Source organism: Streptomyces massasporeus, assembly GCF_014648995.1.
GTDB lineage: Bacteria > Actinomycetota > Actinomycetes > Streptomycetales > Streptomycetaceae > Streptomyces > Streptomyces massasporeus.
This window is the reverse complement of the sequence record NZ_BMSE01000001.1, coordinates 393,094-450,764: the sequence shown is the minus strand read 5'-3', so window position 1 is coordinate 450,764 and position 57,671 is coordinate 393,094. Positions and strand designations below refer to the sequence as shown.

At 69.3% G+C, this 57,671-nt stretch carries 46 protein-coding genes and 5 pseudogenes (2 of these 51 only partly in view); 29 read left to right on the top strand and 22 right to left on the bottom strand.

The window, feature by feature from the left end:
• Positions 1 to 871: pseudogene (locus IE153_RS02135) on the top strand (DEAD/DEAH box helicase); its annotated part reaches 233 nt to the left of the window's first position; the annotation flags it as partial.
• 144 nt (positions 872 to 1,015) lie between these two features.
• Here the strand turns inward: IE153_RS02135 and IE153_RS02130 are convergent.
• The 8 genes from IE153_RS02130 to IE153_RS02095 form a co-directional block, all read right to left on the bottom strand.
• Positions 1,016 to 2,215: a threonine aldolase family protein gene (locus IE153_RS02130; RefSeq protein WP_189587887.1), complete on the bottom strand. Its 1,200-nt coding sequence runs from the start codon at positions 2,213 to 2,215 to the stop codon at positions 1,016 to 1,018.
• A 72-nt stretch (positions 2,216 to 2,287) separates the two neighbouring features.
• A complete protein-coding gene (locus IE153_RS02125) occupies positions 2,288 to 3,568 on the bottom strand; it encodes an MFS transporter (RefSeq protein WP_189587886.1) in 1,281 nt (426 codons plus the stop codon).
• Entirely contained in the window at positions 3,561 to 4,808 is a 1,248-nt protein-coding gene (locus IE153_RS02120) for an ATP-grasp domain-containing protein (RefSeq protein WP_189587885.1), read from the bottom strand. Before IE153_RS02120 ends, IE153_RS02125 begins: the two co-directional genes overlap by 8 nt.
• Positions 4,805 to 6,436 (bottom strand): class I tRNA ligase family protein, encoded by a 1,632-nt coding sequence (locus IE153_RS02115; protein ID WP_189587883.1) that lies wholly within the window; start codon positions 6,434 to 6,436, stop codon positions 4,805 to 4,807. The genes IE153_RS02120 and IE153_RS02115 overlap by 4 nt, the downstream gene beginning before the upstream one ends.
• Positions 6,433 to 7,536, bottom strand: a complete 1,104-nt coding sequence (locus tag IE153_RS02110; protein WP_189587881.1) for an NAD(P)/FAD-dependent oxidoreductase — start codon at positions 7,534 to 7,536, stop codon at positions 6,433 to 6,435. Before IE153_RS02110 ends, IE153_RS02115 begins: the two co-directional genes overlap by 4 nt.
• Positions 7,529 to 7,906, bottom strand: coding sequence for a cupin domain-containing protein (locus IE153_RS02105; RefSeq protein ID WP_189587879.1), 378 nt, complete (start codon positions 7,904 to 7,906; stop codon positions 7,529 to 7,531). The genes IE153_RS02110 and IE153_RS02105 overlap by 8 nt, the downstream gene beginning before the upstream one ends.
• Complete coding sequence (locus IE153_RS02100; RefSeq protein WP_189587877.1) at positions 7,903 to 9,132, bottom strand: lysine N(6)-hydroxylase/L-ornithine N(5)-oxygenase family protein; 1,230 nt, start codon at positions 9,130 to 9,132, stop codon at positions 7,903 to 7,905. The genes IE153_RS02105 and IE153_RS02100 overlap by 4 nt, the downstream gene beginning before the upstream one ends.
• A 16-nt stretch (positions 9,133 to 9,148) precedes the next feature.
• The gene (locus IE153_RS02095; RefSeq protein ID WP_189587876.1) at positions 9,149 to 10,372 is read right to left on the bottom strand and encodes an ATP-grasp domain-containing protein; all 1,224 of its coding nucleotides are present in this window, start codon (positions 10,370 to 10,372) and stop codon (positions 9,149 to 9,151) included.
• A gap of 537 nt (positions 10,373 to 10,909) precedes the next feature.
• Between IE153_RS02095 and IE153_RS02090 the strand changes: the two genes are divergently transcribed.
• The 6 genes from IE153_RS02090 (at position 10,910) to IE153_RS02065 (ending at position 15,751) form a co-directional block, all read left to right on the top strand.
• Entirely contained in the window at positions 10,910 to 11,815 is a 906-nt protein-coding gene (locus IE153_RS02090) for an NADP-dependent oxidoreductase (protein ID WP_189587874.1), read from the top strand.
• 83 nt (positions 11,816 to 11,898) lie between these two features.
• Positions 11,899 to 12,960 carry an alkene reductase gene (locus IE153_RS02085; protein ID WP_189587872.1) on the top strand — a complete coding sequence of 354 codons (1,062 nt, stop codon included), beginning with the start codon at positions 11,899 to 11,901 and terminating at the stop codon, positions 12,958 to 12,960.
• An 11-nt stretch (positions 12,961 to 12,971) separates the two neighbouring features.
• Positions 12,972 to 13,451, top strand: a complete 480-nt coding sequence (locus IE153_RS02080; RefSeq protein ID WP_189587870.1) for a MarR family winged helix-turn-helix transcriptional regulator — start codon at positions 12,972 to 12,974, stop codon at positions 13,449 to 13,451.
• Between the two features lie 292 nt (positions 13,452 to 13,743).
• Positions 13,744 to 14,664: an SDR family oxidoreductase gene (locus IE153_RS02075; RefSeq protein ID WP_189587868.1), complete on the top strand. Its 921-nt coding sequence runs from the start codon at positions 13,744 to 13,746 to the stop codon at positions 14,662 to 14,664.
• A gap of 245 nt (positions 14,665 to 14,909) precedes the next feature.
• Positions 14,910 to 15,251 (top strand): hypothetical protein, encoded by a 342-nt coding sequence (locus IE153_RS41405; RefSeq protein WP_229828657.1) that lies wholly within the window; start codon positions 14,910 to 14,912, stop codon positions 15,249 to 15,251.
• Between the two features lie 68 nt (positions 15,252 to 15,319).
• Positions 15,320 to 15,751, top strand: coding sequence for a YybH family protein (locus tag IE153_RS02065; protein ID WP_189587867.1), 432 nt, complete (start codon positions 15,320 to 15,322; stop codon positions 15,749 to 15,751).
• Between the two features lie 134 nt (positions 15,752 to 15,885).
• Here IE153_RS02065 and IE153_RS02060 read toward each other — a convergent pair whose 3' ends face one another.
• Complete coding sequence (locus IE153_RS02060; protein ID WP_229828655.1) at positions 15,886 to 16,716, bottom strand: helix-turn-helix domain-containing protein; 831 nt, start codon at positions 16,714 to 16,716, stop codon at positions 15,886 to 15,888.
• Positions 16,717 to 16,944: 228 nt separating this feature from the next.
• Here IE153_RS02060 and IE153_RS02055 point away from each other — a divergent pair, with 228 nt between their 5' ends.
• Positions 16,945 to 17,340 carry an MmcQ/YjbR family DNA-binding protein gene (locus IE153_RS02055; protein ID WP_189587863.1) on the top strand — a complete coding sequence of 132 codons (396 nt, stop codon included), beginning with the start codon at positions 16,945 to 16,947 and terminating at the stop codon, positions 17,338 to 17,340.
• A complete protein-coding gene (locus IE153_RS02050) occupies positions 17,337 to 17,729 on the top strand; it encodes an MmcQ/YjbR family DNA-binding protein (protein WP_189587862.1) in 393 nt (130 codons plus the stop codon). The genes IE153_RS02055 and IE153_RS02050 overlap by 4 nt, the downstream gene beginning before the upstream one ends.
• Before the next feature lie 198 nt (positions 17,730 to 17,927).
• Here the strand turns inward: IE153_RS02050 and IE153_RS02045 are convergent, their stop codons facing one another.
• Both IE153_RS02045 and IE153_RS02040 read right to left on the bottom strand, forming a co-directional pair.
• Positions 17,928 to 18,068 carry a hypothetical protein gene (locus IE153_RS02045; protein WP_308432117.1) on the bottom strand — a complete coding sequence of 47 codons (141 nt, stop codon included), beginning with the start codon at positions 18,066 to 18,068 and terminating at the stop codon, positions 17,928 to 17,930.
• Positions 18,069 to 18,184: 116 nt separating this feature from the next.
• Positions 18,185 to 19,144: a helix-turn-helix domain-containing protein gene (locus IE153_RS02040; protein ID WP_189587861.1), complete on the bottom strand. Its 960-nt coding sequence runs from the start codon at positions 19,142 to 19,144 to the stop codon at positions 18,185 to 18,187.
• 223 nt (positions 19,145 to 19,367) lie between these two features.
• On the opposite strand from IE153_RS02040, the gene IE153_RS02035 reads away from it, so the two are divergent.
• The 5 genes from IE153_RS02035 (at position 19,368) to uvrA (ending at position 25,329) form a co-directional block, all read left to right on the top strand.
• On the top strand, positions 19,368 to 20,213 hold the full coding sequence (locus IE153_RS02035; RefSeq protein ID WP_189587860.1) for an SDR family oxidoreductase: 846 nt from the start codon (positions 19,368 to 19,370) through the stop codon (positions 20,211 to 20,213).
• Between the two features lie 73 nt (positions 20,214 to 20,286).
• Positions 20,287 to 20,769 carry a nitroreductase family deazaflavin-dependent oxidoreductase gene (locus IE153_RS02030; RefSeq protein WP_189587859.1) on the top strand — a complete coding sequence of 161 codons (483 nt, stop codon included), beginning with the start codon at positions 20,287 to 20,289 and terminating at the stop codon, positions 20,767 to 20,769.
• Between the two features lie 382 nt (positions 20,770 to 21,151).
• Complete coding sequence (locus IE153_RS02025) at positions 21,152 to 22,132, top strand: aldo/keto reductase (RefSeq protein WP_189587858.1); 981 nt, start codon at positions 21,152 to 21,154, stop codon at positions 22,130 to 22,132.
• Between the two features lie 84 nt (positions 22,133 to 22,216).
• Positions 22,217 to 22,756 (top strand): NAD(P)H-dependent oxidoreductase, encoded by a 540-nt coding sequence (locus IE153_RS02020; protein ID WP_189587857.1) that lies wholly within the window; start codon positions 22,217 to 22,219, stop codon positions 22,754 to 22,756.
• A gap of 104 nt (positions 22,757 to 22,860) precedes the next feature.
• Positions 22,861 to 25,329 carry an excinuclease ABC subunit UvrA gene (gene uvrA / locus IE153_RS02015; protein ID WP_189587855.1) on the top strand — a complete coding sequence of 823 codons (2,469 nt, stop codon included), beginning with the start codon at positions 22,861 to 22,863 and terminating at the stop codon, positions 25,327 to 25,329.
• Positions 25,330 to 25,562: 233 nt separating this feature from the next.
• Here uvrA and IE153_RS02010 read toward each other — a convergent pair whose 3' ends face one another.
• The 4 genes from IE153_RS02010 to IE153_RS01995 all read right to left on the bottom strand — a co-directional run bounded on the left by IE153_RS02010 (position 25,563) and on the right by IE153_RS01995 (position 29,681).
• Entirely contained in the window at positions 25,563 to 26,585 is a 1,023-nt protein-coding gene (locus IE153_RS02010; protein WP_189587853.1) for a LacI family DNA-binding transcriptional regulator, read from the bottom strand.
• A 76-nt stretch (positions 26,586 to 26,661) separates the two neighbouring features.
• Positions 26,662 to 27,498 (bottom strand): ATP-binding cassette domain-containing protein, encoded by an 837-nt coding sequence (locus IE153_RS02005; RefSeq protein ID WP_189587851.1) that lies wholly within the window; start codon positions 27,496 to 27,498, stop codon positions 26,662 to 26,664.
• Positions 27,498 to 28,511: an ABC transporter permease gene (locus IE153_RS02000; RefSeq protein WP_189587849.1), complete on the bottom strand. Its 1,014-nt coding sequence runs from the start codon at positions 28,509 to 28,511 to the stop codon at positions 27,498 to 27,500. Before IE153_RS02000 ends, IE153_RS02005 begins: the two co-directional genes overlap by 1 nt.
• A gap of 153 nt (positions 28,512 to 28,664) precedes the next feature.
• Positions 28,665 to 29,681: a sugar ABC transporter substrate-binding protein gene (locus IE153_RS01995; RefSeq protein ID WP_189587847.1), complete on the bottom strand. Its 1,017-nt coding sequence runs from the start codon at positions 29,679 to 29,681 to the stop codon at positions 28,665 to 28,667.
• 266 nt (positions 29,682 to 29,947) lie between these two features.
• Between IE153_RS01995 and IE153_RS01990 the strand changes: the two genes are divergently transcribed.
• The 3 genes and pseudogenes from IE153_RS01990 (at position 29,948) to IE153_RS01980 (ending at position 31,783) form a co-directional block, all read left to right on the top strand.
• The gene (locus tag IE153_RS01990) at positions 29,948 to 30,934 is read left to right on the top strand and encodes a carbohydrate kinase family protein (protein WP_189587845.1); all 987 of its coding nucleotides are present in this window, start codon (positions 29,948 to 29,950) and stop codon (positions 30,932 to 30,934) included.
• 14 nt (positions 30,935 to 30,948) lie between these two features.
• Entirely contained in the window at positions 30,949 to 31,248 is a 300-nt protein-coding gene (locus IE153_RS01985) for a putative quinol monooxygenase (RefSeq protein ID WP_189587843.1), read from the top strand.
• A gap of 45 nt (positions 31,249 to 31,293) precedes the next feature.
• A pseudogene (locus tag IE153_RS01980) lies at positions 31,294 to 31,783 on the top strand (nucleotidyltransferase domain-containing protein).
• 52 nt (positions 31,784 to 31,835) lie between these two features.
• Here the strand turns inward: IE153_RS01980 and IE153_RS01975 are convergent.
• Positions 31,836 to 34,394: a GH32 C-terminal domain-containing protein gene (locus IE153_RS01975; protein WP_189587842.1), complete on the bottom strand. Its 2,559-nt coding sequence runs from the start codon at positions 34,392 to 34,394 to the stop codon at positions 31,836 to 31,838.
• Between the two features lie 539 nt (positions 34,395 to 34,933).
• Here IE153_RS01975 and IE153_RS01970 point away from each other — a divergent pair.
• The 8 genes from IE153_RS01970 to IE153_RS01940 all read left to right on the top strand — a co-directional run bounded on the left by IE153_RS01970 (position 34,934) and on the right by IE153_RS01940 (position 46,339).
• Positions 34,934 to 35,941: a LacI family DNA-binding transcriptional regulator gene (locus IE153_RS01970; RefSeq protein WP_189587841.1), complete on the top strand. Its 1,008-nt coding sequence runs from the start codon at positions 34,934 to 34,936 to the stop codon at positions 35,939 to 35,941.
• Positions 35,942 to 36,339: 398 nt separating this feature from the next.
• Positions 36,340 to 37,638 (top strand): extracellular solute-binding protein, encoded by a 1,299-nt coding sequence (locus IE153_RS01965; protein ID WP_189587840.1) that lies wholly within the window; start codon positions 36,340 to 36,342, stop codon positions 37,636 to 37,638.
• A 33-nt stretch (positions 37,639 to 37,671) separates the two neighbouring features.
• Positions 37,672 to 38,658 (top strand): carbohydrate ABC transporter permease, encoded by a 987-nt coding sequence (locus IE153_RS01960; protein ID WP_189587839.1) that lies wholly within the window; start codon positions 37,672 to 37,674, stop codon positions 38,656 to 38,658.
• Positions 38,659 to 38,664: 6 nt separating this feature from the next.
• Positions 38,665 to 39,552, top strand: coding sequence for a carbohydrate ABC transporter permease (locus tag IE153_RS01955; protein ID WP_189587837.1), 888 nt, complete (start codon positions 38,665 to 38,667; stop codon positions 39,550 to 39,552).
• A gap of 167 nt (positions 39,553 to 39,719) precedes the next feature.
• On the top strand, positions 39,720 to 42,017 hold the full coding sequence (locus IE153_RS01950) for a glycoside hydrolase family 3 N-terminal domain-containing protein (RefSeq protein WP_189587836.1): 2,298 nt from the start codon (positions 39,720 to 39,722) through the stop codon (positions 42,015 to 42,017).
• A 100-nt stretch (positions 42,018 to 42,117) separates the two neighbouring features.
• Positions 42,118 to 43,590, top strand: coding sequence for a glycoside hydrolase family 32 protein (locus tag IE153_RS01945; protein WP_189587835.1), 1,473 nt, complete (start codon positions 42,118 to 42,120; stop codon positions 43,588 to 43,590).
• A 92-nt stretch (positions 43,591 to 43,682) separates the two neighbouring features.
• A complete protein-coding gene (locus IE153_RS41400) occupies positions 43,683 to 44,780 on the top strand; it encodes a glycoside hydrolase family 30 protein (RefSeq protein WP_229828649.1) in 1,098 nt (365 codons plus the stop codon).
• An 8-nt stretch (positions 44,781 to 44,788) separates the two neighbouring features.
• The gene (locus IE153_RS01940) at positions 44,789 to 46,339 is read left to right on the top strand and encodes a glycoside hydrolase family 30 beta sandwich domain-containing protein (protein WP_308432132.1); all 1,551 of its coding nucleotides are present in this window, start codon (positions 44,789 to 44,791) and stop codon (positions 46,337 to 46,339) included.
• On the opposite strand, the gene IE153_RS01935 is transcribed toward IE153_RS01940, so the two are convergent.
• Complete coding sequence (locus IE153_RS01935; RefSeq protein ID WP_189587831.1) at positions 46,331 to 47,095, bottom strand: transposase family protein; 765 nt, start codon at positions 47,093 to 47,095, stop codon at positions 46,331 to 46,333. The genes IE153_RS01940 and IE153_RS01935 overlap by 9 nt on opposite strands.
• A gap of 136 nt (positions 47,096 to 47,231) precedes the next feature.
• On the opposite strand from IE153_RS01935, the gene IE153_RS01930 reads away from it, so the two are divergent.
• On the top strand, positions 47,232 to 47,720 hold the full coding sequence (locus IE153_RS01930) for an HIT family protein (protein WP_229828646.1): 489 nt from the start codon (positions 47,232 to 47,234) through the stop codon (positions 47,718 to 47,720).
• A gap of 35 nt (positions 47,721 to 47,755) precedes the next feature.
• On the opposite strand, the gene IE153_RS42685 is transcribed toward IE153_RS01930, so the two are convergent.
• Positions 47,756 to 48,190, bottom strand: coding sequence for a transposase family protein (locus IE153_RS42685; RefSeq protein WP_368858381.1), 435 nt, complete (start codon positions 48,188 to 48,190; stop codon positions 47,756 to 47,758).
• A gap of 435 nt (positions 48,191 to 48,625) precedes the next feature.
• On the opposite strand from IE153_RS42685, the pseudogene IE153_RS01920 reads away from it, so the two are divergent.
• The 3 genes and pseudogenes from IE153_RS01920 to IE153_RS01910 form a co-directional block, all read left to right on the top strand.
• Positions 48,626 to 49,163: pseudogene (locus tag IE153_RS01920) on the top strand (hypothetical protein); the annotation flags it as partial.
• A gap of 239 nt (positions 49,164 to 49,402) precedes the next feature.
• Entirely contained in the window at positions 49,403 to 49,897 is a 495-nt protein-coding gene (locus tag IE153_RS01915) for a lactococcin 972 family bacteriocin (RefSeq protein WP_184567902.1), read from the top strand.
• Positions 49,898 to 51,338: 1,441 nt separating this feature from the next.
• Positions 51,339 to 51,643 (top strand): annotated as a pseudogene (locus IE153_RS01910) (helix-turn-helix domain-containing protein); the annotation flags it as partial.
• A gap of 201 nt (positions 51,644 to 51,844) precedes the next feature.
• Here the strand turns inward: IE153_RS01910 and IE153_RS01905 are convergent.
• The 4 genes and pseudogenes from IE153_RS01905 to mhpA all read right to left on the bottom strand — a co-directional run.
• A pseudogene (locus tag IE153_RS01905) lies at positions 51,845 to 52,630 on the bottom strand (IS701 family transposase); the annotation flags it as partial.
• 49 nt (positions 52,631 to 52,679) lie between these two features.
• Positions 52,680 to 53,774 (bottom strand): IS630 family transposase, encoded by a 1,095-nt coding sequence (locus IE153_RS01900; RefSeq protein WP_189587829.1) that lies wholly within the window; start codon positions 53,772 to 53,774, stop codon positions 52,680 to 52,682.
• Positions 53,775 to 54,267: 493 nt separating this feature from the next.
• Positions 54,268 to 56,262 (bottom strand): acetoacetate--CoA ligase, encoded by a 1,995-nt coding sequence (locus IE153_RS01895; RefSeq protein WP_189587828.1) that lies wholly within the window; start codon positions 56,260 to 56,262, stop codon positions 54,268 to 54,270.
• Positions 56,259 to 57,671: the 3' portion of a bifunctional 3-(3-hydroxy-phenyl)propionate/3-hydroxycinnamic acid hydroxylase MhpA gene (gene mhpA / locus IE153_RS01890; protein WP_189587827.1), read on the bottom strand. It continues 186 nt past the right edge of the window; only the last 1,413 of its 1,599 coding nucleotides appear in the window; its start codon lies off the right edge, out of view; it ends in the stop codon at positions 56,259 to 56,261. Before mhpA ends, IE153_RS01895 begins: the two co-directional genes overlap by 4 nt.

The window sequence follows — 57,671 nt, the reverse complement described above, 5'->3', positions numbered from 1 at the left end:
GGACCGGCAGTGGAACGGACTCGCCCCGTTCGACCGCTCCGCCGCCCCCATCCTGCGCCACCTCACCGAGGAGGGCTTCCTCGACGACGACGGCGGCTTGCTGTTCGTCGGTCCCGAGGCCGAACGCCGCTTCGGCAGGCGGCACTTCACCGAACTCACCGCGTCCTTCACCGCACCACCCCAGTTCACCGTGCTGTCCGGACGCACGGAGATCGGCCGCACCGACCCGAGTGTGCTCACCGAGGAACGTCCCGGGCCCCGGCGTCTGCTGCGCGGCGGACGCAGCTGGCAGGTGACCTACATCGACTGGCTGCGTAAACGCGTCTTCGTCGAACCCGCGGACGGCGGCGGCATCGCCAAGTGGATGAACGGCGGCATCGCCGGGCTGTCCTATGCCCTCACCCGCGCCATGCGTGAGGTGCGGCTCGGTGCGGATCCGCCCGTTTCGCTCACCCGGCGTGCCGAGGCATGCCTGGCCGAACAGCGCGAGAGCGACGCCTCCGACACCGTGTACCCGGGCGGCACACTGATCACGCGCGTCGGCAACGACGTGCGCTGGTGGACCTGGGCCGGGTATCGCGCCAACGCCACCCTCGGGGCAACTCTTCAGTCGGTCACAGACCCTTTGCAACGCCCCACCGACTGCTGGCTGCGCCTGCGCGAAGATTCCACCCCGGCCGACTGGCGCGCGGCTCGCGAGAGTGTCGGCGAGAGCCTGGTGCTACCCGATGTGGACCACCGGGCCGTACGCGGACTGAAGTTCTCTGCCGCTCTCCCGGAACGTCTCGCAGTCGCCACGGTCGCGGCCCGGCTGGCCGACTTCGAGAGTGCTCGCGCGGTGTTGTCCGAGCCTGTGCGTCTGGTCGGCTGAAGCCGCATCTCGCAGTGCATCGCGATGCAGCGGACTGTCGGACCACATGTTCGAGCAGTGGGCCCTCGGACCGGACGGCCTCTTCGAGCTTCTCCCGCCCGGGGGTCAGGACGCTCGCCCGACCTCCCGGGCTTCCGCCGCCCCCTACTTCGACTCGCGGTTCGCGGAGGGGTCAGGCTCCTTCCCCAGCGCTTCGATCGTCTCTTCCATCTCGCGGACCTTCCGGCGCAGTCGCACCAGTTCCTCGCGCTCGGCCACGGTCAGCGCGCCCGCCGGCCCTTGGCCTCGCTCCGCCGCCAGCTCCTCCGCGATCGCGGCCGCGAACGCGTCCACGTCGCCCTCGGTGGTGTCGAAGGAGGTCATCCAGCGGACCTCGCCGGCCTGCTCGTCCCAGGTGTAGAAGCGGAAACGCTTCTGGAGACGCTCGGTGACGGCCGGCGGCAGGACGGCGAAGATCTGGTTGGCCTGCACCGGGCGGGCGATCTCCAGACCCGGCAGGTCGCGCACCGCATCGTACAGCCGCTGGGTCATCGCGTTGGAGCGGGCCGCCGAGCGCAGCCAGAGGTCGCCGCCGAGCAGCGCCTCGAACTGCACCGACATGAAACGCATCTTGGAGCCCAGCTGCATGCTCGTCTTGCGCAGGTGGGCCATGCCGCGCACCGCGTCCTCGTTGAGCACGATCACCGCCTCGCCGAAGAGCAGCCCGTTCTTGGTGCCGCCGAGCGAGAGGACGTCCACGCCGGCGTCGGTGGTCATCTCGCGCAGGGACACGCCGAGGGTGGCGGCGGCGTTGGCGAGCCGGGCGCCGTCCAGGTAGACGAGCATGCCGAGGTCGTGCGCGTGGTCGCAGATCGCACGGATCTCGTCCGGCGTGTAGCAGGTGCCGAGTTCGGTGGACTGGGCGATCGAGACGACCCTGGGCCGGGCCCGGTGCTCGTCCTCGAAACCCCATGCCTGACGGTCAATCAGCTCAGGGGTGAGCTTGCCGTCCCATGCGGGCACCGTCAGGAGCTTGATCCCGGCGACCTTCTCGGGCGCCCCGCCCTCGTCGACGTTGATGTGGGCCGACTCGGCGCAGACCACGGCGTCCCAGCGGTCGAGCATGGTCTGGAGCGCGACCACGTTCGCGCCGGTGCCGTTGAAGACCGGGTACGCGTGCGCGGTGGGGCCGAAGTGGCCGCGCACCACTTCCTGGAGGCGCTCGGTGTAGACGTCGGCGCCGTAGCTGACCTGGTGGCCGCCATTGGCCAGGGCGATCGCCGCAAGGATCTCCGGGTGCACACCCGCGTAGTTGTCGCTGGCGAAGCCGCGCTCGTCCGGGTCGTGTCGTCGCTGTACGGTCATGGTGCGCTCGCTTACTTGTCTCGGTCGGACGGGTGTGACACATGGGGCCCGGACGGGCTCCGGCCGGTCCGCTCAGGCCGGCGCCGGCTCCGTCCGCGCGCGGGCCTTCTCCAGGCCCCGCACCAACGGCGGCGCGGCGAGCCCGAGCAGGGCGAAGAGCGCCGCGAGGACCAGCCAGCCGGTCCCCGCCGCGCCGACGACCAGGGAGGTCATCAGCCACGGCCCGGCGAACTGCTGAAGCCCGCGCCCCAGGGAGAACACCGCCTGGTACTCCCCCTGCCGGCCCCCCGGGGCGAGCCCGAAGGACAGGCCCCAGCTCGCCGACGCCTGGTACAGCTCGCCGAGGACGAGCACCAGCGCGCCGCCCAGCAGGGCCGCGCTGTCCAGGAGCGCGCCGTGCCCCCCGCTCACCGCGAACACCAGGCAGGACGCCCCCAGCGCCCACCCCGCCCAGCGCAGCATACGTGCCGCTCCCGCCGGTGTACGCGCGCCCTTGCTGACCATGACCTGGAACAACAGCACCAGGACGGTGTCCAGGATCAGCAGCCCCGACACCAGCAGCGCGGGTGCGTCGGTGCCGGTGACGATCCACAGCGGCAGACCGACCGTCAGCAGCGGGTGGTACAGCTCCAGAGCGCCGCACACCAGCGCGACCGCCACATAGCGCACGTCCCGCAGCGCGGCGCTGCGCAGCACCCCACCCGACGCCACGGCGGCGGGGGCCCGGGGCCCGGCGCCCGCGGGCAGCCGCATCCCGAGCAACACGGCGACGGAGACCAACTGCAGGGCGGCGTTGGCGAGGACCGTGGCGTACAGGGCGGTCGAGGTGCCGGCCGCGATGGCGGCTCCGGCCAGCGCGGCGCCGCCGAGGAAGCCCAGGTTGAACAGGCTGCGCATCTGCGCGCTCACCCTGACCCGCTCCGCCTCGCCCACCAGCGCGTCGGTGAGCGACGCCTGGAGCGCGCCCGCCGAGGTCTCCAGGACCGCGATGGCACAGGCGACCGCGAGGAACGCGGCGAAGCCGTCCACCAGGCAGTACGCGGTGAAGCCGACGGCCGCGAGCAGGAAGTTGACGGTGAGCACCCGGCCCGCGCCGAGCCGGTCCGCGAGCCGGCCGATGGGCACGGTGCAGAGCAGACCGCAGAGCCCTGCGACCGACAGGGCGAGGCCCACGCGCTGGGCGGGGATGCCGATGGTCCGGGTGAAGAACACGGCGCTGGAGGTGAGGAACACCCCGAGCCCCAGGGACTGGATGAGCGTGAGGACGCCGAGTCTGCGCGCGTTCCCGGCGGCAGGAAGGGTCTCCCGGAACCACGCGCGCAGCACGGCGCCGTACCGGCGTGCCTCAGCCATGCGGCCCAGCTCCCTCGGCCCGCTCGGTCCGCAGCCCGTACACCTCCATCGCGGTGTGCACGGCGGCGCGCACTCCGGCGGCGCTCCGCCCCCGGAACCGGAAGATCCCGCAGCCCTCGTCGTAACTGCCGGGCCCGGTCATGATCTGGCCGATCGCGGGCAGTTCCTCGTGGTAGACCTCGGGGACGGCCGACCTGGGCGAGGTGCGTGCGACGACCCGTCCGGGCAGCTCGCGCGGAGCGGGGTAGATGAGCCAGCCACCGGCCCGGGGTCCGGCCGGTTCGGACGGCTGCCACAGCGGGGGCAGGCCCAGGGCCGCCCGGAACGCCTCGGCGAACAGGTCGATGCCGTAGAGGTCGACGTGCAGGAACGGCACCTGCGCGCCGCCCGGCCGCAGCCCGACCTCCAGGAACACCAGCTCGCCCCCCGGGCGCCGGATCACCTCCAGGTGGAACGCGCCGTCGCGGAGCCCGAGCGCCCGCAGACAGCGGTCGGCGAACGTGGTGAGCTCGTCGCGCTCGGGGCCCGGGTCGAGCAGGACCGAGCCGAGCGGGCGGCCGTGTGCGTAGTCCAGGCAGGTGTGGACGTACTGGGAAGCGGTGACGAAGTGGAGGCGGCCGGAGCGGCGGACGCCGTCGACGTGGAAGATGTCCCCCTCGACGTACTCCTCGCACTCGTACGCCTCGGGGTCGATGCCCTGGAGAGCGTCGCGCAGTTCGTCGGCGCTGCGGACGACCGTGACTCCCTGGGAGCCCGCCGCGGCGCGCGGCTTGAGGACCAGGGGCAGAGAGCCGAGGGCGTCGACGACCGTCTCCGCCGAGGGTGCGTCGTCGAGGCGCAGGAACCGGGGGACCCGCAGTCCGGCCGCGCCCACCGCGTTCTTCATGGCGGGTTTGTCCTTGAACCGCTCGACGAGGTCGAGACCGTAGCCGCCGGGGACGTCGAGTGCGGCCGAGAGCCGGGCGGCCGTCAGGATGTCGTACTCGGACTGGCCGAAGACGGCCTCGGGGGTGCCGTGCCGGTCCGCGATCTCCCGTACGAGGGGCAGCAGGTCGTCATGGGCGAGGCTGTCGCACACATGGACCTCGGTCGCCCCGTCCTGGTCGAGCGCGGGCAGCCCGCCGGGTGTGGTGAGGTACACCGTCCGGCAGGGGTGGCCGTCGAGGAAACGGTGGTATTCGCCGAACTCGTCGCCGGAGCGGTTGAGGACGACGTACAGCGGTGTGGTCCGGTCTCTCACGCGTCCGCTCCCGGTCGCAGGGTGTCGGGCAGGCAGGCGTCCAGATCGGCGGCGCTCACCCGGCCGAAGCCGGGCGCGGGCCGGTCCCGGTGGGCCGGGGTCCTGGCGAGGAAGGCCGCCGCGCGAGGCTCTCCGGCGCCGCCGAGGCGCTGCCAGAGGAGCTCGGCGAGGTCCGGCATCACCGGGAACGCCAGCAGGGACAGGCCTTTGAGCCACCAGTAGGCGCCGTCCCCGGCCGCGTGGGCGACCGCGTCGTCGGCGCACCAGCGGTCGAGTGCCGCGACCGCGCGCGGGGTCGAGACACGGGCGGCGTCGAGCGCCGCGGACTGCTCGGCGAGCAGGGACTCCAGGAGGTCGGCGACGGCCGGGGCTGGCGCCTGCGGCGGCGCCTCGGGCAGCCGGCTCCAAGCGGCGTCGATCCGCTTGCCGAGGCCGTCGGCGAGCGTGGCGTTCGCGGTCCGAAGGAAGTCCGCCGTCTCGAAGCTCGCCGCCCCGGACTCCAGATCGGCCCCGGCGAGGTGGTAGCGGACGGTGTCCACGCCGATGGCGGGCGACGCGGCGATGTCCGCCGCCCAGATGGCGTGCCGGGCGCTGGTGGAGAACTTCCGCCCGGCCAGCCGGTAGAAGTTGTTGATCAGGCACCGGTCGTACGGCTTCATGTCGCCGTGCAGCAGGCTGGTGCCGACGATCGAGACCAGGGTGGGGATCACGTTGTCGACCCCCAGGGTGGTGAGGGTGGTGACTCCGGAGTCCGGGTCGAAGGCGTTCACGCCCGTGCCGGAGAGCCGACCGTGGACGGCGCCGGCGAGGCGGGCGAACATGAAGATCCCGGCGTACGGGAAGAGGGCGCGCGGCACGTCCGGTTCGGCCGCGGGCAGCGGAAGTCCCCACGTCTGCGGGGCGCTCAGCCGCACGGTCAGGCCGTCGCGCTCCAGGAAGCGCGCCACGGTCGCCCGGTAGCGGTCGGCGACGCCCAGGTCCACGAGCGTGGCGTCCAGGAGGTCGCGGTCCGGGAGCCGCAGGAAGAGGCTGGAGATCTCCCGCCAGGTCAGCGGCCCCTCGTCGAGCAGGGGGCGCGGCTCGACGACCGACTCGGGCAGGAAGTGCGCACTGCACTCCTCGCAGAAGTAACTGGCGATGCCCGCACCGCACTCGGGGCAGCGGCCCTGGAGCCAGCCGCCCACCACCCAGCGGTCCGACGCCGCGCAGTGGGGCACGCGCTCGGTGCGCGTCAGCACCGCGCCCCGGGCCGTCAGCCGCTCGATCGAGGCGGCGACCTCCTGCTCGAACTGCTCGCGCCACGGCTGCTGATCGGGGACGATGAACGCGTCGACGTCGATGCGCAGGGCTGCCAAGTCGTCCTGGATGCGCTGCCCGTAGCGGGCGGCGACCTCGCCGGGCGTGGAGTTCTCGGCGTGCGCCTTGAGCGCCACGTACGACTCGTACACATCGCTGCCGGTGATCACCAACGGCAGGTCGCCGCGGACCCGCAGATGCCGCGCGATCATGTCCGACCACAGGAAGGGGCCGCCGACGTGGCCGAGGTGCAGGGGGCCGTTGGGCGTGGCCTCGGGCGGCACCAAGAGGTAGTGCCGGGGGGTGTGCGTGTCGCCGGTCAGCAGGCTCATGTGCGCGCTCTCCCGTCGAGCAGGTTCAGTGCGTCCTCGGCCATGGCCGGGGCGAGTCGGTAGCCGGAGCCGGAGCCGCCGATGGCCATGACCACGTCGTCACCGCCGACCGTGTCCACGACCGGCAGATGGCCGGGGGTGAAGCAGTCGCTGAAGACCCTGCCGCCGAGCAGATGCGGCAGGAATCCCGGTACGTGCCGGGCGAGCAGGGCCCGGGCGAGTTCCCGGTCGCGGGCGTCGATGGCGAGCGGTTCGTCGGGGCCGCGGTCCCAGTCGGGCGAGGTGATGCTGAAGATCCAGTGGCCGCCGGGGCGGTGGGGGAGCAGGAAGGCGTCGGCGTCCTCCAGGACGAGCGCCGTGGCGCCTGGCGGGGGTGGCGTCATGATGTGGAACGCCACCACCTTCTTGACCCGGGCCCCGCACGCGCGGGCCGCCGCCGCCACCGGGCCGTCGAGGACCCAGGGGCCCGGCGCGAGGATTGCCTTGGCGGCGGTGATCCGGCTGCCGTCGGCGGCCACCAGTTCGACGCGCCCGCCCGTACGGCGTACTTCGGTGACCCGGAAACCATCGAGGAGGGTGTTGTCCGGGCGGCCGAGGACCTCGTCGAGGAGCCGGTCGGCGAGCCATTGGGGCTGACCGGCCGTCATGGCAGCAGTGGTCAGAAGGACTTGGTCTTCGTCGTGGGCGAGGCCGGGGAACGTCCGGTCGAGCAGGGCCCGCTGCTCCCCGGTGACCGGGCGGGTGCGGCCGCCGTCGGCCATGGTCGCGTCGAGCGCGGCCGTGTTCTCGCGCGTCACCAGCCAGCGGACGTCGACCGGCGCGCGTCCGGCGTCGCCGAGTCCGGCGGCGAGCTCGTCGAAGAGCGCGGTGCTGCGGGCGGCCAGGGCGCGCTGGGCCGGGTTGTGCCCCGTGGGCGTGTCGAACCCGGCCGAGAACCGGGTCGCGCCCGTCCCCCGCCCGGCGTGCGTGATCACGGCGACGCGGCGGCCCGGGTCCCGGCCCACGGCGTAGTACGCGGCGAGGGCACCGACCGCGCCCGCGCCGACGACGGCGAGGTCGTAGTGGGGCGCCTCACCGGTCCCGGTGGTGCGCTCACTCATCGGTCGCCGACCACCAGAAGGAGTAGATCACCAGTTCCTCGCCCTGGTCGGCGAAGATCTCGTGCACGGCCTGCGAGGCGAAGCCCACCAGGGAGCCGGGCCCGACGAGTGACCGTTCGCCGTCCACCTCCAGGGTGCCGGATCCGGCGTGGACCACCCAGATCTCCTGGACCGCGTGCTGGTCGGGCGAGCTGGTCCCGCCCGGCGGCACGGTGAAGCGGGCCGCCTTGAACGGCACGCGGGAGAAGACCGAACGGGCGAAGTCCGCCTCGGCGACGGTCACTCCGTCGGATTCCACCTCGGTCGGACCGAAGGGGACCAGGACGCCGACCGCCTCGGCCTGGAACTGCGGGACCTGACGAGCGGTCATACCGGATACCTCGTTTCACCGAGCACGCTGTTGAGGATGACCGCGCTGCGCCAGGCGAGCAGGCTGAGATTGGGATCGGCGACGCCCCAGGAGTGCCGGGCGCCGTTCTGGAGGTAGATCCGGTTCTCCGCAGGCCCGTCCCATGCGACCGAGAAGTCGTCGCCGACGACGAGCATCCCGCTGTCCCGCCGCAGCCGAGCGTCCAGCGGAGCCATGAAGTCCGGCAGCGCGTAGACGTATCCGGTGCTCAGGATCACGATGTCGGCGGCGAGCACGGCGGGTGCGTCCGGGCCCGGGGACCCGACGACGAGCTTCCATTCGTCGGGGCCACCCTCGACCGCGGTGACCGCGCAGTCCGCCAGGAAGCGCAGCCTGCCGGGGTTGTCCGCGATGAACTCGTCGCGGTAGCTCAACCGGTAGATGTCCTGGAGGACTTGGAGGTCGATCCCGTCGCTGGTGTACCTCTGCTGCTCCAGGAGCCGGGCCTTGTGGTCGGCGGGCAGCGCGTGGAAGCGGCGTACGTAGTCGGGCGTGTAGAGGTCGTTGGCGAACGGCGAGTCGTCCATCGGGAGGAACGACGAGCGCCGGCTGACCCAGGTGATGCTCTCGGGGGCCGCGCCGGCCGCCAGGTGGCGCACGATCTCCGCGCCGCTCTGGCCGCCGCCGACCACGACGACCCGCCGTCCGGTCACCTCGGGGGCCCGCAGCAGGAACTCCCCGGAGTGGAAGACGGTGGGGCCGAGGAAGGGGCGGAACGGCTCGGGGACGTACGGGCTGAGCCCGGTGCCGAGCACGAGATGACGTGCCGCCACTTCGTGCTCGCCGGTGCGGAGCTGGAAGGCCCCGTCGTGGAAGTCCACGCTGTGTACGTCCGCCCCGAAGGTCAGGCTCGGCAGCCGCCCGGCGACCCACTGGAGATACTGGTTGAACTCGGTGCGCAGGACGGCCGGGAAGTCCGCGGCCAGGAACCGGTAGAGCCGGCCCTCACTCGCGAGGAACGACAGGAACGAGAAGGGACTGGTCGGATCGACCAGCGTCACCAGGTCCTTGAGCAGCGAGACCTGGAGGGTGGCCTCGGGCAGCAGCAGTCCGGGGTGCCAGGAGAAATTCTCACGGCGTTCCAGGTGGGCGCCGCGCAGCCCTTCGACCGGATGAGCGAGCGCGGCGAGGCTCATGTTCGCGGGGCCGATGCCGACGGCCGCGTAGTCGAGTATGTGTGCGTTCATGGTGGGAACCGCCGGGTCAGGCCGGGACGACGAGGTCGCCGAGCGCCTGCCAGCGGTCCAGGGCGCCCTGCGGCGAGTCGGCGGTGAACAGGGCGTGGCCGAGGCGCGAGCGGCAGTCCTCGACGCCCGGGATGGTCTCGCCCGGCGCGAAGTACACGGCGGTCTCGGTGACTTCCGGCAGTGCCTCCAGCTCCGGCCACCCGGTGAGCTCCCGGTACGAGGAGCGGCCCGCGGCGGAGAAGAAGCGGATGCCGGCGCTCTCGGCCTGCGGCCGCGCGAAGGCGCCTACCGCCTCCAGGTCGACGCCGAGCGCGGTGGCGACGGCCACCCTGGGCAGGTTGACGCCGGTCACGAGCCGCAGCAGCTCCACGATCCGGTCGCCCGGAAGCCGGGCGCCGATCTCGATGAGCACCGGACCCTCGGCTGTCAGGCGCAGTTCGCAGTGGAAGGGGCCGCTGGTGATGCCGACGGCGCGGACGACGTCGCCGACGTACGCCTCGACGTTCTTCAGGGTGGCGCCGTCGACGAGCGCCGGGGTGAGGTGGCCCAGCTCCACGAAGTCGGGCTCGGGGCCGAGCAGCGTGCGGCTGAGGGCGACGACGGTGACCTCGCCGCTCTCCAGGACATAGCCGTCGGCGCTGAACTCGGGGCCCTGCACGTACTCTTCGACGAGCACCCGGTGCTCGTGCAGCTTGCCCATGTCGGGCTCCGGGTCGGTCACGAGCCGCTGGAACGCGGCGGTGAGCTGGTCGAGGTCGTCGGCGCGGCTGACGTGGATGCTGCCGGAGCAGGCGACCGGCTTCAGCACGCAGGGGAAGCCGACCCGCTCGGCCGCGGCGCGCAGTTCGGCGTCGGTGGTCGCCTGGGCGAAGCGCGGGGTGCGCAGCCCGGCCTCCACTACGGCGGCTCGCATGACGCTCTTGTCCCGGACCCGGTCGACGGTCGCCACGGGCAGGCCGGGCAGGTCCAGTGCCGCGGCGACGCGGGCGGTCGCCGTCACATAGATGTCGGAGCCCGGCAGCACCGCCTCGAACGGCTCGGCCCGGTGCAGTTCGAGCACGGCCGCTTCGAGGGCGGCCTGGTCGTTGGTCTCCACCGTCAGTACCGAGTCGGCCGCCGCGCGCACAGCGTCGGAGAGCCGGCGGTCGCCGGAGTCGGCGGTGGCGACGACGACCCGCAGTCCCATCTCGGCCGCGACGCCGATCAGGGTGGCGCCTCCGGAGGAGGCGGGTTCGACCACGAGGACGCGGGCAGGACGAAGTGCATCTGTGTGCGGCAAAGCGAAATCCCCCGGGGCAGAGCTGTTGGACCGGACTCGGATCGCGATCCTGGTCGTGATCTTTCTATCCGGGCGCCTCGGTCCCGGTCAATGGATCACCGCAAAATTGTCTGCGAGAGCGAACCTGAGCCGAACATTTTCCGGAGCAAGGACCTTGTCAGCGCCTGATCGACTCCCGGGAGCGGCCCGCGCGGGACCAGCTCCTCGTCCAGCCTCGGTGAGCGACATGTCGTGCCCGGCCCCCGGCGGGAGAGGCGAGTCGCGCGCAAGCGTCCTGGCGTGCTGACCTGGTGACCGCCGCGGCGAGGCCTGGGTGCAGATGCCTGGTTCCCGTTCGGACGGTTCACCACGTGGCTAGAGCCCGCGAGCAGCGCCGCTGATCCACCTGCACGCGCACGTGGCGCAGTGCCCCCACTAATACTTGGCTAGCCACATGATTGCTGTTACCTTGATTATGTGGCCAGCCACGCTTTTGGTGGCGAAGGGAATGGAGCCGTCATGAGAGCAATCGTTTTCGACCAGTTCGGCAGCCCGGACGTGCTGCACGAGGCGGACATCGAGGTCCCGCAGCCCGGCCCCGGCCAGGTCCGGGTCCGCGTGAAGGCCGCCGGGCTGAACGCGCTGGACGGCAAGATCCGCTCCGGGATGCTGGAGGCCGTCCGTCCGACGCCCCTCCCCGCCGTCCCCGGTGGCGAACTGGCCGGCGTGGTGGACGCCCTGGGTGAGGGCGTGAGCGACGTGCAGGTCGGCGATGAGGTGCTGGGCTGGTCGGACACCGGCTCCTACGCGCAATACGCACTGGCCACCACCGTGGCCCCCAAGCCCGCCGGCCTCGACTGGCAGCACGCGGTCGCGCTGCCGGTGGCCGGCGAGACGGCCGAGCGGGTCCTGAACCTGCTGGGGGTCACCGCGGGGGAGACCGTGCTGATGCACGGCGCGTCCGGAGCGGTGGGCACCCTGGCGGTCCAGCTCGCCACGGCCCGAGGAGCGCGAGTGATTGCCACCGCGGGCCCCGCCAACCAGGACTACCTCACCTCGCTCGGCGCCACCGCGACCGTGTACGCCGACGGTCTGGTCGAGCGGGTGCAGGCGCTGGCCCCTGACGGCGTGGACGCGGTGTTCGATCTGGCCGGGAAGGGCGCCCTGGAGGACTCCATCACCCTGCGGGGCGGCACCGACCGCATCGTCACCATCGCCGACTTCGGTGCACGCCGGCTGGGCATCACCTTCTCCCAGGGGTCCCAGGAGCGCTCGACCGCCCGCTTGGCCGCCCTGGCCCAGGACGCCGCTGTCGGCAAGCTCGTCACCACCGTCACCGCCTACCCGCTCGACCAGGCGGCCACGGCCCAGCAGGTCAGCGACGCCGGGCACGTGCGGGGCAAGCTCGTCCTGACCGTCGGCTGAGCACCCCCTCCCACCTCTCACACACCGCCACCCGCTGCCCTTTACGGTGACCGGTCGGTCACCGCCCTGCCGGAGGACCCCTCATGCTGAATTCCCTGTGGACGCCGACCACTCTTGGCGGCATGTCTCTGCCGCACCGCTTGGTCATGGCACCCATGACCCGTGACCGCTCGACACCCGAAGGCGTACCGACCGAGCTGAACGTCGAGTACTACGCCCAGCGGGCCTCGCACGCGCTGATCATCACCGAGGGAACCCAGCCCTCCGCCGACGGCCAGGGCTACCTCCTGACCCCCGGCATCCACAACGACGAGCAGATCGCCGGGTGGCGCAAGGTCACCGACGCCGTGCACGCGGCCGACGGCCGGATCGTCATCCAGCTGATGCACACCGGACGCATCGCCCACCCGGACAACACCCCCCACGGGCGCCGGCCGGTCGCCCCTTCGGCGATCCGGCCGCAGGGCGCGATGTTCACCGCGTCCGGCCCCCAGGAGATGCCGACCCCTCGTGTTCTGTCGACGCAGGAGGTCGCGGCGACCGTCGACGACTTCCGCCGCGCCGCAGCGGCCGCCGTCGCGGCAGGCGCCGACGGCGTGGAGATCCACGGCGCCAACGGTTACCTGGTGCACCAGTTCCTGTCCGGCAACACCAATCAGCGCACCGACGGCTACGGCGGCTCGATCGAGGGCCGCATCCGCTTCGCCGCCGAGGTCGCCGCCGCGGTGGCCGACGAGATCGGAGCCGACCGCACCGGCATCCGTATCTCCCCCGGCAACCCCTACAACGACATCGCCGAGTCCGACACCGCCGAGCTGTATCCGGCGCTCCTGCGTGCCCTCAGCCCGCTCGGTCTGGCCTACCTCCACGTGATGCACGCCGGCGACGAGGACCTGCTGGGCACTCTGCGTGCGTTGTGGCCGACCACGTTGATCCTCAACCGGGCCGGCGCCGACCTGCCCGTCCGCGCCAAGGACATCGACAACGGCACGGCCGACCTCGTCTCCGTCGGCGCCCTCGCGCTCGCCAACCCGGACCTGGTCGAGAGGCTCCGCGCCGGCGCGCCGCTGAACACCCCCGACCCGGCCACCTTCTACGGCGGCGGAGCGGCCGGCTACACCGACTACCCCACCCACACAGGCTGAGGAACCTCACCATGCCCATGCCCGACCCCCGCATCCCCACGACGGCCGGCGCAGGGCCGATGAGCTACGCGATCTTCCAGCTCGCCCGCGCTCACCGCGCCTACGCCGCCACCCTGCTGCGCGAGATGGACCTGCATCCCGGACAGGAACTGCTGCTGATGCACCTCCTGGACCGGGAGGGGCAGTCCCAGTCCGAGCTGCTCGAAAGCGTCGGTGTGGACCACTCCACCATTTCCAAGGCGCTACGCCGCATGCAGGACGCCGGCCTGATCGTTCGCGAGCCGGCCGCACATGACCGGCGCGTCATGGTCGTTCACCTCACCGACAAGGGCCGGGCGATGCGCGAGCCCATCGCGGCCCTGTGGCAGGCCCTGGAGGAGACCTCCGCCCGGAATCTGTCGGAGCAGCAGGCGGAGTCCTTCGTCGAGACCGCCTACGCCATCACCGAGGCGATCAGCAGCCGCGCGCTGCCGGACGACGAGCCCGCCTGATTCCCCGGTGCGCGCCCCATGCCCGCGTTCGCCACACCACACCTGAACTGGGGCCGCGGGCCGGGGCGCACACCGCCCCGCATACGGCGCGACCACCGCCAGGTCGGCCATGACACCCACCCCGTCGCGGTTGCCTTCGGACGCGGCACGTTCCGGCGGCGAGGCGCACTGCGGATCCGCCCCCCGGGCCCGCCTCCATCAGCCCGCCCGGCACGCAGACGCCCATGTCTGCGGCCACCCCTGCCCCGCCCACCGAGCCCCTGGCTGATGACCTGACGCAAAGTGAAACCCCATGCCTGTCACCGACTCAACCACCCTCCCGGTCCTCGTCGTCGGGGCGACCGGTTCCCTGGGGAGCAAGGTCGTCGACGAACTGCTGGGGCGCGGCAAGAACGTCCGCGCCCTGGTGAGGCCGGCCAGCGACGCCGGCCGGCTCGAAAGCCGGGGCGTGGAGATCGCCCGCGGCGACATGCTCGACGTCAACTCGCTCGTGGCCGCCATGAACGGCGCCGACGCCGTCATCACCACCGCCGCCGGCTACACCCGCGGCGGCAAGAACGCCGACGACATCGACACCCTCGGCAACGCCAACCTCGCCGAGGCCGCCCACCGCACCGGCACCCGGCGGTTCGTCCTGACCAGCATCCTCACCAGCGACCAGACGCCCGATGTCCCGCACTTCTGGCACAAGAAGCTCGCCGAGGACAAGCTCGAACAGCTCGGCGTCCCGTTCGTCGCCCTGCGCCCGGGGGCATTCCTCGACCAGGTCGCGAGCATGGCGGGCAACCCGGTCGACACGGGCCGCATGGTGTGGATCGGCAAGGCCACCGTCCCGCTGACCTTCGTCCACACCTCCGATCTCGCGGCGTACCTGGCAGCCGCGGTCGACGCCGAGGCCGAGGCCGGTGAGCGGATCGACATCGGGTGGGACCGTCCGGTCAGCATGCGCGAGGTGGCCGACGTGATGGGCGGCCTGGCCGGAAAGAAGATCAAGGTGTGGGCCGTCCCGTCCGCCGTCGCCCGCGCCGCGGGAGCCGTCGCCGGCCGCTTCATGCCCCTGATCAAGGACATGGCCGCGATGTTCCGCTGGTTCGAGACCGGCCGCTACGTCGCCGACCCCCGCCGCCAGGAGCAGCTGTTCGGCCCTGTCCCCACGGCTGAGGAGGCCCTCACCCGGTTCACCGACGAGCTGCGCACCGCACAGCACCGGTGACAGGCCCGCGTCCCACCCCTCGCCGGGCGGGCGCTCACGGCTTCCCCGACCGTGATGAAGAGCCCAGTGCCGCCCTGCGATCGCGGGGCCGCACCGGATGTCACCCATTGACAACCAGCTGTCCGCACCTGACTGAAGGGTGCGCCGGATGTCGACAGAAGATCGAGAGGTGCTGCGGTGACCGCCTCGCCCCGACCCGCAGCATGGCGACCTTGTGGGCCGTAGCCGACACGAAAGGAACTGGCATGGGCCAACGCGCAGCATCCGCAGGCGCCGCATCTGCGACGATGCGAGCGGTCGTCGTCACTCAGCCCGGCGGCCTGGATGCCCGTGAGGTCACCACGCTGCCGATGCCCGAGCCGCAGCCCGGATGGGTGCGCATCAAGGTGAAGGCGTTCAGCGTCAACGAGTCCGAGGTCACCACCGACCTGCCCGCGCAGGTGTTCCAGCAGCAACTGCACGCCATCGCCGCCGGGCGGCTCAAGGCCCCGGTCGAGAAGGTCCACCACGGTCTGGATCAGCTGCGCGAGGCCGATGTCGAGGCCGGCACGACGCCGACCAAGCCCGGGGTGCTGCTCGACGACTGAGAAACACACCCATCCGCCGCCGGCCGGAGCCGGCCGGCCGACGGCGGCATGCACGAAAGGAGACTGTCATGGGCGTCAACAAGGAAGAAATCAGCAAGACCATCCTGGAACGGGAGAAGTCCTTCAACGAGCGGTGGAGCGTCGGCGACAACCGCGGCTACCTTGACAACTACGCCGAAGAGATCAGCTACTTCGACCCCATCGAAAAGGACCTGGTCGTCGGCCGCGACGCGGCCGTCGCCCACATCGAGGCGATCTACTCCAACCCGCACATCGTGCGCAACGAGTACCTCAACCCCCTCGTGCACATCAGCGACGGCGGTGACTTCGCCCTCCTGGCCTACAACCTGAACACCTACGTGCTCGACGACAGCGGCAACGAGCGGCAGTTGCGCGCCTGGAACGCCACCGAGGCGTACCGGCTGATCGACGGCGAGTGGCGCATCGTGCACTCCAACTGGGCGTTCGCCCAGACCGCGACAGACGCGATCGCGTCCTGACCAGGGATCCAAGGTGACGCACCCCGGCCAGTCAGCCGGCGATCGAAGGAGGCGGCCGGCCCCGGCCGGCCCCCGTTCCGGACGCGATCAAGGCCGTGGCGGCCGCGGGGACGCGGGCTTGTGCCGCGCCCGCCTCACATGCCGGTCCTGGCTTCGCGGGCCGCGAAGGCGGCCGGGGTGAGACCGGTGTGGCCACGGAAGAAGCGGCCGAAGTTCGCGGGATCGGTGAACCCGAGATGGACGGCCACAGCCCGGGCGTCCCAACCGGCACCTCCCAGCAGGCGCCGGGCTTCGAGCAGCCGCCGCTCGTCGATGACCTCACGCACCCCCTTGCCGGTGGCGTCCCGGGCCGCGCGGCTCAGGGTACGAACCGAACAGCCGAGCAGCCCGGCATAGTCCGCAGCCCGGTGCAGTTCCCGGAAGTGCAATTCCAGGGCGTCCACGAACCGCGCGTACGTGTCCCTGCGGCCCGTGCCGCCCGCCAACGCGCCGGTGGGGGTGACATCCGGGGAGTTGGCAAGGCGCAGCAGCAGCGATTCGAGCAGGCTGCGCCGCAGGGCGTGGTGGACGTCGAGCCGGCGGCGCCCCAGTGCACGGTGCTCGTCCAAAAGCTGGAGCGCCGTATGCCGAAGCCAGGCCGCGTCATCGGGGTGCGGGCTGAGAACGGCAGGGGCCTCGTGCGCGGTGAGCGGGGCCAGCAGGCGGGCGGCGTCGGACGTCAGCACGTCCGGCTCGAACAGGATGAACGGGCCGCGGGCGGCGCCCGGCGGATGCCAGCACTGCGCGTGCCCGGGACGCACCCACAGCCACTGGCCGCATGCGACGGTCCGCGTGACGTGGTCGACATCGTGGAGCAGCTCACCCTCGGTCACCAGGATCAGGTAGTGGAAGGTGGCACGGCCCGGACGGGGCGGATTCCACGGCCAGTCGTCGTGCTCGGCGAAGAAGTCCTCGACGGTGCTCACCTCAAGGCCGTACGGAGTGCCGACCGGGGGCTGGAAACCGTACAGCGGAACCGCGGCCTGCCCGCTGCGTCCGACGCGTGGGGAGCGCCTGGGGTGTCGCATCTCGACCATCACGTGTCCGCAGCCTACCGCCCGTTTCGCCCGCTTCAGGGAAAAGAATGGGGCGTGCCGGCCGCGTCCCTCGGCCGACGCCCCTGCGCCGGCCACCACCCGAGAAAGGAAACACTCGTGAACGGATCGGCCCTGCAGACCCTCGCCGCCGAATGCGCGGAGGAACTTCCCGGAGCGCTGCTGGAGCATCCCTTCGGCCCGGACTGGGAGGTCTTCAAGGTACGAGGCAAGGTGTTCATGCTGATGACCGAGGTCCCCGGGCGCCCCGTGGTGATCCTCAAGGCGGACCCCGGCGAGGCCCGCGCTCTCCGGGAACACAACAGCCACATCACCCCCGGCTACCACATGAACAAGCGACACTGGATCACGCTCGAGGGCGGGACAGGCATCGACAAGAAGCTCGTCAGGGAGCTCGTCACCGACTCCTACCTGCTCGTCGTCGCCCACTTGGCCAAGGCCGAGCAGCCCGTCGACCCGCACAGCTACGGCACCAGCACGCGGGCGGCCCGGTGAGCGCGGCCGGTGACCGCCTCCAGGACACCGCCAGCAAGGCGGCCCTCGCCCTCCCCGACGTCAGCCACGGACGCCCCTTCACCCCCGGACTCGACGTGTACAAGGTCGTGGACAAGGTGTTCCTGATCGTCACCGACGACCCGGACGAACAGATCATCACGGTCAAGTGCGAGCCCGAGCACGCGCGGGCACTGGAGCGCGGCTACGCCTCGATCACCCCGGGCCGCTACCTCGACAAGAGCCACTGGATAACGCTGGGGCCCGGGCGGGGCATCACGAAGCAGCTGATCAACGATGCGGTCGAGCACTCCTACGACCTGGTCGTCGACGGTCTGCCACAGAGCGAGCGCCCGCCGCAAGGCCCTGGCCCGGACGCGACCGCCTGGTGAACGTTGGCCGCGTCCCCTTGGACACTGGCCGGCCTCGGGGGTCAGCCAGGCAGCTCTGGGAGCTGTTCGATGACGCCGCCCAGCCTCGAAGTGCTTCAGCGATGGCACCACAGCTGTTGCACCCCTCACGGTCAACCGCACCGGCGCAGCTGCATCAAGTCTGAGGTCCGCCACGATCCGCGGCGGCATCGCGCCTCCCTAGGGCAGCAGCGCCTCGCTCAGGACGTCCTTGACGTCGTGGTCGATCTCGCCGCGCACGGTCACGACAAGGATGCCGTCCACCACTGCGTGCCGGATGGAGAGCCGGCCTGGCCGGTCTTCCTCGTGGATGTCGCTCACGTCTCCTCGGCTGCGCCCGACGGTCGTGAAGACGAGGCGGACACGGAACACGGCGGACCGTGCCGCGCTGTCGGAGCCGTTGACGACTTCGCGGATCGACTCGCGTGGCGGGTCGGTCAGTCGGGTGTCTCGGACGAGTCGGCCGACCGGGAGTCGTCGGCCGAAGCGGACCGCTCGATGTCGTCGTTGGCTGCGGCCCAACTGGCCAGCAGGTCGAGGGCGTCCTGAGAGGGTGAGTCGGGCTCGGCGGTGTAGGTGAGGAGGAACTGCCTGGGGCCGTCCCCGAGTGGGAAGGTTTCGAAGGGCAGGTCGAGGTCGCCGACGACCGGGTGGTGGAGGAGTTTCACGCCGGTGGTGTGCATGCGGACGTTGTGGGCCGCCCAGCGGCGACGGAATTCCTCGCTACGGGTGGACAGTTCGCCGATCAGGTCCGTGAGCCGCCGGTCGTAGAGATCGCGGCCTGCTTCGGCGCGCAGCATGGCGACGGTGTCGCCCGCGACTTCGTCCCAGTGGCGGAAGAACTCGGTCGCGTGCGGGCTGAGGAAGACGAACCGGGCGTTGTTCGGCGGCCGTACCGGGTCGGCGTAGACGGGGGAGAACAGGGCGCGCCCGAGGTGGTTGGCGGCCAGGATGTCCCCGCGTCCGCTGAGGATGAACGCGGGTGTTCCGGCCATGGAGTCGAGGACGCGCTGCACTGCGGGCCGCACGCGCTGCTGCGCCGGGCGGCGGCGTGGCGGACGGGTGGTGCCGGCGCCGCGCAGGAGGTCGAGCAGGTGGATGCGTTCGGCCTCGTCGAGCTGAAGCGCTTGGGCGATGCCTTCGATGACGCTCTCGGAGACGCCGGTGGCGTTGCCGCGCTCCAGCCGTGTGTAGTACTCGCTGGAGATGCCCGCGAGGAGGGCGACCTCCTCACGGCGCAGCCCGGTGACTCGTCGGCGCTCTCCGCCGTACAGGGGCAGTCCGGCCTGTTCAGGGGTGACCCTGGCCCGTCGCGTGCCGAGGAATTCCCGGATCTCCGCGCGGAAATCGTCGCGGATGTCGCGGTTGGTGCCGTTGGGGTCGTTTCTGCCTGCCATGCGTTTCACTCTACGAGCGCATCCGGCGGGTTGGGGGTCCCTGTCAGTGACCCCCTCATCAGGGACTCCCACACTCCCGTGACAACCGGTTCTGTTGGTGGTGCACCGCCCACGACGGTGTGAACGGCCCGGACACGGCGGCGCTCGTGCCGCCGGGCGGGCCGCACGCCCCCGCACACACCGGGTGCCCGACCACGGCGCCCCGACAAGAGCCAGGACCCCCATGAGCAAGGTCATTTTCGTCACCGGCGCCGGACGCGGTCTGGGCACGGACATCGTCCGCGAGGCCCTCGCCGCCGGCCACCAGGTCGTCGCCACCGGCCGCCGCCCCGAGGAGGTCGAGAAGACCCTCGGCGGGCCGCAGGACAACCTGCTGGTCACAACGCTGGACGTCACCAGCATCGAGGACGCCGAGGCCGCCGCGCAGGCCGCCGTCGACCACTTCGGCCGCATCGACGTACTGATCAACAACGCCGGGAACCTCTTCACCGGCTACTTCGAGGAGATCTCGCCCTCGCAGATGCGCCGGCAGTTCGAGACGAACCTCTTCGGCCCGATGAACGTCACCCGCGCCGTCCTGCCGATCCTGCGGAGGCAGCGCGCCGGCCACGTCATCACCATCACCTCGACGGCCGGACTGGTCGGCATGGAATTCACCTCCGCCTACGCGGCCTCCAAGTTCGCGGAAGAGGGCTGGATGGAGTCCCTCCGCTACGACGTCGAGCCGTACAACATCCACACCACGATCGTGGAGCCCGGCTACTTCCGCACCGAACTCCTCGTGGACGGCTCCACCACCTGGCCCGAGCTGTCCATCGAGGACTACGCCCCGCGCACCGCCCCGAGGATCGAGGGCATGAAGAGCATGAACGGCAAGCAGCCCGGCGACCCCGCCAAGCTCGCCCGCGCCCTGCTCACCATCGCCGGCCAGGACAAGCCCCTGCAGCGCTTCGTCGCCGGTGCGGACGCCATCGAGGCCGCCAAGGCCAAGGCGGAGGAGCTCCTCGCCCAGGCCGAGGCGTCCCGCGAGCTGGGCGGCAGCCTGGCCTACGACGACGCCCACGCCTGAGCACCATGCCCCGCACCCCGGCTGGTGCGCAGGACAGCGCCGGGTGCGTTTCGACAGCACGGAGAGTGTCAGCATGCCCCTCAAAGGGGAGTACGAGCCGAGCAAGGCGCAGTTTGTACGTGACCAGGTGGAGCTGTACGAAAGCTCCGGCGGTACGCAGGGAACGACGCTGAGTGTCCTGGTCGCGCGGGAAGAGGACGAGAGGCTCCGGGACCTGCCCGTCGTCATCCTGACCACCCTGGGCGCGAAGAGCGGCAAGATCCGCAAGACCCCGGTCATGCGGGTGGAGCACGACGGCTCCTACGCCGTCATCGCCTCCATGGCAGGAGCCCCCAAGCACCCGGTCTGGTACCACAACGCGGTGGCCGACCCCCGGGTCGAGCTACAGGACGGCCCGGTGCGCCAGGACATGCTGGCACGCGAGGTGAGCGGGGAGGAGAAGGCGCTGTGGTGGGCCCGGGCCGTCGAGGCGTTCCCCGACTACGCCGAGTACCAGAAGAACACGGACCGCGAGATCCCGGTCCTCGTTCTGGAGCCGGCGGCCCGGGAGCACTGACGCGGCGCAGCCGGTTCCGCCCGCGGATCTCCCGCCACCTGTCCTTGGCAACACCGGCGTCAGCCCCTTCCTGACAGCGGTCGGCCCGAATCCCTCACGGACGGCCCGGGCCGCCTGGAGGAAGCGCATGACCGGCGACCACGGCGTTGATCTCGTCGGCGCCGGCCTACGACGAACCCCGCTGCTGGGCAGGACGCCCCGCACCCCCGGCCGAGCCGGAAGCCGCCTCGGGGTGGACCTTCGGCAGCTGACCGGCCGACCGGGCAACGGTGCCCGTGCCGGCGGCGCGCGGACCACCCGAGGACAGTCCGCCAGCCGGTTGCGCACCTCACTGATCATGACCACCGATCGGCCTGACGGCCGTCACGACGAGGAGTACCTGATGAAGCACGTGACACTGGGCGGGCTCGATGTCTCCCGCATCGGCCTGGGAGCCATGACCATGGCCGGCATGTACACCACGGGCGGAGGGCTCGACGACGCCGAGTCGATCCGCACCATCCACCGGGCGCTGGAGCTTGGGGTCACTCACATCGACACCGCCGAGATCTACGGCCCCTTCCACAGCGAGGAAATCGTCGGTAAGGCCATGAGGGGCCGCCGCGATGACGTCGTCGTGGCGACGAAGTTCGGTCTCGTCTCCCACGCCGGCGACGGTCCCGGCGTGATCGACAGCAGCGCCTGCAACGTGAAGGCCGCGGTCGAGGGCTCGCTCCTGCGGCTCGGCACCGACCACATCGACCTCTACTACCAGCACCGCGTCGACCCGAACACGCCCATCGAGGAGACCGTCGGCGCGCTGGCCGAGCTGGTCGCCGAGGGCAAGGTGCGCCACATCGGCCTCTCGGAAGCCGGTCCCGAGACGATCCGCCGGGCACACGCCGTGCATCCGGTGGCCGCGTTGCAGACCGAGTACTCGCTGTGGACCCGTGACGTCGAGGCCGAGATCCTCCCGCTGCTGCGCGAGCTCGGCATCGGGTTCGTTCCCTACTCACCGCTCGGCCACGGCCTGCTGACCGGGCAGATCCGCACCGTCGACGACTTCGCCGACGACGACTGGCGCAAGACCAACCCGCGCTTCATCGGCGAGAACTTCCAGCGCAACCTGCGCATCGTCGACGAAGTCCGGGCCATCGGCGCCGAGATCGGCGCCACCCCGGCACAGACCGCGCTGGCGTGGCTGCTGACCCGCGGCGACGACATCGCCCCGATCCCCGGAACCCGGCGGGTCTCGCGCGTCGAGGAGAACACCGCCGCTGACGGCATCGAACTCAGTGCCGCTCAGCTGGACCGCCTCAACAACCTCACGCCGGCCGCGGGCGAGCGTCACGACGAGGCGAACATGGCCACCATCGACCGGTGATCACGCCTCGGCGAATCCCAGACCCGTCACACCCACCGACGCATCCGTCACCCATACCCCTGATCACTGAAGAGGCTCCTGATCATGTCCAAGGTTCTCCTTGTCGTAGGACACCCCGACCTGTCCCAGTCGAAGGCCAACCGGGCCCTGGTGGACGCCGTCCGCGAGCTGGCCCATGTCACCGTGCACGACCTCTACGCCGCCTACCCTGACTTCCAGATCGACGCCGACGCCGAGCAGGCGCTGCTGGCCGAGCACGATGTGATCGTCTTCCAGCACCCGGTGTACTGGTACAACACCACTCCTCTGTTCAAGCAGTGGCAGGACAAGGTCTTCACCCTCGGCTGGGCCTTCACCATGGACGGTTCGCCCTCACAGCTGGCCGGCAAGAAGGCCGTCGTCGCCGTCACCGCCGGCGTCCCCGCCGACCACTACACCCCCGAAGGCTCGAACCAGGCCACCATCGAGACCCTCCTCAGCAACTGGCACGCGACCCTGCGGCTGTGCCAGTTCGACATCCAGCCGATGGTCAAGCTGTACGGCACGGCCTTCGGCCTCTCCGACCAGAACCTGACCACCGCCGCCAAGCAGTACAACGAACTGCTCGCCTCCTTCGCCGCCTGACCGCACTCTCCAATGGATTCGGGAATCCCCGGATGCTCGTGTGAGCGGGGCCCGGTGGCGGCGCCTGTCGCGCGGTTCCCGGCGCGATCAGGTAATCAGGAACGGTGGACAAGGACGCGACCGACCCCTTCGTGCATGTCCGGGGCGCCAGTGAGAACAACCTGCGGAACGTCGACGTCGACGTTCCGCGGGACGCGATGGTCGCCTTCACCGGCGTCTCCGGTTCGGGCAAGTCCTCGCTCGCGTTCGGCACGCTCTACGCGGAGGCCCAGCGGCGCTACTTCGAGTCCGTGGCACCGTACGCCCGAAGGCTGTTGCAACAGGTCGGCGCACCGCACGTGCAGGAAATCACCGGACTGCCACCGGCCGTGGCTCTGCAGCAGCGACGCGGGTCGCCCAGCGCGCGCTCGACGGTCGGCACCATCACCACGCTGTCCAATCTGCTGCGCATGCTGTACTCCCGCGCCGGCACCTATCCGCCCCGAGCCGCACGGCTGGAAGCCGAGTCGTTCTCACCCAACACGGCGGCCGGCGCCTGCCCGAACTGCCACGGACTGGGAGTCGTGCACGACGTCGCCGAGGACCTGCTCGTCCCGGACCCTTCGCTGAGCATCCGCGAAGGGGCGATCGCCGCCTGGCCGGGCGCCTGGCAGGGCGCCAACCTGCGCAGTGTCGTGAACGGCCTGGGGATCGACATCGACCGGCCGTGGCGCAGGCTCAGGAAGAAGGACCGGGACTGGCTGCTGTACACGGACGAGCAGCCCTCCGTGTACATCGAGCCGGAGGAGGACCGCGTCGACTACGGCTACCAGGGCAAGTTCTGGAGCGCCCGCAAGCACGTCATGCACGTCCTCGCCGACTCCAAGAGCGAGAAGATGCGCGAACGGGCGCTCCGGTTCGTCAGGAGTGTGCCCTGCCCCGAGTGTCACGGCAGCGGACTGCGGCCCGAGGCGCTCGCCGTGACCTTCGCCGGACGTTCCATCGCCGAGATCAACGCGATGCCGCTCACCGAGGTAGTGGCGCTGCTGCGGCCCGTCGCGGGGCGGTCCGAGGCCGACGCCACCACGTCGACCGCCCGCTCCGGGGAGACGACCGAAGTCGCGGTCCGGATCTGCGGCGATCTGGTCGCGCGGGTCGACGTACTGCTCGACCTGGGCCTCGGATATCTCAGTCTCGGGCGCCGCTCGACGACCCTGTCGCCCGGCGAGGCGCAGCGCCTGCGGATCGCCACCCAGCTGCGCTCGGGGCTGTTCGGCGTCGTCTACGTCCTCGACGAGCCCTCCGCGGGCCTGCACCCGGCTGACGCGGAACCGTTGCTGGACGTGCTGGACCGCCTCAAGGCGGCGGGCAACTCGCTGTTCGTCGTGGAGCACGACATGGACGTCGTACGGCGGGCGGACTGGGTGGTCGACATCGGCCCCGGCGCCGGCGAGGGCGGCGGACGCGTGCTGTACAGCGGCCCGGTCGCCGGTCTTGAGCGGGTCGGGGAGTCGGCCACGGGCCAGTACCTGTTCGGGCGCGCCCAGCCGCTCGATCACCGCCCGCGCACACCGCGCGGCTGGCTGCACCTGAGCGGCGTCTCCCGCCACAATCTGCACGACGTGTCCGTCGACGTACCGCTCTGCGTACTGACGGCGGTGACGGGCGTGTCCGGTTCCGGAAAGTCGACGCTGGTGACGCAGGTGCTCGCCGAGGTCGTCCGCGGCCACCTCGGACTCGAACCCGAGGAGCCCGACGAGGCGCAGCTGGAGGTCGATGTCCAGGACGCGTCGGGGGTCGAGTCGTTCGACCGGCTGGTCCGGGTCGACCAACGGCCCATCGGCCGAACTCCCCGGTCCAACCTGGCCACGTACACGGGGCTGTTCGACGCGGTGCGCAAGCTGTACGCGGCGACGGACGAGGCCAGGGCGCGCGGCTACTCGGCCGGGCGATTCTCCTTCAATGTGCCCGAAGGACGGTGCGAGACCTGCCAGGGCGAAGGATTCGTCGCGGTGGAACTGCTGTTCCTGCCCGGAACCTACGCGCCGTGCCCGACCTGCCGGGGCGCTCGGTACAACGCCGAAACACTGGAAGTCGCCTACCGCGGCAAGAACATCGCGGAAGTGCTGGCGCTGTCCGTCGACGCCGCCGCCGAGTTCCTGTCCGCCGTCCCGGCCGCCTCCCGCAGTCTGGAGACGTTGCGCGAGGTGGGACTGGGGTACCTGCGGCTGGGCCAGCCGGCGACGGAACTCAGCGGTGGCGAGGCGCAACGCATCAAACTCGCCACCGAACTGCAGCGAGCCCGCCGCGGGCACGCGCTCTACCTGCTCGACGAGCCGACGGCCGGGCTGCACCCTTCGGACATCGCGCTGCTGCTGCGGCAGCTGCACCGGCTCGTCGACGCCGGCAACACGGTCGTCCTCGTCGAGCACGACCTGGACACGATCGTCACCGCCGACTGGGTCATCGACCTCGGGCCGGGCGGTGGCGACGCGGGCGGGCGGGTGGTCGCGGCGGGCCCGCCGGCCAAGGTCGCGAGGACCCGCCGCAGCGCCACCGCGCCCTATCTCGCGGCCCGGCTCGCGCGCCCCTGAGGACCGGAGGCGGGCACGTCCGCTGCCGCGGGTGGCACGGACGTCTCCCCACGCGTACGGCACAAGGAGTCCGCATGGCTCGCATGACGCATGGCGGTCGATGAGCTCACGAGAAGGACACTCCTCTCAGTCCCCTGGTCGAGTTCGACGAACTGCTCAACCAGATGAGCGGCCTGCTGGCGGGTTGCCGAGGCACCGCGATCATGAGGCCCTCGAAAGCAGAGGCGTCCCGTCTACGGCTTGGGTGCAGGTTGCTCCCCCGAGCCCCGGACGATCAGCCGGGTGGGAACGGTGATGGTGCGAACCCGGGAGCGGTCGCCGTCGAGGCGGGCCAGGGCGGTGGCCGCGGCGGTGCGGCCGAGTTCTTCGGGGTCCTGGGCGACGACGGTAAGGGCCGGTTCGAGTGCCTCGGCGAGTGACACGTCGTCGAAGGCGACGACCGCTACGTCCTTGCGCTTGCTGCGGGCGAGTTCGGCGACTATGCCCAGCGCCATGATGTTGTTTCCGGCGAACAGGGCGGTGGGGGGATCGGCCAGTGCGAGGAGTTGGGCGGTCGCGGCCTCGGCGCCTGGCTGGTCGTGGCCGTTGGCGACGAGCGCGCGGTCGTAGGGGATGTCGGCTTCTTGCAGGGAGGCACGGTATCCGGCGAGGCGTTCGCGGCGGGTGTAGAGCTTGGTGGGGAGGTCGCCGACGAATCCGATGCGGCGGTGCCCGTGGGCGATGAGGTGGGCGACGCCTTCTTGGGCTCCGGCACGGTTGGAGCTGACGATGCTGTCCGTGGGCAGGCCGACCCCCGGGCGGTCGAGGAAGACGATGGGCAGCCCCGCCGTGCGGTGGGACTTGAGGTGGGAGTGGTCGGCGCCGACGGACGGCACGACGATGAGGATGCTGACGCGCCGGGCGAGGAACTTGTCCGTCAGGGCGCGTTCGCGGTCGGGCTCGTCCGCGGACGAGCCCATGAGGAGGGTCAGTCCGCGTTCGCGGACCGTGTCCTCGATGGCGCGGGCCACGGCTCCGAAGAAGGGGTTGGCGAGGTCGGGGATGACCAGTCCGATGGTGGTGTCCGGACCGCCGACGCGGATGTTGCGGGCCATGAGGTTCGGCTGGAAGCCCAACTTGGCCACCGCGGCGAGTACCTGTTCCCGCGTCTGCGCCGAGACGGGTCCGTCCTCGTTGAGGACACGGGAGACCGTCTTGGCGCTGACGCCGACTTCTCGTGCGACATCGGCAAGGGTGGGGCGGCGTCTCGCTGCCATGGGAGGAACCGTCTCCTGAGTGCTCTCGGGTTCCGGCCGCGGCCTCGGCCGGAACATGCGAGAGCGGGTTGAGCTGTCAGGTGGCCTGGACTCCGGCGGCTTTCGCCGCCGCGGAATCCGCTACGACAGTATCTCCGGCCGCGTCGACGGTGAGGGCGCCGGTCATGATGGCGACGACCTCAGCCATGGAGTAGTCGGAGGGCTTGATCACGGCGGCGCGCCGGCCCAGCCGGTGGACGTGGATCCGGTCGGCGATCTCGAAGACATGGGGCATGTTGTGGCTGATCAGAACGACCGGCATGCCCTTGTCGCGGACGCGGCGGATGAGGTCGAGGACCTGTCCGGACTCCTTGACGCCGAGGGCGGCGGTGGGTTCGTCCATGACGACGACGCTGCGGGCCCAGGCGACGGCGCGGGCGACCGCGACAGCCTGCCGCTGTCCGCCGGAGAGGGTCTCGACCGCCTGGGTCAGCGAGCGCAGGCCGATCTTCAGATCGGCCATGTGCTCGGCGGCCTCCTGGCGCATGCGCTTCTTGTCGAGCATGCGGAAGGCGCTGCCGAGGATGCCCGGGCGGCGCAGCTCGCGGCCCAGGAACATGTTCGAGGCGATGTCCATGGAAGCTGCCACGGCGAGGTCCTGATAGACCGTCTCGATGCCGTGGGCGCGTGCGCTCTGGGGGCTGGAGAACTGGATCGGCTTGCCATTGAGGCGGATCTCGCCCTCGTCCGGTACCACCGCGCCGGTGAGGGCCTTGATGAGGCTGGTCTTGCCGGCGCCGTTGTCACCGATGACGGCGAGGACCTCGCCGGGCAGCAGGTCGAAGTCGGCGCCGTCGATTGCGGTGACGTGACCGTAGCGCTTGACCAGACCGCGGGCCTGCAGGACTGGGGTGGGGGAGGAGGTGGCGCTCATCAACGGGCCTTCTTCCGGGAGATCTGGTCGACGGTCACCGCGAGGATCACCAGGACTCCGGTGATGAGGGTCTGGTAGATGGAGGCGACGCCCATCAGCTGCAGGCCGTTGCGGAAGACTCCGACGATGAGGACGCCGATGAACGTGCCCAGGACCGATCCGCGTCCGCCGAAGAGGCTGGTGCCGCCGAGGACCACGGCGGTGATGCTGTCCAGGTTGTCGGTCTGCCCGGCCTGCGGGTCGCCGACGCCGGTGCGGGAGACGAGCAGCAGGGCGGCGATGCCGTAGAGGATGCCGGCCACGGTGTAGACGCCGATGGTCAGCCGGGAGGTCCGGATGCCGTTCAGCCGGGCCGCTTCCGGGCTGTTGCCCAGGGCGTAGACGTGCCGGCCCCAGCCGGTGCTGCTCAACGCGTAGGCGAGGAGGAGGAACAGGGCGATGGTGACCAGCGAGCCGTAGGTGATGTCGGTGTGGCCGAGCGGGAAGGTCTGCCCGAGAGCCGTCAGCGGGCCGGGCAGGTTGGTGACCGTCTGCTCCTCGGAGTAGATGTGCGTCAGCGCGAACGCCACGTTGAGCATGCCCAGGGTGACGATGAACGGCGGCAGCGGGATCTTCTGCACCAACGCGCCGTTGAGCATGCCGAAGCCGCCGCAGACGACAAGGCCCAGCGCGATCGCGGCGAGCGGGGGCAGGGAGCCCTCGGCGGCCATCTTGGCGATCACGATGCTGCCGAACGCCATCACCGCTCCGCACGACAGGTCGATGCCCGCCGTGAGGATGATCAGGGTCTGGCCGATGGCGAGGGTGCCGACGACCATGACCTGCTGCACGATCAGCGAGAAGTTCCCGCCGGTGAGGAACTGGTCGCTCGAGAAGGAGAAGAAGGCACAGGCCAGAAGGAGGGCGACCAGCGGGCCGGTGGTCGGTTGCGTGAGCAGTCTGCGGACCGGGGTCGGTGCTTTGAGTTCCGCGTACGGCGTGGACGTGGAGGGAGGCGTGGACGTGGCAGTCATGCGAGGTCCTTGTCGGAAGACACAAGTCCTTGTCAGGACTGGTCAGTCGTTGTCGGACGGCAGGAGGACGAGGGGGCGGCCGTCCTCGGTCGGGGAGGAGGGGCCGGCCGCCCCGCTGAGGGGTGTCGAACGGCGGCAGCTGGGGGCGGCGGCTCAGCCCCAGCAGTTCTCCAGGCCGTAGGCGGTGTCCTTGGACGTGACGCCGTCCTGCGCCTTGTCGGTGATCAAGGTGACGCCGGTGTCGGTGTAACCCGACGCCTTCTTGCCGTCCTTGGCGTAGGTCACGACGGCCTTGACGCCCTCGGCGGCCATCTTGAGCGGGTACTGCTGCGAGGTCGCGGCGATCTTGCCGTCCTTGACCGCCTGGGTGCCCGTGCAGCCGCCGTCGACGGAGACGATCAGCACGTCCTTCTCCCGGCCCTTGGCCTTCAGCGCGGTGTACGCGCCCAGCGCGGCCGGTTCGTTGATCGTGTAGACGACGTTGATGCCGGGTTCCTTCTGGAGGCAGTTCTCCATCGCGGTCTGGCCCTTGGACTGGTCGCCGCCGGTGTCCTGAGCACAGGCGACGTCCTTGTCGGTGGCGCCGAAGCCCTTGAGGAATCCGCTGTGCCGCTGGACGCCGACGGAGACGCCCGGCGCGAGGTCGAGGGCGGCTATCTTCGCGGTCTTGCCCTTCATCGCGGCCTTGGCGTACTCACCGATCAGCTCACCGGCCTTGACGTTGTCGGTGGCGAAGAGGGCGTCGACGGCGCTCTGCGGCTCGGTCGGGGTGTCCAGGGCGATGACCAGGACGCCCTTGGCCTTGGCCTTCTCGATCGCGGGCACGATCGCCTTGGAGTCGCTCGGGGTGATCAGGATGCCCTTCACGCCGGCGGCGACCATGTTCTCGATCGCGGTGACCTGCCCGGCGTTGTCGCCGTCGAACTTGCCGGCCGCGGTCATGAGCTTGACGCCCTCGGCCTTCGCGGTCTTCGCCGCGCCCTCCTTCATCTTGACGAAGAACGGGTTGGTGTCCGTCTTGGTGATCAGGCCGACCTTGACCTCGCCCGAACCGGTGCTCGCGCTGCCCGATCCGGATCCGGATCCACAGGCGGTCAGGGTGAGGGCCGCGATGCCCGTGCACGCGGCGGCTCTGAGCAAGGAGGAGGGCAGACGAGAGGTGCGTGACATGAACGACTCCAGCGGGATGTCGGGCGGGTGGTCGGCAGCGAGGCCTGCCGTCCCGCGATGTCAACGATGACTGATGTCATCGTTGACACTGCTTGGCGAGGATGATGGACTCCGCTCACCGGCAACGTCAATGCCTTGCACCCGTCACAAATCGGCAACGTCCCTCGGCGGTCGCCCGCCCCGAAGCCGTCAACCGGTGTGCCCGGGTCATGCCCGTTTCCGCTCCGCGCGTTCCAAGAAGGCGCGTTCCAAGAGGAGAGCAGCCCATGAGCCCGCGCAAGATCACCGTCCTGGGAGAGTGCGTCGCTGACGCGTTCACCGAACCCGCGCGTGCCCGGAACGAACTCGCCCTGCGCGTGCTGCCGGGCGGCGGACCCGCCAACACGGCGGTGGCCTTGGCCAGGCTCGGAACTCCGGCCCGCTTCCTCGCACGGCTGTCCGGTGACGTGTTCGGCCGCCTCTTCCGGGCCCACCTCGCGGCGTCGGGCGTGGACCTCTCGCACGCCGTCGAGGCCGCCGAGCCCAGCACGCTCGCCGTGGCCGAGCTGGACGCCCATGGGCAGGCCACGTTCTCCTTCCACGCCCAGGCCACCGCCGACTGGCAGTGGACCGGCGCGGAACTGGCCGAGGTGGACCTGACCGACACCGTTTGCGTCCACACCGGGTCACTGGCCCTGGTCAAGGAACCCGGGGCAGGCGTGGTGGAGGACTTCCTGGCAGCGGCCGCCCCCCGGGCCACCATCAGCATCGACCCCAACGTCCGCCCCCTCCTGGTACGTCCCGAGGCCTACCGTGCCCGCCTGGCCCACTGGTGCGGCCTCGCCGATGTGCTGCGGCTGAGCGAGGACGACCTGGAACTCCTCCTGCCCGGAACGCCGCCCGAGCGGGCGTGCGACACCTGGCATGCGGCGGGCGCGCGGCTCGTCGTGATCACACGCGGCGCCGACGGCGCACTGGCCTCACTCGACGGGGAACGGGTGCAGGTGCCGGCGGTGGCGACACCGGTCGTCGACACGGTCGGTGCGGGGGACTCCTTCACCGCCGGACTGCTGCACCACCTCGGCACCCGCGGACTCCTCGGCGGCAGGCTGACGGACCTGCGTCTCGGCGATGTCGAGGCAGCCTGCCTGTTCGCCGCACAGGTCGCGGCCCTGACCTGCTCCGTCGCCGGCCCGAACCCGCCGTGGCACGACCAGATGGCGCCGTTCCCGACGGACAAGGCCGTCGTCCGGCACCTCGACTCCACCCGCTGAAAGGACAGGAAACCATGACGAAAACCCTGCTCGCCGAGTTCACCGCCCGAGAGGGAGCAGAGGACGAGGTCGCTCGCCTGATCCGGGACTACGCCCTGAAAGTGCGCGAAGAAGAAGGAAACCTGGCCTTCGACGTCTACACCAAGGCGACCGACCCGCGCGCCTACTGGATCTTCGAGGTCTACCGGGACGAGGACGCCTTCAAGGCACACCTGAACGCCCCGTACGGCGCCCCGTTCAATGCCGCCCTCATCCCACTGATCGAGGAGGACGCCTCGGTGCTGACGTTCCTCGAGGAGATTGACCGCACATGAATCCACTCGCCCGCCCACGTGATCACCACTGACGTGCGCAAGGTGATGACGGCCGACGATGTGGTGTCCGTCCTTGCGGTGCTGCGGAACGCGGACGTCGGCATCTGGATCGGCGGCGGCTGGGGCATCGACGCCCTGGTCGGCGAGCAAACCCGCCTGCACCGCGACCTGGACCTGATGCACCGAGAGGACCAGGAAGCTGACGTCGTGGCGGCTCTCGCGAACGCCGGCTTCGTCGAGACCCTCGACTGGCGCCCCGTACGGTTCGTCGTCACCGGTCCTCATGACCGAAATCGATCTTCACCCGCTGGTCTTCGCCGCGGACGGATCCGCCGTGCAGGCGTCACCCGACGCGGAGCACCCGTTCGCCTATCCCGCCTCGTGTTTCGTCACCGGCACGATCCTCGGGGCCACCGTCCCGTGCCTGTCGCCCGAGCGGCAGGTCTCTTTCCACCAGGGCTATGCGCCTGCTGATCACGACCGTCACGACATGGCCCGGCTCCGGCAGACCTTCGGGATCACCACCCACTTCTGAGCCCGCGCGCCGGAAGCGGCTCCTGGCCGACCGGCGCGCGGACCCCGGCGCGTCACCGCCAGATGGACTTCAGCTGCCACGCCTGCATGTGGTCGAGGGTGGCGGTGCCGCCTTCGGCGAAGACCTCGACGCCGGTGCTGGAGGGGTTGGGGAAGATCTGGTCGGTGATCACGGCCTCGCCGTTGCCGCCGAAGACCTCGACGGAGGACCAGTCGACGAGGATCCGCAGTTTGACCTTGCCGTTCTTGGGCTTCAGGGGTGCTGTCTGGACGCCGGGGAAGGTGCTGTTGAAGTCCCCGGCTCCGGAGCGGGTGCGGTCGACGTACAGCTCCCGCGTCGTGGTGTCGTAGCCGATGACGGTCTCCTCGCCGCCCGCGCCGGTGCGCACCTTGAGGCCGAAGCGGTCGGCGTCCTTGAGGGAGAAGGTCGCCTCGATGTCGAGTGCCTTGCCCTTGGCCGTGGGGCCGATCAGGGGCTTGGTGGTGCTCTTGACGGTGATGCCGGACGCCGTCGCCGGGTGCTGCTGCCGGAGGGACTCCAGGCTGCCCACCGGCTTGCTCGTCAGCCGGGCCTGGCCGTTGATCGTGCGCAGTGACATTTCCCGGGGAACGCTCTGCGCGCCGCGCCAGGGGGAGGTGGGGACGGACTGGCCGTAGTCCCAGTTGTTCATCCAGCCGATCATGTAGCGCTTGCCGCCCGGCGCGTTCTCCCAGGACACCGCCGCGTAGTAGTCCTTGCCGTAGTCGGCCCAGTCGGCGCGCTGTACGACGGACTTGGCGGGCTTGTCGGCGGCGGTGAACTGGTCGGCCATGACGTGGCCCCAACCGGCGGTGTTCATGTCGACGACCTGGATCTGCGCCTTCTCGCCGGCGTACGGGCGCATGTCGAAGGAGGCCCAGTCCAGGGTCTCGCTGTCGGCGCCGGTCGCGCTGCGGACGACCTTGCCGTCGACGATCAGGTTGACGGACGTCTCCTGGGAGACGCGCTGGGCCTGGCTGTCGGAGAGCATGATGTGGTCGACGTTGACGTGGCCCCAGCCGCCGGTGTTGTCGTCGACGATCCTGATCCGCGCCTGCTTGCCGGCGAGGTCGCTGACGTCCCAGGAGGCCCAGTTGAGTGCCTCGGCGTCCTTTCCGGTGGCGCTGCGGACGACCCGGCCGTCCACGAGGAGCTCGACGGCGGTCGGGTTGTCGGAGCCGGCCGGGTGATTGCCGCCGCCGATGAGGAAGTTGATGTGCTTCTTGTCGATGGTGAACTCGGCTGACGTGAGGGTGCCCGTGGTGGAGTCGCCGTTCCGGAAGGTGTTGACCAGCCCGTCTCCCACGAAGCCGGATACCTGTCCCTGGTCGGGGAGGGTGCCGGTAGCCGGTGCGGTGCCGAAAGCGTCCTTGGTCGCCGTCCAGTCGCCGTACGTTCCGCCTTCGAAGTCGGCGAGGACCGTGCCCTCGGGCGGAGTGCTGTCCATGACGGTCCCGGCCTCGTGCGGATGCCGCCCGCCACCGATCTTGAAGTTCAGGTAGGGGCTGTCGACGGTGAAGGAGGGGGAGCTGAGGATGCCGGTGGCGCCGTCACCGCCGTGGAAGCTGTTGGCGAGGCCCTTGCCGTCGAAGCCCTCGACGGCCCCCTGCCCGTCCACCGCCCCGGCCGCCGGCCCCTGGCCGAACGCGGTGCCCGTGCTCGTCCACGTACCGAAGCCGGTGCCCTCGAAGTCCTGCACGACCTTCCCGGTGGGCGGGGTGTACGTGCCCTTGTCGTCCGCGGTGAACTTCTTGCCGTCGAAGTCGCCGATGAAGTACTGGGCGGCCGAACCGCCCGCGATACCACCGGGGTTGATGTTGACGACCAGGACCCACTTGATGTTCTTCCTGTCCCCGTCCACGGCGAGGGGGAACAGGTCGGGGCACTCCCACACGCCGCCCGTCGCACCGGCCGGTCCGAACTCGCTTTGCAACTCCCAGTCCTTGAGGTTCTTCGACGAGTAGAACCGCACCTTGTGCTCGGCGGACAGCGACACCGTCATCAGCCAGCTCTTGGTCGGCGCGTACCACTGGACCTTGGGATCGCGGAAGTTGTCGGAGCCGATGTCGATCACGGGATTGCCCCGGTACTTGGTCCAGGTGCGGCCGCGGTCGGTGCTGTAGGCGAGCGACTGGGCCTGCTTGCCGCCGTTCTTGTAGGCGCTGGTGTAGATCGCCACCATGGGCGGGTTCGTCTTCGTGCCGAAGCCGGTGGTGTTGTTCCAGTCGACGACCGCGCTGCCGGAGAACACCATCTCCTCGTCGTCGTGCGACAGGGCGAGCGGCAACTCCTTCCAGTGCACGAGGTCCTTGCTCACCGCGTGCCCCCAGGACATGTCGCCCCAGGTGTTGCCGTTGGGGTTGTACTGGTAGAAGAGGTGGTACTCGCCCTGGTAATAGACGAGCCCGTTGGGGTCGTTCATCCAGTTCTTCTGCGGAGTGAAGTGGAACTGGGGTCTGTAGGTCTCGGCGTAGGCCGGGGTGTCGGCGGCGACGGCCTGGGGGGCCAGCGGGGCTGCGGACAGGGCGCAGACGGTCGCGACCGCCGCCGTCATCCGTAGGCGGGCATGCCGGGATACGCGTGCAGAGCTCATGGTGTCTCCTAGTCCCGCGGCCGTCCACGCAGCGGTGACTGCGGCTTCTGCGCGACGGACCGAAAAGTGCACCCCAGGCCGATGCAGGCTTCCGTGCCGTCGGCCGAGGGTGTCATCGTTGACTTGTGTCATCGATGACAGCGAGTGCCCGATTATGAAGCCCAATCCGGCCTCCGCGTCAACGGTCCGGGCGCGATTGCTCCGGCATGACCGGCAGTTCATCGGCTGTCGTCGGTGGTCGCGAACCGCGCCGACCCGTTGGCAGCGGCCGTCTCGGGTTCCGTGACCGCCCAGGTCAGAGGGGCGGGGTGGGGGCCGCCCGGCAGGCTTCGGCCTCATCGTCGACGCCGAGACGGGCCGGTGAACGAGTTGTTTCCGGCCTGTTGACCAGTCGGGCCTTTCGGTGCTTCACTGCCGGAACCGCTACCGAAACCGGTTCCGGGACCGATTCCGGTACCGGTTCCAGGAGGTTCAGTACGATCGGCCCTTCGGTGCGGGAGGGAAGTCTTCCGCCTCTGCAGGAAGGGAGGGGAGGTGACATGGGAGTCACTATCGCCGACGTGGCCACGCGGGCCGGGGTCAGCAAGACGACGGTCTCGCGGGTGCTGAACGGCAAGGGCGAGATCAACGAGAACACCGTCCTGAAGGTCCGCAAGGCGATATCGGAACTCGGTTATGTGCCGAGCGCCGGGGCAGTGGGGCTCGCACGCGGCACGACACAGATGATCGGCATGCTGGTCCCTGACTTGGCCTGGGCCTGGGCCGGCATAGTGCAGGCGGTCGTCGAAACGCTGGAGGCCGAGGGCTTCGGGCTGCGGATCCTGACCTGGAACCGCGGTGAGGAGTCACTGCGCAGGCTGGGCCTGCAGGTCGCTGCCAAGTCGTTCGACGGGCTGCTGGTGATAGAGCCCGAGGGGGCCCTGGGATCCATCACGGAACTGCACGAGGCCGGACTGCCGGTGGTGCTGATCGACGACCGCTTCCAGCGGCCGGGATTCCCCTACGTGGCCACCACCAACCGGGAGGGCGGTGAGCAGGCGGCGCGCCACCTGCTGGACATCGGCCGCCGTCGCCCTCTGGTCGTGACCGGTCCTGATGAGTACGGGTGCACGCAGGAACGGCTGGGCGGCTTCGTCGACGCGTATGCGCAGGCCGGGATCGAACTCGACCCGCGCAGAATCATCTGCGGCGACTTCCTGTTCGACGACGGCCGGAGCGCGGTGGCGCAAGCTCTCGCGGACGGCGTGGAGTTCGACGCGGTCTTCGGGCACAACGACCCCTTGGCAGCCGGCGTGATCGCGGCCCTGCACGAGGCCGGCCTCGAGATTCCGCGGGATGTCGCCGTGGTGGGGTTCGACGACGTCGAGGTGGCGTCGTACACCTATCCGGCGCTGACCACCATCCGCCAGCCGATGCGGGAAATGGGTGAGGCGGCTGCGCGTCTGCTGCTCGACCACGTGCGCAGATCGCCGGATGCCGCCCCCTCGCGCATCGTTCCCACCAGCCTCGTGGTCCGCGGCTCGACGTTAGGGCCGAGCTCGAACTGACGCGACGTCATCGCGATGAGCGAATGACGGCGCCTCGCGGCCGGGCGGTGCGTTGCCGGTGACGCACCGCCCCCGTCTCCTTGAAACATCGGCGAACCTCTTCGGCCCTCGCCTTCCTCACCACTCAGGGCGGTTGCGCCTGCGTTCACGCGGCCCCGCCCACATGCACTCGCCGCCCGCGCGTTCCCGATCCGGGACAGCGAAGGGGCGCCTGGCACACCCCGCCCGGCCGCTACTCACTCCGCGTCGGACGCTCCCACCGCGACCCGCGAGGGACCGCCGCCGCTGCTGTCACCACAGACGCTGCCCACTCGTGGGCCGGCCCATTCGGGCGCCCGCCCCTTCCTACCCTTCGCCGCCCCCCGCGCCTGTCTCGCTCAACGGCAAGGAGCCGCATCATGCGTATCACCACCCGTCACGCTGTCAGAACCGTCCAGACCCTGTGCGTCACCCTCACGGCAGCCCTCGTGGCCACCGGCTGCGGCCGGAGCGAGGACGCCGGCCCCGGCAACGATGCCCCCGCCGAGATCGGCGCGGGCAAGGCCAAGGGGACGGTGGTCATGTGGTCCCTGGGTGACCCCGACGAAGACCTGAAGCAGCTGGCCAAGAAGTTCGAGCAGGAAAACCCGGACGCAGACGTCAAGATCACCGCGGTCCCGTGGGACGGCGCCCACGACAAGCTGACCACCGCGATAGCCGGCGGCAACACACCGGACATGTCCATGGTGGGCAGCACCTGGGTGGCCGAGATGGCAGCCTTGAACGGCTTCCAGGCCACCCCGACGTCGATCAAGTCCTCGGACTTCTACCCCGGCCAGTGGGACACCACCAAGTACCAGAACACCTCCTACGGCGTCCCGTTCATCGCCGACACCCAAGCGGTCTACTACCGGACCGACATCACCAAGAAGGCCGGTATCAAGGGAGCCCTGGCCGGCGACTGGGACGGATACCTGAAGGACCTCAAGGCCATCCAGGCCACCGCCGGCAAGGAGAACCCCAAGCTGCGCCACGCCAGCGGGCTGGTGATGGGCTTCAATTCCTGGATCTTCTGGCTGCCGATGGTCTGGCAGCAGGGCAGTGACATCTACGACGCCAAGACCGGAAAGTTCACCTTCGGCACGCCCGAGGTCGCCAAGGCGCTGGAGAACTACGCAAGCGTTCCGAAGCAGGGCCTCGCGCCGACCGACAGGGCGGACAACGTGCAGAGCTTCCAGGACGGGCTGACCGCCGTCTACCAGGAGGGCGCGTGGGCCGGCGGCACCTTCCACAAGGACTCCCCGCAGCTGGACGGCAAGTGGAAGACCATGCCGATGCCGTACACCAAGCAGCCCGCAGGGTTCGCCGGCGGCACCGACCTGGCGGTGTTCAAGGAGGCCAAGAACCCCGACGCGGCCTGGAAGTTCGCCCAGTTCCTGACCGAGCCCGCCAACCTCGCAACCTATTCCAAGGACACCGGCAGCCTGCCTCCTTCGCCCCAGGCGTGGACCGAGGGGAAGCTGACCGAGGACGAGAACTTGAAGGCGTTCGCCGAGCAGCTCGAGGTCAGCAAGGCGCCGCCCGCCATCACGACCTGGCAGCAGATCGCCGACACCATCGACTCCGAACTGGAGAAGCTGACCCTCGGCAAGGCCACCGTCGCCGAGGTGCAGAAGACGCTGCAGTCCAAGGCCACCAGCATCGGCACCGGTCGCTGAGCGCCGCCGCGTGAGTATCCCTCGTACGGACGGATGACATCCATGTCCACGAAAACGCTCCCTGAGCGGGGCGACACCCACGACCAGGGCACCGCAGGGTCGGAACGGAGTGCCGATCGCCGGCACTCCGGGCTCCGGAGCACGGCGCGCGGCAGGCAGGCCCGGGCCGCCTGGGTCCTCGCCGCCCCGTTCCTCACGCTGTTCTTGGCCTTCATGCTGCTGCCGGTGGTGTGGTCGCTGCTGATGGGCCTGACCGACACCAAGAGCGCGGACCTGCGCACGCCGCTGAACGTGTCGTTCGTCGGCTTCGACAACTACGTACGCCTCTTTGAGGACCCGCAGTTTTTCACGGCCCTGCGCAACACGGCCGTGTTCGTCCTGGTGGCACTGCCCTTGACCCTGGCCGCCGGGCTCGCGGCGGCGGTTGCCCTCGACCGGGGCATCCGCCAGTTCCGGGCCGTCTTCCGGGTCGGCTTCTACCTGCCGGTGATCACCAGCATCGTGGCCGTCGCCGTGGTGTGGAAGACGCTCCTGGAACCTCGCGCGGGACTGGCGAACCTCGTCCTGGGCTGGTTCGGGATCGACGGTCCGGCCTGGCTGGCGGACACCCGCTTCGCCCTGCCCGTCATGATCGTGATGGCGGTGTGGCGCAACCTCGGCACGGTCATGATCATCATGCTGGCGGGTCTGCAGTCCGTACCCCAGTCCCTGATGGAAGCGGCCGAACTCGACGGCGCCGGGCCCTGGCAGAGGTTCCGGCGGGTCACCTTCCCGCTCCTGCGGCCGGCCCTGCTGCTGACCGCCGTGACCACCGGCATCGGCTATCTGCAGTTCTTCGACGAGCCGTTCGTGATGACCGACGGCGGACCGCTGGACTCCACCCTGTCGGCCACGTTGTACGCCTACAAACAGTTCGGCAACGGCAACTACGAGATGGCGTCGGCCGCCGGCTACGTCATCTTCGTCCTCATCGTCGCGCTGACCGTGCTGCAGTTCCGCGTGCTGCGAGACAAGGACTGATGCCTCATGAGCACCCTCTCCACTCTCCGAAGGCCACAACCGGGCACGAACCGCGCCCTGAGGCGCCGCCGCATCCGGCAGAACTGGGGCCGGCCCTGGCTGTACATACCGCTCGCCGGCGCCCTGCTGCTGATGATCGCGCCGTTCCTGTGGATGCTGTCCGGGTCGTTCAAGCCCGAAGCCGACATCCGCAGGGTCCCGCCCGTCCTGATACCCACGGATCCCACGACCTCCAACTACGGCGAGCTGTTCAGCACGCTCGACTTCACGAGCATGTTCGCCAACTCCGTGAGCGTGGCCCTCGCCGTGACCGCGGGCAACCTGATCTTCTGCTCGATGCTCGGATACGCCCTGGCCAAGCTGGAGTTCCGCGGACAGCGCGCCGTCTTCCTGCTGGTCATGGGGACCCTCATGATCCCCGGCCTGGTCACCTTCGTACCGCTGTACGTGCTGGTGGCCAACATGCAGCTGACCGGCTCCCTGCTCGGGCTGATCCTGCCGTTCCTGGCCACGCCCTTCGGGGTGTTCCTGATGCGGCAGTTCATCTCCACCCTGCCCGACGAACTCATCGACGCCGCCCGCGTCGACGGCTGCCGCGAACTGGCCATCTTCGCGAAGATCATCCTGCCGCTGACCAAGCCGGCCCTCGCCACCCTCGGGATCATCACCTTCCTCGGCTCCTGGAACAACTTCCTGTGGCCCCTGGTCGTGGCCCAGAACGAGAGCCAGTACACCCTCCCCGTCGGCCTCGCACTGGCCAGCAGCGGACAGTCCTTCACCCGCTTCGGCATCCTGCTCGCCGGCGCCATGGTCGTCCTGCTGCCGGTGATGATCGTCTTCCTGCTCTTCCAGCGACAGTTCGTGGCGGGCATCGCCACCACCGGCCTGAAGTGACACCCCGGCTCCCGCCCCGCCGCCCCATGCCGTGCCGGTTCCGCCCAGAGCGGCGGACGGACGGCATGCGAGCCCCGCCGCGCCGGGCGGCAAGGTTCGCGCGACGAAGCACTCACCGTCGCCCATCAACTTTCTGATCTGTGACGACTCATCTCTTGGAGAACACCGTGGGACAGCAGGTCCACTCTGCCGCGTACCTGGATCCGGAAGCATCCGTGGAAGCGAGAACCGACGACTTGCTGTCCCGGATGACCCTGCCGGAGAAGGTCGGGCAGCTGCTGATGCTCGACGCACAACACGGGGACCTGGCGGACATCGTGTCGGCCAAGCTGGCCGGGGCAGTCCTGCATGTGTCTCCCGACCTCATGCCGCAGGCCATGGAACTGGCCCGGCGGACACGGCTCGGCATACCGCTGCTGACAGCCGACGACGGCATCCACGGCCACTCGTTCTGGCCGGGCGCGACCATCTTCCCGACCCAGCTGGCCATGGCCTGCACCTGGGACCCCTCCCTGCTCCACCGAGTCGCCCGAGCGGCCGCGACCGAAATCGCGGCGACCGGAATCCACGGGACGTTCTCCCCGGTGCTGTGCATCACCCGGGATCTGCGCTGGGGCCGGATCAACGAGACGTTCGGCGAGGACCCGTTCCTGATCGGTGAACTCGGGGCGGCCATGGTGCGCGGCTACCAGGGCGACGGCCTCAGCGACCCGACAGCCGTGCTGGCGTATGCCAAGCACTTCGCGGGCTACTCCGAAACCCTGGGCGGGCGCGACGCCAGCGAAGCCGATCTCAGCCCCCGCAAGCTGCGCTCGTGGTTCCTGCCCCCCTTCGAGCAGGCCGTACGGGCCGGATGCCGCGGCTTCATGCTCGGCTACCAGTCCATCGACGGGGTGCCCATCACGGCGCATCAGTGGCTGATCAACGACGTGCTCAAGGGCGAGTGGGGCTTCACCGGGACGCTGGTGACCGACTGGGACAACGTCGGCCGGATGGTCTACGACCAGCGGACCTGCGCCGACTATGCCGAGGCGGCGGCGGTCGCCGTCACCTCAGGGAACGACCTCATCATGGCCACGCCGCAGTTCTTCGAGGGCGCCCAGGAGGCGGTCGCCCGCGGCCTGATCGAAGAGAAGCAGATCGATGACGCGGTACGGCGGGTTCTGCGGCTGAAGTTCGAACTCGGACTTTTCGAGGACCCCCGCGCCCCCGACCCCGAGCGGCAGGCGCAGGTGATCGGCTGCCGCGCACACGCCGACGTCAACCTCGAAACCGCCCGCCGCTCCCTGGTGTTGCTGCGCAACGAGGGGATCCTGCCCCTCGAGGGCGGGCTGACCTCGGACGCAACGGGGCGCGCCGTGAGCCGGGACAGGCCGCGGACGATCGCGGTCATCGGCCCCAACGCCGACTGCACGCAAGCCATGCTCGGCGACTGGGCGGGCGCCACCGGCCAGGTCCCGTGGATGCCCGAAGGACATCCGCGCGAGTCGGTGGAGACGGTGCTCGACGGCCTTCGCGCCGTCGCACCGGCCGACTGGATCATCACGTACGCCCGCGGTGCCGACATCGAAAGCCCCGCATCGAACTCCGAGTGGTCCCTCGGGCCCGACGGCCAACCGCAGCCATCCGTTTTCACCCCCGCCCCGGTCGACCAGGCACAGCTTCGGGAGGCCACTGCCGCCGCGGAGGCCGCCGACTACGCCGTCGTGGTCGTGGGGGACACCATCGCCCTCACCGGCGAGGTGCGCTCCACGGCCACGCTCGACCTCCAGGGAGGCCAGATCGCGCTGCTGGACGCGGTCGCCGCCACCGGCACACCGATGATCGTCGTACTGGCCCAGTCCAAGCCGAGCACCCTCCCGGAGTCGGCACTGGACGCGGCAGCCCTCATCGAGGCGTTCAACCCGGGCATGCGCGGTGGCCGCGCCGCAGCCGAACTCCTTCTCGGACTCATCGAACCCAGCGGCCGGCTCCCGGTCTCCTTCGCACGCCACGTCGGACAGCAACCGGTCTTCTACAACCAGGTGCGAGGCCAGCACGGGAGCCGCTACGCGGATCTCACACAGGACCCCCTGTTCGCGTTCGGCGAGGGCCTCACCTACACCACGGTCACCTACTCCGACCTGGTCGTGCACGACCCGGAGGTCCCCGCCGACGGCACCGTCGACGCCACGGTGCGGCTCACCAACAGCGGCAGCCGCCGGGCCGTGGAAACGGTCCAGGCGTACGTCAGCGACCTGACCACCAGCGTCACCTGGGCCGAGCAGGAGCTGAAGGGTTTCACCCAGGTCGAAATACCTCCCGGCGAAAGCCTGGACGTCCGCATCAGCATCCCTGCCGCCCAGTGCTCTCTCGTCACAGCTGACAACCGCCGAGTGGTCGAATCCGGCGAGTTCGCACTCCGCGTCGGCCCCAGCTCACGGCGGGAGCAGCAGCTGAGCGTGGAATTCCGCATCCGGACCTGAAGGCCGCACACAGGCTTGAAGACCACCGCCCCGTCGGCCCGCCGCCCCGCCAACCAGAGGGCCGGCGGGGCGGTCCCCTGTCATACCGAAAGGCACGCGTGTGTCCACCCCACCCCGCGATCCACACTTCCCCGTCGCGCACCTGCGCCCGCCCCGCAACTGGATCAACGACCCCAACGGGCTGGTCTTCCACGACGGCCACTACCACGTGTGCTACCAGTACAACCCGCACGGAGCGACCCACGCCACCATGCACTGGGGCCACTTCCGCAGCCCCGACCTGCTGAGCTGGGAGCCGCTGCCGGTCGCCCTGTCCCCGACCCCCGGTGGCCTGGACGCCGACGGCTGCTTCTCCGGTAACGCCGTCTCCGACGGCGAACGGTTGGTCGCCTTCTACTCCGCGCACCGCGAGGACCGCTCGTTCCAGCACCAGCCGGTCACCCGCGCCGTCTCCCGAGACAGCGGCCGGACGTTCAGCCCGAGTGGTGAACTGGTCATCCCCGAGCTGCCCGAGGGCTGCACCATGTACCGCGACCCGTACGTCTGGCAGGACGGCGACCGCTGGCGGATGCTGGTCGGCGCCGCCCTCGCGGACGGCCGCGCCGCCGCCCTCCTCTACGACTCGCCCGACCTGGAGAACTGGACCTACCGGGGTCCCTTCGCCACCCGCCGTCCGGAGCCCGTCGGTGGCACCGACCTGCTCACCGGGGAGGGCTGGGAATGCCCGCAATACCTCCCGGCAGCCGACGGACGCGGCGCCCTCCTCTTCAGCACTTGGACCGAACCCACCGGTCCGCAGAGGGTCGCGGCCCTGATCGGCGAAGAGCATGACGGCCACCTCAAGGCGGGCTCAGCGGTGCCCGTCGACCACGGCCCCGACTGCTACGCCCCCGCCTTGCTGCGGGCACCGGGCGACCGGTGGCTGCTGTGGGGCTGGTCGTGGGAAGCCCGCGACGAAGCCTGGGCCGTCGCGGACGGATGGGCCGGGGTCCTCACCCTGCCCCGTGAGATCCACGTTCAGGACGACGGCACACTGCGCCAGCAGCCCGCCACCGAACTGCTCGCCCTGCGCGGACGACACACCATCACCGCCACAGGCGCGACGCACGGCTCGCAGCCGGTGGACCTCGGCACCGTGGGCCGCGCCTTCGACCTGACGGCCCGTCTGGAGCCGACCGGAAACGCCGGCCTGCGGCTGCTCACCACCCCGGACGGCTCCGAGTACCTCGACATCCGTCTCGACGTAGACGCGGGCGAACTCGTCGTCGACCGTGACCACGCCTCACTGGACAACCGGGGCCGCGGCGGTTCCCACCGGATGCCCTGCCCGCCAGACCGGCCCGTCGACCTGCGCGTCGTCGTCGACCACTCCATCGCCGAAATCTTCCTGATCACCACCGGCCAGGTCCTCACCCTGCGCTTCTACCCCACAGGGCAGAGCCCGTGGCGACTTCAGGCCCGCACCGCCCCGGGTACGCGCCTCGGCTTCGCGGTCGACGCGTGGGAACTGCACCCGCTCGTGATCAAGGAGCCGAGCACCGGCGCCGCAGAGCCGGCTCCGGCGTCGCCGTAGAACCGACTCCAACCGGTCGATCCCCCACCTCGGCACCGTGTCCCACCCGCTCTCCCACGTACTGAACAAGCAGGTCCGAAGGAGGATCTTCCATGAGGTCATACGGGCTCGGACGACGCCAGTTCCTGGCCACCGCCGTTGGTGTCGCCGCCGCCTGGACCCAGGTTTCCGGGAACGCCATCGCCGCCCCGCAACTGAAGCAAGCCTCACGTGGCAATTCCGTCCGTGTGTGGCTGACGGACGTATCGGCCGACAAGTGGGTCGCCGGCCAGGACGATGTGCTGTTCAAGGCGAAGAGAGCGGCCAACCCGCTGACGATCAAGATCGACGGCAGCGTCAAGTACCAGAAGGTCCAAGGCTTCGGCGCGGCCATGACCGACTCCTCCGCCTGGCTCATCGACAAGCTGTCCACCGCCGAGCGGACCAAGCTGATGAAGAAGCTGTTCGATCCCTCGAAGGGAATCGGCCTCAGCCTGCTTCGCTCTCCGATGGGCGCCACGGATTTCAACGCGTCCGGGAACTACTCCTACAACGACATGCCCGCGGGACGAACGGACCCCACGCTGTCCGACTTCTCCGTCCAGCATGACGTGCCGTACATCATTCCGGCCTTGCGGCAGGCCCTCTCACTCAACCCGTCCATCAAGATCATGGCCAATCCGTGGAGCCCGCCAGGCTGGATGAAGACCTCCGACTCCATGATCGGAGGCACTCTCAAGAGCGAGTACACCTCCGCGCTGGCCGACTACTTCGTCAAGTTCATCCACGCCTATGGCGAGGCCGGCGTGCCCATCTCCTACATTTCCCCGCAGAACGAACCCATGGGTACTCCCACCTGGCCCGGAATGTTCCTGTCCGCGTACCAGGAAGCTGATTTGATCAAGGAGATCGGCAAGGCGTTCGAAGCCAAGGGAATCTCCACGAAGATCCTGGCTTGGGACCACAACTGGGACGTGCCCTCGTATCCGGAGACGATCTTCAGCGACCCCGCAGCCTCCAAGTACACCGCGGGAACCGGATGGCACATCTACAGCGGCAACCCGAACTACAGACAGTGGTCCACAACGACTACCCGAGCAAGGAAACCTTCATCACAGAAGCCACCGGAGGCGTTTGGCAGGACAGCGACCAGACGGCGTTCAGCGAAGCACTGGGAACGTGGATCATCAACGGAACGCGCAACTGGGTGAACGGGGTGATGCTGTGGAACATCGCACTCGACCCCGATCGGGGCCCGCTCAACAGCGACACGGCCGGCATACCCATGCTTCGGGGCTTGCTCACGATCGACCCGGCCGACGGGCGGGTGACCTACAACGTGGACTACCACGCCCTCGCTCACGCCAGCAGGTTCGTCAAGCCCGGAGCACGCCGGATCTACTCGAACACCTTCGGCGAAGGAAGCATAGAGAACGTCGCATTCCAGAACCCGGACGGATCGAAGGTCCTGATCGCCCACAACTCGGGCAGCGCCGCGAAGACCTTCAGCGTCGCGGACGGGACACACTCGTTCGACTACACCCTGAACGCCGGCGACGCCGTCACCTTCACGTACTCCGGGCCTGCGCAGAGCGGCCGTACCCCCGCAGCGACCAAGGTCTCGGACCCGACACACGACTTCACGTTCACGTCGGCATCCGGCCCGGTCACCGTCACGTACGATCCGGCACTGCTGCCCTACCAGAACGCCGTCCGTACCGGAAGCAAGCTGGTCACGTACTCCCTTCCGATCGGAGCTTCCGTCCAGACGACCGGAAGGGCACTGAGCCGTAGCAAATGGACCGCCACGGCTTCCGCGCAGCCGGATTGGGGTGTGGCCGCGAACGCGATCGACGGCGACATCAACACGAAGTGGAGTCTCGGGCATGGGACGACGAGCGGCGACTGGTTCCAGATCGACCTGGGGAGCCCCACGAGCTTCAATAAAATCGTCATCGACACCGGCGTGAACAACTCGTTCGACTACGTCACCAAGTACCAGATCTACGTTTCGAACGACGGTGCCGATTGGGGCAGCGCGATTGCGAGCGGCAGCGGGGGAGTCGGCAAGACAGCCGTCACGTTGCCGACCCGAACGGCACAGTACATTCGCATCGTCAGTACCGCGGCATCCGGTTTCTGGTGGTCCATCGGCGACATCGAGGTGTACGGGTCCGCGCGTGGAACCGGCTCGATCACAGCTCCTGCAGCAGTATCGAACGGCCTCCAGCTGAAGACCTGGACCAGCAAGGAAGGGTCGCAGGTCACCGTCGTATTCAACGGGACCGCCGACAGCAAGAGTTTCAAGATATCCACCGACGGCTCGTACACCTATACGCTGCCGAGCGGCACCTCGGCGATGTTCACCACCAAGAAGCTGTCGAGCTTCCCATCGCCGACCTTCAGCGAATTGAAGCCGGAACGAGGAATGCCGCGCTCCAAGTTCACGATTCGCGGTTCTGGTTTCGGTGACGCCCAGGGACTGGGCACGGTGTACTTCGGATCAAGCTATGCCGAAATAGACACCTGGTCGGACACGAGCATCAGCGCCTACGTCCCGAAGGGCCTTCCGGCGGGAAAGGTCACGGTTTCCGTGACTGGAACCAGCGGAGCAGACGCAGGTGGATCATCGTTCGACGTCATAGATCTTGGTCCTGCGCTGTCGCGGACAGGCTGGACCGCAAAGGCTTCGGACGCAAGCCAGGTGGATGCGCCCGGAAACATGCTCGACGGCATTGCCTACACTGAGCCTTTGCCAACCTCAGTTTGAGCAGGTCAGGTGGAGGGCGAGGACGGCTTGGACGCGGCTGGTGATTCGGGTGGTGCTGCAGCGGAGTTTCCGCAGCAGGCGCCAGGTCTTCAAGGTCGCCATGGCCTGTTCGCCGAGGGCGCGGATGCGGGCGTGCGCGGTGTTGACCGCGCGTTGACCTGCCGAGAGCCGGTCCCAGCGGCCGCGGAAGGGCATCCGCATGGTGCCGCCCGCGCCCTGGTAGCCCTTGTCTGCCCAGCAGGCCAGGCCCTCCCTGCTGAGGGCGTCGATGATGCCGTGGGTTCGGGCGGCCTTGATGTCGTGCACGGCGCCGGGCAGGGCGGGTGAGGCCCACAGCAACTTCCCGTGTGGATCGGCTATGACCTGCACGTTCATGCCGTGCTTCTTGTGTTTGCCGGAGTAGAAGGGCCGGTCGGCGGCGATCCGGTCGATCGGCAGCAGTGTCCCGTCCAGGATTACAAACGCCTTGGCCGAGGCGGCTGTCACCGCCGTGGCCAGGTCGGGCGCCCGCGCCGCGAGCAGACCGACGGCTTCCGCGATGTACCGGTACACCGTGCTCACGCCCACCTTGAACCCAGCCGCGAGCTGCGCGTAGGTGTGCCCCAGACGTAGGTGCGCCAGAACCAGCAGCGCTTGGCGACCTGCGGACAGCCGGCGCCACCTGGTCCCGCAGGCCACCCGATGCGCGGCCAACCGGTCGGTCAAGAACTGCAGGTGCCTGGTGGACAGGTCGAGGGCAGACGGGTAGACAAGCACATGAAGCTCCTGGCGGCACGGGTGATCTTGGTCGTGAACCCGTCTCCCAGGAGCTTCATCGCGTGCGCAGGCCAACCGGCTGATTCGACAACCAAGTTGGCCGTCGACATCGTCGCTGCGGGCTAGGCTGGTGCGCGTGTATGTGACGGGGTGTCTTGGGTGTGACCTGCTGACCGGGCGCCGGGAGTTGCCCGGAGGCATCCTGCATGAGACCGCTGCTTGGGTGGTGAACCACGTCGTCGGTCCGATGAATCTCGGCACCTTGATCGTCGGTCCGCGGGAGCACGTCGTGGCCATTGCGGAGCTCGACGACACGGCAGCGGCGGAACTCGGCCCCTTGCTGCGCGATACCGCCCGTGTTGTGGAGACGTTGTGCCAGCCCGAGCAGACCTACGTCTGTATGTGGTCGCACGGCCGCGACGCACGCAAGCACCTGCACATCGCCGTCCAGCCGGTGACCGCTGAGGTGCGGGCCCGCTACGGCGGGCTGCGCTCCGAGCAGCTCCAGGCCCGGATGCTGGCTGACGGTTACGAGCCGGACATCACGGAGGTCGAGCAGTTCTGCGAGCGGGCTCGTGAGCTGTTCCGGTCGATCACCGACAGCAGCGCCGAACACAGCAGCTGATCACCGCGCGGCCTCAACGTGAGGTTGGCAAAGGCTCAGTGTTGCCGCTCCAGGGTGAGAATGGCTTTGGCAATTGACGTCATGCGGTTGGGGCTGCAGCGGGACCTGTGGAAGATCCGCCAGGACTTCAGGCAGGCCACGCCGCGCTCAACCGGTGCCCGTGCCGCGGCCAGAGCCCGGTTGACGGTCTTCTCGGTAGAGGTGAGTTCCCGCAGGGGCCTGCGTTTGATCCCCGTGGTCAGCCAGGGCCACCCGCCCTGGTAGGTGAGATCGGCCAGGATGGGGGCGCCCTGGCGCTCGCAGATGCGGATGATCCGGTGGGTGTGGGCGGCGGTCAGGTCGTGGGAGCCACAGCAGCCGGCCGTCCGGATCGGTGACTCGCGCACGTTCACCCCTTGCCGGCGGTGCTTGTGGGAGTAGTCGGCCCGTCCGTCGCCGACCCGGTCGCACTCGGCGAGCGTGCCGTCCAGGAGGACGAAGTCCGGATTCTGCTGGCGTAGGACCTTCAGCAGGCCCGGTGCACGGTCGGCGAGGAGGTCGATGACTGTGCTGGTGTAGGCGTGGGCGGCGGACTCGCTGATCCCGAACCCGGCAGCGACTTTCGCCAGGTGTGCTCGCGCAGGTACACCAGTGCCACTATCGCGCGCTGGGACGGACGGAGCTTGCAGCGGCGGCCACCCTCACGGGTGACGATGAGCATGGTGACCCACTCCACGAGCGCATGTGGCAGGTCGAGTGCGGCAGGATAGACGACCAACGAGGCCCCTGACCAGCGTGGTTGAGACGTCAGACATCTCGATCAACTGCCCGGGGGCCTCGCTCGTTGCGCTTCACGGACCGTCACCCGATCGGTGGCCCGCCCGAAGAAGCTCAGTGACTGCCTACGAGGGGCGCCATAGTCGTTGTCCAGCCGTACGCGCTTCACCGCCGAGGCTGCCACGACGGGCTCCACCATCCCGTACGACGGCGAGCCCCTGGCCGAGCTCATCCCGGTCCTGATCGACGAAGCCGTCCGCAAGGCCACCTGGGAGTACGTTTCCACACTCCTGGCCCGCCTCGGCGCCTGCGGAAAGAACGTCGGCCAAGGTCCCTTTGCCAGCGCCCCAGACTTCCTCGTCCGCATTCTCGACACGGCCGACCCTGGCCACCGCCACCTGCTGTCCGGCGTCTCGGCCACGCTGGAGACGCTGGTCTCCATCCTGCACGCGGACACGGACCCCCACGGTGCTACCCACCTCGACGACACCGAGGCCCTCGGACTCACCACGGTCTTCGCCATCCGTCTCGCGGCTCTGCCCGGCTCACTCGTCATGAGGACCGCAGCTCAGGGGCCCCAGACTGCGTCTACGGCTGTCGGCTGCGAGCGGGAGACCTCAACCCCCTTACGGCGGAGACGTCTTCGACGCCTACTGCACCGACATCGACTCCTGTGACCCCATCTCGTGGGGAGCACTACGTCGGGAAAATCCAGTACGGGTCGCGAGGCTCTGACCCGTACCGTAGGCCCACAAAAGTCCAGTTCAAGGACGGCGAACTGACCACATCCAGCCGAATGCTGCACTACAGCCCTTTACGGACAGTCCTTTTTCGGACAGTCCATATCGAGGCTATTGACTGCTACCCATTCCCTCTCCCAAGATCATTACGCAAACTCCCACTGGGGGAGTTAGGGGAGGAATACCGTGAGGATATCCGGCAGATCGATCGTTCTCGGCTTTGTGAGCGTGGCACTCGCAGCATTTAGCTTCGCTACACCGGCGGCCGCAGACGCCTCTCAGGCCGCCACCGTTACGGCGAACGGCACTGTCGTCGCCGCGGATGGTTCCAAGATCGGCCAAGTCACCTTCCATAAGCGTGGTGACGGGACAAAGCCGCCTGCAGAGCTGGGTAACCCCTCAAAATGGGGTGCGATGGTGATCAACATAGACAATTCTCCTGCTACGGCGCAGGGCTGCATCGGTGCCAGTGGCGGAAATTGGTGCTACGGCTACGAGCTGACCACCGACGGTAAGTACTGCTACTCGAACTACTACCACGGCACTAAAATGCACCATTCCTCGGTCAAGATTGGCGCATTGAAGGGGAGCGCTTACGCGGCCGCTGGCAAAACCTCCTATGCCAACCGGACAGGGGGCGGTGCCTACACCTGTGAAACCTTCTACAGTCTTGATGAGTAGATTCTGATCCCCGCATGACGCGGTCACCCTTTCGCTAAAGGGTAGGTTGGTGCGCCACTCGGGTCTGTTCCGTCGGCTGCGCAGTATCCGAGTGGCGCCACCTCCTACTTTGAATTAATCACGGAACAGGGAAGAAGAAATCGCACACTTTCCGCGCACTCGTGTTGCGCCGCTCGCAGTGCCCCCCGGGATCGGTTTTCTACTTGGACTAGCGGGTCCCCTTACCGAAAAATGGGGCAATCCCGTTTGCGCCTCCCTGAATGTTGTTTTTTCCGATGGGTGGTCGTGGGTCTGTTATGCGTTCTTGGTGGGCTATTTCGGCCGATCCAAAATTGAGTCAGCGTTGCTGTCCTCTTTGGGGTTGGCTATCGGCGTGGTCACATACTATGTATTCAAGGACCTGAGCCCCACCATCTCGGCCGGACTGGAATCTGGCGCCACCGGCGAGGTAAATTACTCCAGTATGCTTGTATGGGGAATGGCGGCTTTTGTCCTTGGGGCACCCGTCGGGCTCTTGGGTAACCTGGCGCGAATTCCAAGTGTCGGCGGTCTCCCATTCCGACTGGTTGTTCCGCTCGTAGCACTTTTCGAGACCTCCATGCAACTGGCTGTAGAGGAGGATGGGCAACGTGCGGTCCTTGGAATTACTTGGAATATTATTCGGTTCATCGCGGGCGCTGTTGCTTTGGCTCTAGTAATTCACGCCATCCAGAGTCGGTGGCACTCTCGGCGTATTCGTTCCGCGGAGTCTGATCAGCGCCGCGCCAGAAGGGACACTTCGCCCTTGTGACCTTCTGAAGTCCAGCCTCGATTCGTCAGCTGGGACCGTCGGTCGTTGATCGGCCCAGCGGAGCGCCCGTGTCTCCCGGGGTGGTGCGGTCCTCTCCTCTTCGGTTCTCGTCGGGGCTAGTGTCGGTCGGTCAGGCGATGGCTGGGAGGGCGGTCAGCCGCCCACCAGACGGTGATGAAGGCGCCGGCCCAGGGCCGCCAGGTCCCCAGGGGGTTACCGAGTCCCCCGCCGAGGCTGCTACGACGGGCTCCACCATCCCGTCGGGTGACCACGTCATGCGGGGATCAGATACGCGTGCGCGTGTTCCCCTCCCCCCGGTCTATGGCTGGGTAGAGAGGACAACTACCGGTAGTGGTGAGCGCGCGACATACCGCTCACTTTCACCACCCACCAACCCCGCAGCCGATTGCAAAACCCCGTCAGGTCTCGCACTTTGGCCGAGCAGCCGACGGCTGCCCACTCGTCGAAGTCACCCCAGGCACCGCCCCCGGCCCCGCAACCGGCCGGGGGCGCTCGTGTACCCACCCAGAGGCACTGAGCTTCTTCGGGCGGGCCACCGATCGGGTGATGGTCCGTGAAGCGCAACGAGCGAGGCCCCCGGGCAGTTGATCGAGATGTCTGACGTCTCAACCACGCTGGTCAGGGGCCTCGTTGGTCGTCTATCCTGCCGCACTCGACCTGCCACATGCGCTCGTGGAGTGGGTCACCATGCTCATCGTCACCCGTGAGGGTGACCGCCGCTGCAAGCTCCGTCCGTCCCAGCGCGCGACAGTGGCACTGGTGTACCTGCGCGAGCACACCTGGCGAAAGTCGCTGCCGGGTTCGGGATCAGCGAGTCCGCCGCCCACGCCTACACCAGCACAGTCATCGACCTCCTCGCCGACCGTGCACCGGGCCTGCTGAAGGTCCTACGCCAGCAGAATCCGGACTTCGTCCTCCTGGACGGCACGCTCGCCTGGCTTCGACACTTTTCGATGGCCCCGGACGACAGCTTGGGTTCTAGAGGTGGTCGCAGCACCAGACCCTGAGGGGTGTTGCATTGACCAAGTCGCGGCGGACCGGCGGATTCTGGCGATCATCGCAACACGCGATCACTCAAGTGTTGCGACGAGCCTAGCGAAGAGCTCGGCGGGTGTCCGCCAGCCGAGGGTCTCCGCCGCGAGGACGCAGACGGCTCGCGGTGGGGTGCGGTAGCGGGCAAGGGTGGGCGGTCCGAGCCCGCCGTAAGCCGGCTGGTGCGGCTCGACGTCCTCCGGGTGGGCGACTTCTTTCCCGTTCAGGGCCAGGACATAGGACAGCCCTCGCTCCGTCAGACCGAGCCGGAACGGGGTGCTGACGCCGTAGCCGGCGTCAGCGACCACGACCGGCGCCTTCAACTGCCACTCGGCGAGTGTGTCCAGGAGACCGAGTGTAAGACGCCACTTCTCCTGGTGCACCACGTCGCCGGGGACTCCTGCCCTGCGGCACCGGTCCGGTTCGTCCGTCCGCTCACGCGGCAGATACAACTGCCAGTCCAACGGGCACGAGGCAGTGTCGGTGGCAGCATGGACACTGACCGCGACCTGGCAGTTCGCCCGTTTGCCGACCGCTCCGCAGTACTGGCGGGCCACCCCCACCGACGCCTTGCCGCACTTGGGGAACGACACATCGTCGATGACCCACACCTCGGGCCTGACGACTTCGGACAGCCGCTCGGCGATCCGCTGCCTGACCGGCAGCGGATCCCACGGCGACTGGTTCACGAACTGCTGCAGGGCTTGCATGTTCCCGTCCGGCAGCCGCCCGGCCATCGGCTGGATCGACTTGCGCCGACCATCCAGCATCAGGCCCCGCAGGTAACACTCGCCCCACCGCCGCTGATCCCGACGCGGAAACGACCCGAACACATCGGCAACGAACTCCGCCAACTCGCCCCGGAGCCGTTCCACTTCCCCCAACCTCACTCCGGGAAGCTGTCCACGATCAGCCGAGATCACTCAACGTAACGAAGCGCTACTGGTGATCTGAGTCAGAGATTCGTCGGCAGTAGGTGGCGACTTTGTCGAGGATCTCGTCGGCGGTCTTTGTCCAGACGAACGGTCGTGGATTGTCGTTCCAGTCGGCGAGCCAGCCGCGGATTTCGCGTTCGAGGGCTTGGACGGAGCGGTGGCCCCCGCGCTTGAGCTTCTTTTGGGCCAGTTCGGCGAACCATCGCTCGACTAGGTTCAGCCAAGACGCGCTGGTGGGCGTGAAGTGCAGGTGGAACCGGGAATGGGCCAGCAGCCACTTCTTGATGTCGGGTGTCTTGTGGGTCGCGTAGTTGTCGAGGATCAGGTGGACCTGGAGGTCGGCTGGAACCTCCTTGTCGAGTTTGGCGAGGAACTTCTTGAACTCCGCGGCCCGGTGGCGGCGGTGAAGCGAGCCGATGACCTTGCCGGTGGCCACTTCCAGGGCTGCGAACAGGGTGGTGGTGCCGGCGCGGACGTAGTCGTGGCTGCGGCGTTCGGGGACGCCGGGCATCATCGGCAGCACGGGCTGGGACCGGTCCAGGGCCTGGATCTGCGACTTCTCGTCCACACAGAGCACCAGTGCCTTCTCCGGCGGGTCGAGGTAGAGGCCGACGACGTCGCGGACCTTGTCGATGAACAGCGGGTCGGTGGACAGCTTGAACGTCTGCGACCGGTGCGGAGCAAGGGCGAAGGCCCGCCAGATCCGCGAGATCGCGGACTGTGACATGCCGGTGGCCGCCGCCATCGATCTGGTCGACCAGTGGGTGGCGTTCTTCGGCCTCTCCTCGAGCGTCTTGACGATGACCCGCTCGACATCCGCGTCGGTGATCTTGCGCGGGACGCCCGGACGCGGGTCGTCACACAAGCCGTCCAGGCCCCGTTCGAGGAAGCGGCGCCGCCACGTGCGGACTGTGTCCGCAGTGATCCCCAGCCGACGGGACATCTCCATGATCGAGTGCCTCTCGGCGCACTCCAGCACGATCCGCGACCGCTGAGCCAGAGCCTGGGCCGTCGTGCGGCGACGGACCCACCCCTCCAGCGCGGCCCGTTGGGCATCAGTGACCGACAACGGCGGAATCTTCGGACCCGGACAACTCATGCCCAACCAATGATGAATCTCCGACTCAGGTCACTAGTGACATACAAGTCGATCGTCCAGGCGCGCCCACCCTCACCTGTTCACGCCGCAGAGTGAAGTGCAGAGAAGGTGTGTCCTGTTCGACCGCACCGCGACCTGGGGACACCCCGGCATGCCCCAGGTGCTCGCCGTGCATCTGCAACGGGACCACGAGGCGCGAACGTTCAACTTCGAGAAGGCTCCGCTGCCGCTCCGACAACGTCGTTCCGTTCCCACGACCGACAACCTAACGCCGCCGAATCCCCGGGCCCCCGGGGGGAAGCCCCTGGTGTCGTGCGGCCTCCAGGATCGTGCGCGCTCACCAGCACGCGGCCGGGGCCAGCAGAAGGGGCCCCGGCACGTGAACCGGCCGACCACGCCATCGGCCGATCCCGAGGCGGACACCAACTACCTGGCCGGACTCCACATCGCAGGCATCTTCCGCTGGTCCGCACGGTGATCCAAACGAAAGCGCCTAGCCGAGTCGCTGAGCGCGGCGTTCGGCGCCGAGGCGGGCGTAGTGCTCGATCAGGTCGGGGTTGTCCACGGCAGCCGGGTTGACGACCTGCTCGACCGGGGCGCCCTGGAGCAGGCGTTTGACCGGAACCTCCAGTTTCTTCCCGGTGCGGGTGTGCGGGACGGCCGGCACCTCGATGATCTCGTCGGGGACGTGACGGGGCGAGGCACCGGTGCGGATGGCCTCGCGAATGCGGCCGCGCAGGGCGTCATCCAGTTCGGCACCCGGCGCAAGGACCACGAACAGAGGCATCCAGTAGCCGCCGTCCGGCTCCTCCGCGCCGATGACCAGCGCCTCCGCGATCTCTGGAAGCCGCTCGACCACGTCGTGGATGTCGGCGCTGCCCAGCCGTACGCCGTTGCGGTTCAGCGTGCTGTCGGAGCGGCCGTGCACGATCACCGAGCCGTGTCGCGTGAGCGTGATCCAGTCGCCGTGCCGCCATACGCCGTCGTATGTGGAGAAGTAGGCGTCGCGGTAGCGGCGGCCGTCGGGGTCGTTCCAGAAGTACAGCGGCATGGACGGCATAGGGCGGGTGACGACCAGTTCACCCACCTCGTCCACGACCGGGTGGCCCTCCTCGTCGTACGCGGCCAGCGCGACGCCCAGATAGGGCGCGGACAGCTCGCCCGCCCGGACGGGAACGGTGGGCGCACCGCCGGCGAAGCCGGAGACGACGTCCGTGCCGCCGCTGATGGAAGCCAGCTGGACGCCGTCCCCGACGTGCTCGCGGACCCACGGGTAGACGGACGCCGGCAGGGCGGAGCCGGTGCAGCCCACGGCGCGGATCGCCGACAGGTCGTGGACGGACGGGTCGATGCCGAACTTTTCCATGCCCAGCAGGTATTGAGGGCTGGTGCCAAAGAGGGTGACACGGTGGCGGGCCGCCAGCTCCCAGAGGATGTCCGGCTTGGCCAGCAGGGCCGGGCTGCCGTCGTAGGTGCAGGTCGTGGCACCCGTCAGGAGGGTGGAGACGACGAGGTTCCACATCATCCAGTGGGTGGTGGTGTACCAGAGGAGGCGGTCGCCGGGGCCGAGGTCGGACTGGAGGGCGAGGGTCTTGAGGTGCTCAAGGAGGACGCCGCCGTGGCCGTGGACGATGCCCTTGGGCAGGCCGGTCGTGCCGGAGGAGAAGACCACCCACAGGGGGTGGTCGAACGGCACGGGGAGACAGGTGAGTTGCTCGGTGCGCGTCGCCGCTTCCTCCCACGGCAGGACCAGCGACGGGTAGTTCGACGAGAGCCCCGGCAGGCCCACGTGATCCACCAGCACAGTCGCCTTCAGGGTGGGCAGCGCGCGGGCCAGTTCCAGGACGGCCTCGCGGCGGTCGTGTGTGGTGCCGTTGAAGAGGTAGCCGTCGGCGCCGATCAGGACGGTGGGTTCGAGCTGGGCGAAGCGGTCGGCGGCGGCCTTGGGGGCGTAGTCCTGCCCGCACACCGACCACACGGCGCCGAGGCTGGCGGCGGCGAGGAAGGCGGTGATCGTGTGCGGGGTGTTGGGCAGGTAGCCGACCACGCGGTCGCCCTGGCCGACGCCCAGATCGCGCAGGGCGGCGGCGACCGAGGCGACCTGGGCGCGCAGCCGCTTGCCGGTGACCTCGTATCCGGAGCCGGTCTCGTCCAGGGCGACGATCGCCACGTCATCGTCGGCGAGGTTGCGCAGGGCGTGGTGGGCGTAGTTGAGGGTGGCGCCGGTGAACCAGCGGGCGCCGGGCATGGTCTCTTCGGCCAGGACCCGCTCGTACGGAGTGTCCGCGTCGATGTCGAAGTACTCCCAGACCGCGCCCCAGAAGCCTTCCAGGTCGGTGACCGACCAGCGGTGCAGGGCAGCGTAGTCGGTGAGGTCGGCTTCGACGCCCCGGTGCCGGGCTGCCCAGCGGCCGAAGTCCGCGATCCGGCTGCGTGCGGCGGACTCCGGGTCCGGGCTCCAACAGGGATTTGCGTACGGCGTGGTCATCGCGCGGTGCTCCTCAGCAGGGGGGTGGACACGGGCGGTGCGGCGGGCCCGCGGGTGGTGCACAGCAGGGGCGCCCAGGCGGCGGTGTCCGTGAAGTCGCCGCCGCCCGCCGGGACGACGTCCAGGACGACGCGGTCGGGGCGCAGCAGGACGGCGTCGGCACGGCCCGCGCGCAGCCAGGCGGCGAGGGTGCCGTCATCACCCGAGGCGTGTACGTCGACGACCCGGGCGACGAGTCCGTCGGTGAGCGCGCGCAGTGCGGGCGGCAGTGGCACCGCGGTCAGTACGGCGAAGGAGTCCCCGAGGATGTCGTCGATACGGACCTGTTGTCCGTCCTGGGTCGTCACGCGGGGCTGCGGGCAGAACGTACCGCCGAGCCGGCTGCGGCGTATCAGCGGACCCACGGGCAGTGGGCGGCTGAGGTCCCGGCTCGCCACTCCCGTCACGCCTGGGATGCGGCAGGTCGCGGCGACGGCGGCGCGGCGCAGGGCGGCCGCGCGGTCCTGGCCACCGGTCATGGCCCAGCCGGTGGCCACCGCGAGGCGGATCACGTGGCGGGCGTGCGGCTTGCGTTCGCGCTCGTAGGTGTCCAACAGCCGCTCGTCGCCTCCCTGTCGCAGAACACGAGCGAGCTTCCAGGACAGGTTGTAGGCATCCCGCAGACCCGAGCACAGGCCCTGTCCGACGAACGGCGGGGTGAGGTGGGCGGCGTCACCGAGCAGGAAGACCCTGCCCTGGCGCCAGCGGTCGGCGACGCGCGCCCGGAAGGTGTACTGGGCCTGCCGGACGACGTGGAAGTCGTCGACGCAGGCGAGGTCCACCCAGGGGGCGACCAGTTCGCGCAGCCGCCTGTCGTCGAGTTCCTCTCCCTGGCCCAGCCGGAACTCCCAGCGGTAGCGGTCCTCGCTGATGCGCATGAAGGTCGCCGGGCGGTGCGGGTCGCAGACCTGGTCGACGCCTTCCCAGGAGCGGACGGCTGCTTTCGTCGTCGCGTCGATGACGGTCCAGTGCTCCTCGAAGCGCAGGTCCTCCCAGCTCGCCCCGATCGCGGTGCGGGTGAGGCTGCCCGCGCCGTCGCAGCCCAGGACGGCCTCGGCGCGCAGCAGGTGCTCGCCCTCGTCGTCGCGATAGGTGACGCGGACCGGGCCTCTGTCGTCCTGCTCGACCGCCGTGACCTCCACCCCGCCCCGCAGCTCGCACTCCGGGCGGCGGCCCAGCGCGTCCCGCAGCAGCCGCTCCAGCTCCGGCTGGTCGAACATGCTGGTCTGCGGGTAGCCGTGGTGCCCCTGCGGGGAGCGCCGGAACTCGGCGATCGTGCGGTGCCGGGCGTCCAGCAGTCGCAGCCCGCGCGCGGGACGGGCGATGGCGGCGAACTCGTCGGCGATTCCCGCGGCTTGGAGGATCCTGCG

Bases quoted from the DNA above. Each gene is read 5' to 3' on its own strand.
- IE153_RS02130 (WP_189587887.1), bottom strand. From the start codon at position 2,215: ATGACCGTACAGCGACGACACGACCCGGACGAGCGCGGCTTCGCCAGC.
- IE153_RS02125 (WP_189587886.1), bottom strand. From the start codon at position 3,568: ATGGCTGAGGCACGCCGGTACGGCGCCGTGCTGCGCGCGTGGTTCCGG.
- IE153_RS02115 (WP_189587883.1), bottom strand. From the start codon at position 6,436: ATGAGCCTGCTGACCGGCGACACGCACACCCCCCGGCACTACCTCTTG.
- IE153_RS02110 (WP_189587881.1), bottom strand. From the start codon at position 7,536: ATGAGTGAGCGCACCACCGGGACCGGTGAGGCGCCCCACTACGACCTC.
- IE153_RS02105 (WP_189587879.1), bottom strand. From the start codon at position 7,906: ATGACCGCTCGTCAGGTCCCGCAGTTCCAGGCCGAGGCGGTCGGCGTC.
- IE153_RS02100 (WP_189587877.1), bottom strand. From the start codon at position 9,132: ATGAACGCACACATACTCGACTACGCGGCCGTCGGCATCGGCCCCGCG.
- IE153_RS02090 (WP_189587874.1), top strand. From the start codon at position 10,910: ATGAGAGCAATCGTTTTCGACCAGTTCGGCAGCCCGGACGTGCTGCAC.
- IE153_RS02085 (WP_189587872.1), top strand. From the start codon at position 11,899: ATGCTGAATTCCCTGTGGACGCCGACCACTCTTGGCGGCATGTCTCTG.
- IE153_RS02080 (WP_189587870.1), top strand. From the start codon at position 12,972: ATGCCCATGCCCGACCCCCGCATCCCCACGACGGCCGGCGCAGGGCCG.
- IE153_RS02075 (WP_189587868.1), top strand. From the start codon at position 13,744: ATGCCTGTCACCGACTCAACCACCCTCCCGGTCCTCGTCGTCGGGGCG.
- IE153_RS41405 (WP_229828657.1), top strand. From the start codon at position 14,910: ATGGGCCAACGCGCAGCATCCGCAGGCGCCGCATCTGCGACGATGCGA.
- IE153_RS02065 (WP_189587867.1), top strand. From the start codon at position 15,320: ATGGGCGTCAACAAGGAAGAAATCAGCAAGACCATCCTGGAACGGGAG.
- IE153_RS02040 (WP_189587861.1), bottom strand. From the start codon at position 19,144: ATGGCAGGCAGAAACGACCCCAACGGCACCAACCGCGACATCCGCGAC.
- IE153_RS02035 (WP_189587860.1), top strand. From the start codon at position 19,368: ATGAGCAAGGTCATTTTCGTCACCGGCGCCGGACGCGGTCTGGGCACG.
- IE153_RS02030 (WP_189587859.1), top strand. From the start codon at position 20,287: ATGCCCCTCAAAGGGGAGTACGAGCCGAGCAAGGCGCAGTTTGTACGT.
- IE153_RS02025 (WP_189587858.1), top strand. From the start codon at position 21,152: ATGAAGCACGTGACACTGGGCGGGCTCGATGTCTCCCGCATCGGCCTG.
- IE153_RS02020 (WP_189587857.1), top strand. From the start codon at position 22,217: ATGTCCAAGGTTCTCCTTGTCGTAGGACACCCCGACCTGTCCCAGTCG.
- IE153_RS02010 (WP_189587853.1), bottom strand. From the start codon at position 26,585: ATGGCAGCGAGACGCCGCCCCACCCTTGCCGATGTCGCACGAGAAGTC.
- IE153_RS02005 (WP_189587851.1), bottom strand. From the start codon at position 27,498: ATGAGCGCCACCTCCTCCCCCACCCCAGTCCTGCAGGCCCGCGGTCTG.
- IE153_RS02000 (WP_189587849.1), bottom strand. From the start codon at position 28,511: ATGACTGCCACGTCCACGCCTCCCTCCACGTCCACGCCGTACGCGGAA.
- IE153_RS01995 (WP_189587847.1), bottom strand. From the start codon at position 29,681: ATGTCACGCACCTCTCGTCTGCCCTCCTCCTTGCTCAGAGCCGCCGCG.
- IE153_RS01990 (WP_189587845.1), top strand. From the start codon at position 29,948: ATGAGCCCGCGCAAGATCACCGTCCTGGGAGAGTGCGTCGCTGACGCG.
- IE153_RS01985 (WP_189587843.1), top strand. From the start codon at position 30,949: ATGACGAAAACCCTGCTCGCCGAGTTCACCGCCCGAGAGGGAGCAGAG.
- IE153_RS01975 (WP_189587842.1), bottom strand. From the start codon at position 34,394: ATGAGCTCTGCACGCGTATCCCGGCATGCCCGCCTACGGATGACGGCG.
- IE153_RS01970 (WP_189587841.1), top strand. From the start codon at position 34,934: ATGGGAGTCACTATCGCCGACGTGGCCACGCGGGCCGGGGTCAGCAAG.
- IE153_RS01965 (WP_189587840.1), top strand. From the start codon at position 36,340: ATGCGTATCACCACCCGTCACGCTGTCAGAACCGTCCAGACCCTGTGC.
- IE153_RS01960 (WP_189587839.1), top strand. From the start codon at position 37,672: ATGACATCCATGTCCACGAAAACGCTCCCTGAGCGGGGCGACACCCAC.
- IE153_RS01955 (WP_189587837.1), top strand. From the start codon at position 38,665: ATGAGCACCCTCTCCACTCTCCGAAGGCCACAACCGGGCACGAACCGC.
- IE153_RS41400 (WP_229828649.1), top strand. From the start codon at position 43,683: ATGAGGTCATACGGGCTCGGACGACGCCAGTTCCTGGCCACCGCCGTT.
- IE153_RS01940 (WP_308432132.1), top strand. From the start codon at position 44,789: ATGCTGTGGAACATCGCACTCGACCCCGATCGGGGCCCGCTCAACAGC.
- IE153_RS01900 (WP_189587829.1), bottom strand. From the start codon at position 53,774: ATGAGTTGTCCGGGTCCGAAGATTCCGCCGTTGTCGGTCACTGATGCC.
- IE153_RS01895 (WP_189587828.1), bottom strand. From the start codon at position 56,262: ATGACCACGCCGTACGCAAATCCCTGTTGGAGCCCGGACCCGGAGTCC.